We start from the raw sequence: 57,206 nt of genomic DNA, 5'->3' as shown, positions 1-57,206 counted from the left end.
CGCCGAGCGCGGCGTCGTTGATCAACGATCCCGACCCGGTCAAGGACGCGGCGCTCATCGAATACAACCGCTATCTGGCCGAGCTCAGATCGGCAGACACCCCCGACGCCCCGTCATCGAAAGGCCCGCAGTGACCGAGACCGCATCCACCGCTTCTGCTCCCACCGCACCGGTGGAGAAGGTCCGCGGGGCCCTGTTGAGGTACCGCGTTCTGGCCTGGATCACCGGTATCTGGCTGCTACTGCTCGTCGCCGAGCTGATCCTGGCGTACGGATTCGACAACAAGGCGCTCGACTTCGTGCCGATCGTCCACGGCTGGGTCTACTTCGTCTACCTGATCATGGCGGTCGACCTGGCGATCAAGGTGCGCTGGCCCGCGGGCAAGACGATCATCACCGCGATCGCCGGCACCATCCCGTTCCTGTCCTTCTGGTTCGAGCACAAGCGCACCCAGGAAGTGAAGGCGCAGTTCAACCTCTAGCGGCGAGCTCCCGCAGCGCCGGCACCAGTTGAGCCAGCGCCTTGCCGCGGTGGCTCAGCGAATCCTTCTCCTCCGGCGTGAGTTCGGCCGACGACCGGCCGGCCGCGAGCTCGTCGTCGGGCGCGAACAGCGGGTCGTAGCCGAAGCCGTTCGGTCCGCGCTCGGCGCGCAGCACCCGTCCGCGCCACTCCCCGCGCACGACCGTCTCGGTCCCGTCCGGCAGCACCAACGCGCACGCCGACACGAATGCCGCGCCGCGTCGTTCGTCGGGGGTGTCCGACAGCTGCGCCAGCAGCAGCGTGTTGTTGGCCGGATCGTCGCCGTGAGCTCCCGACCAGCGCGCCGACAGCACCCCGGGCATCCCGTTCAGTGCGTCCACCGAGATCCCGGAATCATCCGCGAGACAGGGCAACCCGGTGGCGCGTGCACCTGAGCGCGCCTTGATCAGCGCGTTCTCCTCGAAGGTCGCGCCGTCCTCGGGCTCCTCCGGGTACTCGGGCACGGCGTCGAGGCCGAGGATCTCCAGGCCGGTGATCCCGGCGGCGTCGACGACACGCTGCAGCTCGGCGAGCTTCTTGCGATTGCGGCTCGCGAGCAGGACCTTCGACATCAGGCGTTGCCCGGCAGCTGACCCGGGTACGGCTCGGCGAGCACGGCGCGCTGCGCCTCGAACAGCTTCTGGGTACCGATCGCAGCGACGTCGAGGAGCGCGTCGAGGGTCGACCGTGCGAAGGTCGCGCCCTCGCCGGTGCCCTGCACCTCGACGAGGGTGCCGGCGTCGGTGGCGACGACGTTCATGTCGACCTCAGCCCGCGAGTCCTCTTCGTACGGAAGGTCGAGACGCACCCGGCCGTCGACGACGCCCACGCTCACCGCGGCGATCGCGCACGAAAGCGGTTGCGGGTCGGCCAGTTTGCCGGCGGCACGCAGGTAGGTCACCGCGTCGGCGAGCGCCACGTAGGCGCCGGTGATCGCGGCGGTGCGGGTGCCGCCGTCGGCCTGCAGGACGTCGCAGTCGAGCGCGATGGTGTTCTCCCCCAGGGCGGCGAGGTCGATGCAGGCGCGCAGCGACCGGCCGACGAGCCGGCTGATCTCGTGGGTTCGGCCACCGATCTTGCCCTTGACCGATTCGCGCTTGTTCCGCTCGTGCGTCGCGGCAGGGAGCATCGAGTACTCGGCGGTGAGCCAGCCCAGGCCCGAACCACGACGCCACGGCGGGACGCCCTCGGTGACACTCGCGGTGCACATCACGCGGGTCTGTCCGAACTCCACCAGCACCGATCCCGCGGGATGGCTGGTGAAGCCACGGGTGAAGGAGATGGGACGCAGTTCGTCGTCGGCTCGGCCGTCAGCTCGTGTGGTCACGGCTCCAACTGTAACGACCGTGGTCGGACGGCATGTGACCCGCTCGACCCCGGCCCGCTAGGCGAGATCGATGACCTGTCCCTGACGTACGAGATCGACCGGCCCCGAGAACGTGCTGCGTGCCTCGGCGAGGATCTCCGCCGAATCGGTCCACGGCGCGACGTGGGTGATCGCGAGCGCACGCACGTTGGCCTTGGTCGCGGCCTCCCCCGCCTCGATACCGGACATGTGCAGGTCCGGCGGACGTTCCGACGGGGCGTGGGTCCACGACGCCTCGCACAGGAACAGGTCCGCGTCGGCGGCGAGATCGATGAGTTCGTCGCAGGGGGCAGTGTCACCGCTGTAGGCGATGACCTGCCCTTGCGGGCCGGTGATGCGCAGCCCGTACGTCTGCGGTGGATGGTTGACCTTCACCGACTTGATCCGCATGCCGCCGAGGGTGACCTCGACCCCGTCCCGCCATTCGTGGACGTCGAAGGTGTCGGAGATGTCGTCGACCTGGCCCGGGAATTCAGACGACCCGTGGCCGATCCGCAGCGCCGTTCCCGGGGGTCCGTAGAGCGGGGCGCGTTCCGTCGCCGACGAGGGCGCATACCGGCGCCACACCAACATCGCGGGCAGATCCAGGCAGTGATCGGCATGGAGATGACTGAGAACCACCGAGACCCCGCAGGGATCAGTGACCCGTTGCAGTTCTCCGAAGACACCCGGTCCGCAATCCACCAGCACCGGCTGTTCGCCGGGGACAGAGAGCAGGTAGCCGGAGCATGCCGCCCCCGGTCCGCCCACACTGCCCGAACATCCGAGGACCGTGAGACGCATAAGCCCTACTGTGCCATGCCCGCGCGAGTCGCTGCCGGGTTACCGGGTCACAAGTGGGCCGCGAAGATTGCCCGAGTCGGCTAAAGGTGCTGCACAGCACCGACGACGGGCCCGAGGAACCGTCTCGAGAGCTTGGCGAACATCTCCGGGTCGCCGGTCGCCTGGAAGACGCGCGACGCCTCCCGACCGGTGTGCGGGTGCAGCAGGTCCTTCTCGGTGAGGACGCGATAGAGGTCCTTGGCCGTCTCCTCCGCGCTGGACACGAGCGTCACCTCGTCGCCCATCGCGAGCTGCAGGACGCCGGTCAGCAACGGGTAGTGCGTGCAGCCGAGCACGACTGTGTCGACGCCGGCCTGCTGCAGTGGTTCGAGGTACCCCTGTGCCAGACCGAGGATCTGGCGGCCGCTGGTGATCCCGCGTTCGACGAAGTCGACGAAGCGCGGGCACGGTACTGCGGTGATCACCGCGTCGCGGGCCGCGGCGAACGAATCCTCGTATGCGCGTGAGGAGATGGTGGCCTCGGTGCCGAGCACGCCGATCCGGCCGTTCTTGGTGGCGACCACCGCTCGACGCACCGCCGGGAGAACGACCTCGACCACCGGGATCGGCGCGTAGCGTTCCCGGGCGTCACGCAGGCAGGCTGCGGACGCGGTGTTGCAGGCGATGACGATCGCCTTGACGCCGCGCTCGGCCAGGTCGTCGCCGATCGCCAGCGCGTGCTTGCGGATCTCGGGGATCGTCAGTGGACCGTACGGGCCGTTCGCGGTGTCGCCGATGTAGACGATGTCCTCGTCGGGCAGCAGGTCCATGATGGCGCGCGCCACGGTCAGTCCGCCGACGCCGGAGTCGAAGATCCCGATGGGTGCCTCGGGATCGGAGGTCCAGACGGGCATGTTGGGTTGCGCGGCTATGACGCCACCCCCGGGGTCGCGGTGCGCTGCTTGCGTTTGCGGTCGCCCGAGGCGAGGAACCAGGCGGCCAGCACGCCGGCGATCGCGCCGAACAGATGCGCCTGCCAGGAGACGACGGGATTGCTCGGCAGCACGCCCCAGAGGATCGAACCGTAGATCAGGAAGAGCACGACGCCGCCGAGGATCTGCCACAGGTCGCGGTTGAACAGACCACGCACGATGAGAAAGGTGAGCCAGCCGAAGATGATGCCCGACGCGCCGACCGTGATCGAGTAGGGCGCGGCGAACAACCACACCCCTACCCCGGAGATCACCCAGATGATGCCGGTGACGATGAGGAACCGCTGCGTCATCAGCACCAGGAAGCAGAGCACCGCCCCGGGCATGAGGTTGGCGAACAGGTGTTCCCAGTCGGCGTGCAGCATCGGCGCCCAGAGGATGCCGTCGAGTCCGTCGACCTGGCGGGGTTCGATGCCGTTCTGGTCGAGGTCATATTGGGTGGCCGCGTCGATCAGCTCGACGACGAACAGCGCCGCGATGATGCACACGGTGGTGATCAGCGAACGCAGCCAGAGCGGGCGCGAGCGCCGCGGCTGTTCCTGCCCGACCGGTGGGGTGTACGACGTCATGGCCAGTTTCTCTTCGGGTCTCGACTCATCTCAGGTGACGTTCCGGCACTGCCGGTCACGCCCAGAGCTGACCTTCGAGTGCCTGCTCCGCGTCGTCCAGGCTACCTTCGTAGACCCCGGTCGAGAGATACTTCCACCCCGCGTCGGGAACCACGAAGCCGATGTCGGCACGGATGCCGTCCTTCATCGCCCGGCGCCCGATGCCGCGTGCGGCCTGCAGGATCGCGCCGGTGGAGATGCCCGCGAAGATGCCTTCGAGGTCGATCAGCTCGCGCACGCGGGCGACCGCGTCGACGCCGGTCACCGAGAACCGGCGGGTGAGCACCGAGTCGTCGTAGAGCTCCGGGATGAAGCCCTCGTCGATGTTGCGCAGGCCGTACACCTCGTCGCCGTAGCGGGGTTCGGCCGCGACGATCTCGATCTCGGGATTGCGTTCGCGCAGAAAACGTCCGACGCCCATGAGCGTCCCAGTGGTGCCCAGGCCCGCGACGAAGTGGGTGATCTCCGGCAGGTCGGCGTAGAGCTCCGGGCCGGTGCCCTCGTAGTGGGCGGCGACATTGGCGGCGTTGCCGTACTGGTAGAGCATCACCCAGTCGGGGTTCTCCGACGCCAGCTTCTTGGCCACGGCCACCGCGGTGTTCGACCCGCCCGCGGCCGGCGAGGAGATCACCTTCGCGCCGAACATCCGCAGCAGCGACCGGCGCTCCTCGGAGGTGTTCTCGGGCATCACGCAGATCAGTTGGTAGCCCTTGAGTTTCGCGGCCATCGCCAGCGAGATCCCGGTGTTGCCGCTGGTGGGTTCGAGGATCGTCGAACCCTCGTGCAGGAGCCCGTCGCGTTCGGCCTGCTCGATCATGCGCAGCGCCGGACGGTCCTTGATGGAGCCCGTCGGGTTGCGGTCCTCGAGCTTGGCCCAGAGCCGAACGTGCGGTCCGTCGGCCGAGTCGTCCCAACGCGGGGAGAGCCTCTGCAGCCCGATCAGCGGGGTGTGGCCGACCGAGTCGATGAGTGAGTCGTAGCGCGCCACGCTCAGCAGCCGCCGGCGACCGCGGGCAGGATGGTCACCTCGTCACCGTCGTCGATGGAGGTGTCGAGACCGCCGGAGAACCGGACGTCCTCGTCGTTGACGTAGACGTTGACGAACCGGTGCAGCTTTGCGGTGCCCTTCTCATCGGGTCCGACCAGGCGCTCCTTGAGTCCGGGGTTGCCCGACTCCAGGTCGTCGATCAGCGCGGCGAGCGTCGCACCGGAACCCTCGACGCGCTTGGCGCCGCCGGTGTGGGTCCGCAGGATCGTCGGGATGGACACGGTGACGGGCATACTCAGCTCCTGATCTCGATCTCTTCTTCGGTGACCGTGCCGTCGACGATGCGATAGCTACGGATCTCGGCGGTCTCCGGGTCCCGGGTGGACACCAGCACATAGTGGGCGCCGGGCTCACCGGCGTAGGAGATGTCGGTGCGGCTCGGGTAGGCCTCGGTCGCGGTGTGCGAGTGGTAGATCACCACCGGCTCCTCGTCGCGACGATCCATGTCGCGCCACACGGACAGCTGCTCGGCGGAGTCGAATCGGTAGAACGTGGGCGACCGTTCGGCGTTGACCATCGGGATGAACCGCTGCGGGTCGTCGGAACCCTCCGGCCCGGCGATCACGCCGCACGCCTCGTCCGGATGATCGGCGCGGGCGTGCGCGACCATCGCGTCGACGAGTTCCTGATCGATCTCGAGCATCGGTGTCCCGTTCTCCTTCGCAGACGCGGGGCCCGTTACGGGCACGTCGGTTCGGCGACCGGTCGTCGCACTTGTCTGATGGGAACGCCGGCCCGTGAACGCCTATTCCGAAACCGGTTATGACCGGCGTCACCGGCGGGTGACCGGTACGAGCAGGTCAGGCGAAAGCCGACGGTGCGGCGTCGGCGTACGTGGGGATCGAGGCCACCGACTCGGCGGCCAGCACGGCGTCGACGATCGCCCGCTGGACGACGTCGGCCGCACATCGGGAGACCTCGGCGATGATCGCCGCGTCCGCGTGCATGCCGGGCGGCGAGGCGGTCGCCGGATCGGTCGACTCCGGCCGGACCGCCCCGGTGGAGACAGCGAAGATGGTGTCGCCGTCGAGCGGCGAGTGGGCCGGGCGGATGGCGCGACCCAGGCCGTCGTGACCGGCCATGGCGATCCGGCGGGTCATCGCCGCATCGAGTGCGGCATCGGTGGCGACGACCCCGATCGTGGTGTTCAGAACGGTGTGTTTCTCCGCGAGTTCGGCCAGGTGCGCGATGTCGGCGGCCTCGGGACGCGTCAGGCCCAGTTCGGCGAGCTCGCTCTCGCCGAGGTCCCACGGCAGCCCGGTGGTCGGGTCGATGACGGCGCCGACCGGGTTGGCGACCATCAGCGCACCGACCGTGACACCGGCCGCCGGACCCGTCTCGATCGTCACCGAGGCGGTGCCCACGCCGCCTTTCAGCGCACCGGCCCGGGCACCGGCTCCCGCTCCCACACTGCCGACCGCGAAGTCGGTCCCGGCCACGCGGACCGCCTCGGCACCGAAGTCGGCGTCGGGCCGGTGATCCCACGCGCCGACCGGCAGATCGAAGATCACCGCCGCCGGCACGATGGGCACCACGTGCCCCCTGGTGTCCAGGGGCAGGCCGACCCCCTCGGCCTCGAGCGCGCGCATCGCACCGTCGGCCGTCGCGAGGCCGTAGGCGCTGCCGCCGCTGAGCACGATGGCATGCGCGGTCTGCACGGTGTTCGACGGATCGAGGAGATCGGTCTCCCGGGTGCCCGGGCCTCCGCCGCGCACGTCGACCGCCGCGATCGCGCCCGGCCACGAGATCCGGACCACCGTCGTACCGGTGGCCCAGCCGTGGCCGTCGGGCGTCTCAGCGGTGCCGGAGACCTCGGCGTCGGCGTCGACGCGGTGACTGTGCCCGACAGTGATCCCGACGACGTCGGTGATGCGGTCACCCGGGCGGGCGGGTCGTCCGATGGTCGTCACGTGCACCTCTGCTCTCGTCGATCCCCGACCGGAACTCCGAACTCGGACAAAACTCCCGAAAGGAGCTGCGTCAACGAGGATCGTAGGTCACATCACCGCTTCCACGAGCAGATCCTGCATCACGGTCAGCCAGTGATAGACGTCGAGATGCGCGGCGTGCGGATGGTCGGGCGGCAGCCGATCCGGGGTGTCCTCCGAGATGCCGAGCATCGCCCCGAGCGCGAGACGGACGTCGTTGAGGGCGGTCAGCCATGCGGTCGCCTCGTCGACGGTGAGCGCGAGGTCGCCGCCCCCGTCCGGCAGGGTGTCGAGAAGTGTGTGGGCCGCAGCGAGTTTGGCGTTGATGATCTTCGGCTCGTTGACGCTGCGCAGCGCGGAGTTGAGTCGGCCGTTGACCACCTCCGCGGAAAGTTCCTCGTCCTGATCCGGCCGATGGAAATCCGGCAGCAGGCGGCCGAGGGTGGCGTCGTCCGGCGCGTCGGAGTGACCGATGCGGATGCCGGTGACCTCCGACAGCGCGTCGCTCGGCGCGGTGTCGGCGCGTTCGGCGAGGAGCTCACACATCGAGGAGACCAGCGACGCGAGCAACTCGGCCTCGTGCGAGTCGAGCTGGGAGGTGATCCGGATCGACTCGCCGCGGCCCTTGCGTTTCCAGGTGCGCACGCCTCAGTGTCTCCCCACCGTCGACGACGGTCCGGTCCCCGGCGGCAGCATCTCTGTCCCGGTCATGAATCGCGCTGCATGGTGGCCCACAGGCCGGCCGCGTGCAGTTTGCGCACGTCTGCCTCGACCTTGTCCCGATCGCCGCTGGAGACCACGGCCTTGCCCTCGGTGTGCACCTGCATCATGAGCTGATTGGCATGCGACTCCGAGTAGCCGAAGATCTTCTGGAAGACGAAGGTCACGTACCGCATCAGATTGACGGGGTCGTCCCACACGACGGTCATCCAGGGTTTGTCGAGATCCGCCGCGCCGTCGGCCACCGCGGGTTCGGCAACCGCGGTACCGCCGGGGGTAGCCTCGTGCGCACGAGTTTCGTCAGGCGCCATGAGGACAAGGGTAACGCGATAGTGAGCATCGACAACACTGCGCTGCTGACCGACCAGTACGAACTGACCATGGTCGCAGCGGCTCTCCGGCACCCGGTCGCGCACCGGCCGTGCGTGTTCGAGGTGTTCGCCCGCCGACTCCCCGACGGTCGTCGGTACGGCGTCGTCGCGGGTACCGGACGTGTCCTCGCCGAGCTCGCGGGGTTCCGTTTCGGCGACGAGGAGATCGCCGTCGTGGAGCAGTTCCTCGACGCCGAGACCGTCGCATGGCTGCGCGACTATCGCTTCGCCGGGGACATCGACGGCTACCGCGAGGGCGAGCTCTACTTCCCCGGTTCCCCGATCCTCACGGTTCGGGCACCGTTCGCCGAGGCGGTTCTCCTCGAGACGTTGATCCTGTCGATCCTCAACCACGACAGCGCCATCGCCTCGGCCGCCGCCCGGATGGTCAGCGCGGCCGGTTCCCGCCCGATCATCGAGATGGGCTCCCGACGCACCCACGAGCGGGCCGCCGTCGCGTGTGCCCGCGCCGCCTACCTCGCCGGTGTCGCCGCGACGTCGAACCTCGAGGCGAATCGTCGTTTCGGCGTGCCCAGCGCGGGCACCGCCGCCCATGCCTTCACCCTCGGTTTCACCGGACCCGACGGCCCCGACGAGAAGGCGGCCTTCGCCGCGCAGATCGAGGCCCTCGGAGTCGGCACCACACTGCTCGTCGACACCTACGACATCACCCAGGGCGTCCGCAACGCGATCGAGGTCGCCGGCCCCGCACTCGGTGCGGTGCGCATCGACTCGGGGGATCTCGGTGTGCTCGCGCGTCAGGTGCGCACTCAGCTCGACGACCTCGGGGCGACGAACACCAAGATCGTGGTGTCCGGCGACCTCGACGAGTACGCGATCGCCTCGCTGCGCGCCGAGCCGGTGGACACCTACGGTGTCGGGACCTCGCTGGTCACCGGGAGCGGCGCACCGACCGCGGGTATGGTCTACAAGCTCGTCGAGGTGGACGGTCTGCCCGTCGCCAAGCGGTCGAGCCACAAGGAATCGCGCGGCGGCGCGAAGGCGGCCGTGCGGGCCGCGCGGGGCAGTGGGACGATCGTGGAGGAGATCGTCTACCGAGCCGACGGGCCGCGCCCTGATGCCGACGGTGGTCTCCACCTCCGGGATCTGCAGATCCCGCTGGTCCGCGGCGGGGAGCCGGTGGCATCCCTGCCATCGCTGACCGACGCGCGCGCCCACCTCGCGGCGGGGCTGGTGAGCCTGCCGTGGGAGGGCCTCGGCCTCTCTCACGGAGACCCAGCGGTGCCGACCCGCTACCAGCTCGGCTGACGAGCACACCCTTCGATCCGCCAGGGAGTACCTGATGAGCAGCGAACGCAACGACGGCACCAAGCCGGCCGACGCGTTGGTCGTCGTCGACGTCCAGAACGATTTCTGCGAGGGCGGCTCCCTCGCGGTCAACGGCGGTGCCGCGGTCGCCCGTGCGATCACCAAGATCCTCGGCGAGTACCGGACCGTCGTCGCGACACGCGATCACCACATCGATCCCGGCGCTCACTTCTCCGACGACCCCGACTACGTCGACACCTGGCCGCCGCATTGCGTGGTCGGCACCGACGGCGTCGCGTTCCATCCCGAATTCGATTACGCCGCAGCGCAAGAGGTCTTCTCCAAGGGCGAGTACGACGCCGCGTACTCGGGTTTCGAGGGCATCGCCGACGACGGGACCACGCTCGAGCAGTGGCTGCGCGATCACAAGATCTCGTCGATCGACATCGCGGGCCTGACCACCGATCACTGTGTCCTCGCCACCGCGCTCGACGCGGTGAAGGCGGGCTTCACGACCCGGGTGCTGCTCAACTTCACCGCGGGCGTCGGCGCGGAGACCACGTCCGACGCATTGTCGAGCATGCGTGAGGCCGGGGTCGAACTCGTGGGCGATCTGCTCTACGACGGCTCCTACGGCACGGGTTAGTCCCCGAGGGAACCGCAGAGCCCGCTGATCCGTCTGAAACTCACACACCCCATCTCGCACCATCTCGAACGAGGACCCCGGAACACCACATGCCGAACACTCCCCCGGTGACCGAACTGCTCGACACCGCGGTCTCCGCGCTCGGCGGTCGTCGACGTGACGGTCAGGTCGCCATGGCGTCCGCCGTCGCACACGCGATCGACACCGGCGAACATCTCGCCGTGCAGGCCGGCACCGGCACCGGAAAATCGCTGGCGTACCTCGTACCGGCGATCCGCCACGCGGTGGAGACCGGCCGGACCGTCGTGGTGTCGACGGCGACGATCGCACTGCAGCGGCAGCTGATCGAGCGCGATCTCCCCCGTCTCGCCGGCGCCCTCGCCAAGCCGATCGGCCGCAAGCCGACCTTCGCGATTCTCAAGGGTCGCGGTAACTATCTGTGCCTCAACAAGATCCATTCGGGTACCGCCGACGAGCCGGACACCGAGTTGTTCGATCCGTTCGAGCTGTCCCGCACCGGACGCGATGTCACCCGGTTGCGGGAGTGGAGCAGCGACACCGAGACCGGCGACCGCGACGACCTCGTTCCCGGTGTCGCCGACCGCGCCTGGCGACAGGTCAGCGTGTCCGCGCGCGAATGCCTCGGCGCCGCCAACTGTTCCTACGGCGAGGACTGTTTCGCCGAGCAGGCCCGCCGCCGGTCCGGCAAGGTCGACGTGGTGGTCACCAACCACGCGCTGCTGGCGATCAACGCGACGAGTCCCGCCAACGTGCTCCCCGAGCACGACGTCGTGATCATCGACGAGGCCCACGAGCTCGTCGATCGGATGACCTCGGTGGCCACCGACGAACTGTCCGCGTCGTCGATCGCGCTCGTCTCCCGGCGCGTCGGCAAGCTCGTCGACGAGGAGACCGCCGACGCGCTCCTCGGCGCCGGGGAGCAACTCGGCGAGCTGCTGGAAACCGCCCCGAAGACGCAGTGGAACCAGCTGCCTCCCGACGCGACCTCCGTGCTGGTGATGTTGCGTGACCGGTTGTGGCAGACCCGTACCGCGATCGGCCCGGTGCGCGCTCCCGGCGCAGGCGACGACGGCGCGGCCGCTGCCCGGTCGGCGGCCCTCACCTCGCTCGACGACATGCACGACACGGTCGTGCGCGTCCTCGGCGCCTTCGACGAACCCGACGAGTCCAAACGCCGGGACGTGGTGTGGGTCGGCCTCGACACCTCCCGGCGCGGTGCCGAACCCCGACCGGTGCTGCACATCGCACCGCTGTCGGTCGGGGGCCTGCTGCGGGCGTCGCTGTTCGCCAATTCGACGGTGATCCTCACCTCCGCGACCCTGACGATCGGTGGTTCGTTCGACGCCTTGGCCGCGACGTGGGGTCTGCCCGCGTCCGGACGCGGCACCGATCGTCCGGCCGCCGACGAACCGGGAACCGATGAACCAGGTCCCGACCCGGCGGCCTCGCGCAACATCACGGCCAGCGGCAAAGCGGTGCCCTCGGATTCGGGTTCGGCACGGTGGACGGGCTTGGACGCCGGCTCTCCGTTCGACTATCCGAAGTCGGCGATCCTCTACGTCGCTCGGCACCTTCCCCGGCCCGATCGGTCGGGTATAGCGCCGCGGACGATGGACGAGATCGCGAACCTCGTCGACGCCGCCGGCGGGCGCACCCTGGGACTCTTCTCGTCGATGCGCGCCGCGCGCGAGGCGGCCGAGGCCATCCGCGAACGGTGTGATCATCCGGTGTTGTGCCAGGGCGACGACACCACCTCGACGCTGGTCAAACGCTTTGCCGAAGACCCCGAGACGTGCCTGTTCGGCACGCTGTCGCTCTGGCAGGGCGTCGACGTACCCGGGCCTTCGCTGAGTCTGGTGCTCATCGACCGCATCCCGTTCCCCCGCCCCGACGACCCGCTGCTCACCGCGCGGCAACGCGCGGTCGACGCGCGGGGCGGCAACGGCTTCCTGTCCGTGGCCGCCAACCACGCGGCGCTGCTGCTCGCGCAGGGCGCCGGCCGATTGCTGCGTTCGGTCGACGACCGCGGCGTCGTCGCGGTGCTGGACTCCCGGCTGGCCACAGCCGGTTACGGGGGCTATCTGCTCGCCTCGCTGCCGCCGATGTGGCGGACCACCGACCCCGCGGTCGTCCGCTCTGCGCTCAGCCGGCTCACCGCGGCACCCCGTCCGGTGGGCTGATCGGCCCGCGAGGAGACACCCGACACGAGGACCGCGTACGACAAGACAATCGCGTACGCGGGGCACTAGGTTGGGTAGCGGTGATACCAACGCAGGCGAGACCGACAACGCACCCTGGCCAGTCGCGGGAGCTGACGAGAGGAGGCTTCGAGTGATCGGGCGCATGGGTATCGATGACATCGCACCCCTCGTCTCCGCAGGGCAGCAGCCCGCGAAAGCCGTTGTGGGAGAGTTTTTCCCGATCAGCACCACCGCATGGCGCGAAGGTCACGACGCGATCGGCGTCACCTTGCACATCGAGGCACCGCGACGCGGGGTCCTCGACATCCGCATGACGCCGGCGCCCGAACCGGACACGTTCAACGCGGCGTTCGTCCCCGACACGGTCGGGTTCTGGTCGTACCGCATCGAGGCCTGGAGCGACCCGTACACCACCTGGCGATCGGCGGTCATCAAGAAACTCGACGCCGGTCAGGGCGCCGCCGACCTGGCCAACGACCTCGAGACCGGCGCCCGAATCCTCGAGCGCGCCGCCGAGGGCATCGTCGACGAGAACCGTGAACTCCTGCTCGACGCGGTTCGTCTGCTCCGCGCCCGACGCCGCCGTGTCGAGAACCGGGTGAGTCTGGCGATCTCCGAGGAGGTCGTCGAACTGCTCCACGACAACCCGGTCCGCGAACTCGTCACCAAGAGCCGCACCTACCGCGTGTGGGTCGACCGCACCCGCGCCCTCTTCGGGTCCTGGTACGAGTTCTTTCCCCGGTCCACCGGCGGCTGGGACGGCGAGGGCAACCCGGTGCACGGCACCTTCCTCACCGCAGCCGAGGATCTGCCCCGCGTCGCCGGGATGGGATTCGACGTCGTCTACCTCCCGCCGATCCACCCCATCGGCGAGGTCAACCGCAAGGGACGCAACAACACGCTCGTCGCCGGGCCCGACGACGTCGGCTCGCCGTGGGCCATCGGGTCGAAGGACGGCGGCCACGACGCGATCCACCCGCAGCTGGGTTCCGAGGAGGACTTCGAGTACTTCGTCGGACGGGCGCGGGAGCTGGGTCTCGAAGTCGCCCTCGACCTCGCACTGCAGTGCGCACCCGACCATCCCTGGGCGACCGAACACCCCGACTGGTTCATCATCCAGCCCGACGGCACGATCGCCTACGCGGAGAACCCGCCGAAGAAGTACCAGGACATCTACCCGCTCAACTTCGACGACGACCGCAACGGCATCTACCGAGCCGTGCTGAAGGTGGTCCTGCACTGGGTCGGTCTGGGCGTCGACATCTTTCGCGTCGACAACCCGCACACCAAGCCCCCGAATTTCTGGGAGTGGCTGATCAGCGAGGTCAAGAAACGGAACCCGGACGTGCTGTTCCTGTCCGAGTCCTTCACCCGACCGGCACGTCTCTACGGTCTCGCCCGCCTCGGGTTCACCCAGTCCTACACGTACTTCACCTGGAAAACGGAGAAGTGGGAGCTCGAGCAGTTCGGTCGCGAGCTGGCCGAGCACGCCGACGAGGCGCGCCCCAACCTGTTCGTGAACACCCCGGACATCCTCCACGAGAGCCTGCAGCACGGCGGCCCGGGCATGTTCGCGTTGCGCGCCGCCCTGGCCGCGACCCTCGCCCCGACCTGGGGCGTCTACAGCGGTTACGAACTCTACGAACACGTGGCGGTCGCCGAGGGCAGCGAGGAGTACCTGGACTCCGAGAAGTACGAACTGCGCCCGCGCGACTACAAGGCGGCGACGAGCCGCGGCGAGTCTCTGGAACCGTGGATCACCTCGCTCAACGAGATCCGCCGCCGGCATCCCGCCCTGCAGCAGTTGCGGAACATCCACTTCCACCACGTCGACAACCCGTCGCTCATCGCGTACTCGAAGATCGATCCGGTGACCGGCGACCGTGTCGTGGTGGTCATCAACCTCAACCCGTACGCCGCTGAGGAATCGACCGTGTGGCTCGATCTCCCCGCACTCGGATTCGAGTGGTACGACCACTTCTCGGTCCGCGACGAGGTGTCCGGGGAGGAGTACTGGTGGGGGCAGGACAACTACGTCCGGCTCGAGCCGTGGCGCGCGGTCGCCCACATTCTGGCCCTGCCGCCACTCGACCCCGCTGCCGCAGCGCGACTCGCCTATCGAATCCAGTGAGGTGCCCGTGACCGATCTCGAGTCCCTCCCCGACCCGAAGGCGTCCGATCACGATCTGCGTCGGCTCGACGCGCTGACCCACCCCGAACCGCACGCGTTTCTCGGGGCGCACGACGCTCCGGGAAGTTCCACGATCCTGCGCACCCTGCGACCCGACGCGCTGTCGGTGTCCGCGGTCATCGGCGGCGTCGATCACCCGATGACCCGCCAGACCGACGACCTGTGGGTCGTCACCGTGCCGATCGCCGACCTGATGGACTACCGCTACCGGATCGTCTATCCCGACGGCTCGGGCGGCACCGCCGAGTTCGTCGTCGCCGACGGTTATCGCTTCCTGCCGAGCCTCGGCGACGTCGACATCCACCTGTTCAGCGAAGGCCGGCACGAGACGCTGTGGGAGGCACTCGGAGCCCGCGTCGTCTCGTACACGACGGCCGACGGCGAGGTCGCCGGCACCGCGTTCTCGGTCTGGGCGCCCAACGCGCACGGAGTGGCCGTCATCGGGGACTTCGACCACTGGACCGGCCGCGTGGCTCCCATGCGCAAGGTCGGGGTCAGCGGTGTCTGGGAGGTGTTCGTCCCCGACGTCGGCGACGGCGCGCACTACAAGTTCCGGGTGCACGGCGCCGACGGCGTGATCCGCGACAAGGCAGACCCGATGGCCTACCGGACCACACCCCCGCCGTCGACCGCGTCGGTCGTCACACAGTCGCGGTACGTCTGGTCCGACGACGCCTGGATCGCGCGACGGGAGGCCTCCTCGCCCGAGCGCGAGCCGATGAGCATCTACGAGGTCCACCTGGCGTCGTGGCGTCAGGGTCTGGGCTACCGCGAACTCGCCCACCAGCTCGCCGACTATGTCGTCGAGAAGGGCTTCACACACGTCGAGTTCCTGCCGGTGGCCGAACACCCCTTCGGCGGTTCCTGGGGCTACCAGGTGACGTCGTACTACGCGCCGACGGCCCGCTTCGGCACCCCCGACGACTTCCGGTACCTCGTCGACCATCTGCATTCGCGTGGCATCGCGGTGATCGTCGACTGGGTCCCCGCCCACTTCCCGAAGGACGAGTGGGCCCTGGCCCGCTTCGACGGCACGCCACTCTACGAGCACGCCGACCCGATGCGCGGCGAGCAACTCGACTGGGGCACCTACGTCTTCGACTTCGGACGCCACGAGGTCCGCAACTTCCTGGTCGCCAACGCGCTGTTCTGGTTCAGCGAGTTCCACATCGACGGGCTGCGCGTCGACGCCGTCGCGTCGATGCTGTACCTCGACTACTCACGTCCCGACGGACAGTGGCGACCCAACATCCACGGCGGCCGGGAGAACCTCGAGGCGGTGCAGTTCCTGCAGGAGACCAACGCCACGGTCCACAAGCACTTCCCCGGCGTCATCACCGTCGCCGAGGAGTCCACCGCCTGGCCGGGCGTCACCCGGATGACCGATCTCGGCGGTCTCGGTTTCAGCTTCAAATGGAACATGGGCTGGATGCACGACAGCCTCGACTACCTGTCTCGTGATCAGATCCACCGCAGCTTCCACCACCACGAGATCACCTTCTCGCTGATGTACGCGTGGAGCGAGAACTTCGTGTTGCCGCTCTCGCACGACGAGGTCGTCCACGGCAAGGGCACGCTCTGGACACGGATGCCCGGTGACTCCTTCACCAAGGCCGCCGGTGCGCGCGTCTACCTCGCGTACATGTGGTCGCATCCCGGCAAGCAGTTGCTGTTCATGGGCCAGGAGTTCGGCCAGACAGGCGAGTGGGCCGACAATCGCAGCCTCGACTGGCATCAGCTCGAGGGCTGGGAGGGTGAACTGCATTCCGGGATCTCGGCGCTGGTCACCGACCTGAACCGGATCTACCGGGCTTCCCCTGCCCTCCACACCCAGGACATCACGCCGCTCGGCTACGAGTGGATCGACGCCAACGACACCGCGAACAACGTGATCAGCTTCCTGCGGTTCGGGGAGGACGGATCGGTCGTCGCGTGCGTCTTCAACTTCTCCGGCTCGGATCGCGTCGACTACCAGGTCGGCCTGCCGCAGGGCGGGGTGTGGGAGGAGATCCTCAACACCGACGCCGACGCCTACAGCGGTGCCGGCCGCGGCAACCTGGGCGCGGTGACCGCCGACGGGCCGTCGTATCACGGGCGCCCCACCTCGGCGCGGGTCATGCTGCCGGCGAACTCCGCCATCTGGCTGGCTCCCCGCAGCCCGTAACCCCCCTCGATGCGCAAACCCAGCACCTCGGAGGTGCTGGGTTTGCCGAAAAGTGGAGATTCTGCGGATCAGTAGAGCGCGCTGGCCAGCTTCCGTCGAGCGGACACAACGAACGGTTCGGCCGGATCGAACAGCTCGAACAGCTCGAGCAGCCGGGTCCGGGCGCGGGTGCGTTCCTCGCCGTTGGTCACGCGGACCACGTCGATGATCCGATCGAAGGCCGCCTCGGGCTGCTGCGACAGCAGCAGGACGTCCGCGGCCGCGAGCTGGGCGTCGATGTCGCGCGGTGACGCGGTCTCGACGATGTTCGGGTCGTGCGCCTGCGCGCGCAGGATGAACTCGAGGTTCCGCGCCGCCGACACCGCCTCGACGTTCTCGGGTTCGGCTTCCGCAACGGCGCGGTACGCGGCCAGCGCTCCATCGAAGTCGCCGTCGTTGAGCTTCTCCTCGGCGGCGAGCATGCGCGGATCGGTCTGCTCCGTCTCGGGCGCCGCACCGGCAGGGGCGTCCGGCAGCGCGTCGCCGACCTGCGCGAAGATCTCATCGATCCACGCGGTGATCTCGGCCTCGGACCGGACGCCGTTGAACGCGGTGACGGGCTGTCCCTGCACGATCGCGACGACCATCGGGATCGACTGCACGCGGAAGGCCTGCGAGATACGGGGATTCGCGTCGACGTCGACCTTGGCGAGCACCCAGCGGCCACCGGACTCGGCGGCGAGACGCTCGAGGACCGGCGAGAGCTGCTTGCACGGCCCGCACCACTCGGCCCAGAGGTCGACGACGACGAGCTGCTGCATCGACCGGTTGAGGACCTCGGCCTCGAACGTCTCCTCGGTGACATCGATGACGCTCGCACCGGCCGGAGCCGGGGGCGGGGGCGGGGGCGGCGCGCCGGGCCCGGAAGCCTCGTCGGGTTGCGCCTGGGCGCGCTGGGTGGCCTGGGCCCGCTGCGCATGGGCGCGTTGGGCTTCGGCCCGCTCCTTGATCCCGCCGAGATCGACGGCACCGGTCATGGCCATGGCGGCGGCAGCCTGCTGACGGGCCGCCGCGGCGGCCTGCTGACGATTGGTTGGTCGCGTCACTCCTCTAGTGTGGCACGACCACACGGGCTCGTTGACCTAGGTTCGCCGAGCGCGGACACCGGTTGTTCGCGAGGGCGGACGACCCCGGCGAAGAACACGGCGAGCAACAGCGCGGCCAGTGCCGCGAGAAGTCCGATGTCGAGACTCGTTCGGCTGCTGATGAACCCGACGACGGCGGGACCGGCGAGCATGCCGAGATACCCGCAGCCGACGACGACCGAGATCGTCCGGCCACCCGCGGAGTCGGTGAGGTTGCCCGCGGCGGTGAAGATCTGCGGGATGAGGCCGGCGAGTCCCAGGCCGAAGACCGCCCACCCGGCGACCGCGAGTGCGGGTATCGGCGAGGCGATCGCGATCGCCATACCGGCCATGCCGACGAGCGCGCCGACCCTGAGCACGCGAACCGCACCCACCGCGGCGACCACCGGGTCGATGACGAATCTCGCGACCGTCATGGTCGCGCTGAAGGCACCGAAGGCGATCGCGCCGATCGCCTCGCTGGTCCCGTGGCTCTCGACGATGTGCAGGGCGCTCCAGTCGTAGGCGGTGCCCTCGGCGAGCATCAGTCCGAAGGCGACGACCGCCAGGAGCACGAGCCGGCGCCGGTCGATGCCGTGCCACCACGAGCCGGCGCCGATGTCAGACGATGTGTCCGGCGCCGGGCCCGCCGGCGCCTTGTCGTCTCCGGTGAGTTGGCGCGCGACCGCGGCGACGACCAGGAAGCCCGCGAAGGCCGCGCAGGCGACGGTCGGCACGACCCCGGCGTCGGCCCACAGCGTCGCCGCGACCACGCCGGACCCGACGAGGCTTCCCGCGGAGAAGAAGCCGTGGAAGGAGGACATGATCGGCCGGCGGTAGGCGCGCTCCACCGCGACGGCCTGGGCGTTCATCGACACATCGAGGCACCCGTTCGCGAAGCCGAAGGCCGCGAGGGCGGCGCCGAGGGTGAGAGTGTCGACGGCCAGCACCGGCGTGATGATGACAGCCGAGAGCAGCGATGCGGCGAAGACGGTGAGCGGCCGGGAACCCCAGCGGTCGATCAGCGGGCCGCACAGTTGCATGCCGACGAAGGCGGAACCACCCAGGAGGAGCAACAGGCCGCCGAGCTCGTCGTGTCCGACGTCGGTGCGGCCGCTGATGACCGGGATGTGCGCCACCCACATGGCGGCGAGGAAGCCGTTGAGAGCAAAGATCGTGGCGACCGCCCGCCGAGAGCGGCGAGGTTCGGTCGCGGGGTGCACCTGCACTCAGGAGCCCGAACCCAGGTGGCGTTCCACCCGCTCGACCTTGCCGGTCAGTTCGCCGGTGTGCCCGGGACGGATGTCGGCCTTGAGCACGAGTCCCACGCGTGGCGCATGGGCGGCGACGGCATCGGTGGCGGCCTTGACGACCGCTATCACCTCGTCCCAGTCGCCCTCGAGGTAGGTGAACATCGACGTGGTCTGATGCGGGAGCCCGGAGGCACGTACCACCTCGACGGCGGCCGCGACCGCCGCACTCATCCCGCCGTCGGCGTCGACGGCGGTTCCGCCCGAGGGCGTGAGGCTGAATGCGACGATCAGGGGACCACCTCCGGGATCAGGCGGTGGCCTGCTGCGGCGACTGTTCGGCCGACAACTCGGCGAGGTGGCCGTTGCGCTTGGCCCACCACTCGAAGACGATCGTGCCGAACGGCGGAACGCTCGACGCGAGCGCCAGCAGGGTGACGATCGGGATGCCGATGCGTCGCCCGCCGAGCGGGATCTCCCACTTCACGGAATTCCACTTGAGCTGGAACGCGGTGATCAGGGCGACGATCACGAAGATCACGAAGACGGCACCGTGGGTGGCGCCGGGAAGCGCGATGGCCTCGGGGTCGTCGTTGACGCGCTTGAGGATCATCCCGACGATCAGCCACGCCCAGGTGATCGCCTCCGCCACGGCGACGAGGCGGAAGCGCTTGGCGGGCGTGGTCAGGTCGAAGAAAGACAGCATGTTCACCATTCTGCCTGCCGGCGGAGACTTCTACGACAAAGTGTCGTAGAAGTCTCCTTCAGCGGGTGTGTCAGGCCTTCGGGACGCGGACGATCAGGGCATCGCCCTGGCCGCCGGCACCGCACAGCGCGGCCGCGCCGACGCCACCGCCACGGCGCTGCAGCTCGAGGGCGAGGTGCAGGGTGATTCGGGCGCCGGAGGTACCGATCGGGTGGCCGACGGCGATCGCTCCACCGTTGACGTTGATCTTGCCCTCGTCGACACCGAGCTGTTGCGCCGAGGCCAGGCCGACCGCGGCGAAGGCCTCGTTGATCTCGATGAGGTCGAGGTCGGCCGGGGCGATGCCCTCACGGGCGCAGGCCTTGGCGATCGCGTTGGCCGGCTGCGCCTGCAGGCTGGAGTCCGGACCTGCGACGACGCCGTGGGCGCCGATCTCGGCGAGCCAGGTCACGCCCAGCTCCTCCGCCTTGGCCTTGGACATCACGACGACCGCGGCCGCACCGTCGGAGATCTGGGAGGAGTTGCCCGCGGTGATGGTGCCGTCCTTGCGGAAGGCCGGACGCAGGCCCGAGAGCGACTCGGCGGTGGTGTTGGCGCGGATGCCCTCGTCCTCGGCGAACTGGATCGGGTCACCCTTGCGCTGCGGGATCGACACCGGCACGACCTCGTCGTCGAACACGCCGTTCTTCCACGCGGCGGCGGCGAGCTGATGACTGCGGGCGGCGAACTCGTCCTGCTGTTCGCGGGTGAAGCCGTCCTTGTCGTTGCCCTGCTCGGTCAGCGCACCCATCGGCTGATCGGTGAAGGCGTCGTGCAGACCGTCGAAGGCCATGTGGTCGACGAGCTCGGTGTTGCCGTACTTGAAGCCACCGCGGCTGTTGGGCAGCAGGTGCGGGGCCTGGGTCATCGACTCCTGGCCGCCGGCGACGACGACGTCGAACTCACCGGCGCGGATGAGCTGGTCGGCGAGCGCGATGGCGTCGATGCCCGAGAGGCACATCTTGTTGATGGTCAGGGTCGGGACGTCCCAACCGATGCCGGCCTTGATCGCGGCCTGACGAGCCGGCATCTGACCTGCCCCCGCGGTCAGAACCTGGCCCATGATCACGTACTGGACCTCCGAAGCCGGGACACCGGACTTCTCGAGTGCGCCCTTGATGGCCACCGCACCCAGGTCGACGCCGCTGAAGTCCTTCAGCGAACCGAGGAGACGGCCGAAAGGCGTGCGTGCACCGGCGACGATGACCGTCGTGTTGTCAGCAGTCGAGGACATGGAAAGGAACCTCCGGGGGTGGGTCGTGCGGGGGGCTACCGAGCGCCCGCTCTGTGCGCTCTGACCCTCAACGCTACCGTTGTGACATGAGCACCTCTGCATCTGACCCCAGCACTTCTGCCGGCGCGACCGCCCTGATCTCCGACCTGGTCGTCGCGATCGACCACGTCGGTATCGCCGTTCCGGACCTGGACGCCGCCAAAGAGTGGTATGCGACACATCTCGGCTTCGAGACGCTCCATCAGGAGACCAATGCCGAGCAGGGTGTCGAGGAGGCCATGGTCGGCCCCGCCGGCGGTGGCGCCGTCATCCAGCTTCTCGCGCCACTGAACGAGGAGTCGACGATCGCGAAGTTCATCGGTCGCAACGGCCCCGGACTGCAGCAGCTCGCGGTACGCGTGACCGACGTCGACGCCGTCATGACCCGCCTCACCGAGGCCGGCGTCCGCGTCCTCTACCCCGCCGCGAAACGAGGCACCGCGAACTCGCGCATCAACTTCGTCCATCCCAAGGATGCGGGTGGCGTCCTCCTCGAGCTCGTCGAGCCGGCCGCCGACGCCGCACACTGATCTCGGACCGCTCTGCCCGAACCGAAAACCGTTCGGGCGCTTGATAAAATCCCCTCCGTTCGCACCCGGCCGGCACTCCGGTGCGAACGCCGGTGCCGGCGCGTGGACACCCGAGTGGTCGCCCACGCGCCGCCGCCGGGGGCCTCGTCGCCGATAACGCCGACACCGCGGTCCTACGTCGCTCGACCGAGCTTCGAGCTCCGGGCGTCTCGGATACACTGGCCCGCATGCCAGGTCCCGCACGGCAATTGCCCTTCGCGATCGTGATGCGCGGTTATGACCGTGAGCAGGTCGCCGACCATCTCCAGCGACTCGATGCCGAGTTGCGGGTTCTCGCCGCCGATCGCGACGCCGCCACCGCCAACGCCCACGAGCTCGCCTCTCATCTCGAAGAGGCGCGCGACGAGATCGCCGAACTCCGCCGCGAGATCGACAAGCTCTCGGTGCCGCCCACCACCGCTCAAGGAATGAGCGAGCGCCTCTCGCGGATGCTCCAGCTCGCGTCCGACGAGGCGTCGGAGATGCGTGCCGAGGCCTCCGCCGAAGCCGCCGAGACTCTCTCCATCGCACGCCAGGAAGCCGCCGACATGCGCTCCGAGGCGGCCGCCGAGGCCGAGCGGATCCGCAGCGAGGCGCAGACGGCGGCGAAGAAGCTCGTCGACGAGGCGTCGGCCCGCGCCCGTCAGGTCAAGGAGACCGCCGCGGCCAACGAGTCCGAGTCGGCACGTCTCATCGCCGAACGCACCGCGGCGATGGAGGCCGAGCACACCAAGACGATGAAGGCGGCCAACGACGAGGCCCGTCGCATCGTCGACAAGGCGAAGGCGGAGGTCGCCGAGCTCGAGGCGGTCAGCGCCCGCGAACGCGCCGCCGAACGCGAACGTCAGGACGCCGAACTCGCCGACCAGCGCGAGCGTGCCCTCGACGAGGCGAGCCACATCCGGCAGACCGCGCTCGACATCGCCGGCGAACGTCTCAACCGGTCCCGTGAGATGGCTCAGGCTGCCGATCGCGCGCGTCAGGAGATCGCGGCCAACCTGGGTCAGCTCCGCGACAAGCTCGCCGAACTGCCCGAGTTGCTGGCGCAGCCGGAGGACTCCGAGTACGACGTGCTCTCCGACACCGACGATCTCGAGCTGCTCAATCGCAAGTTGTCGCCGGAGGCCCGCGCCAACGCCTGAGCGGCGTTCTACGGGTCAGGACTCGGCGTCCGGCTCAGAAGAGCCGGAACTCCGTGCTCTCCGCACCACGCAGCGCTTCGTAATCCAGCACCACGCAACGGATTCCACGGTCTTCGGCGAGGGTCCGGGCCTGCGGCTTGATCTGCTGCGCGGCGAAGACGCCTGCCACCGGGGCCAGTGTGGTGTCGCGGTTGAGCAGTTCCAGGTAGCGCGTGAGCTGCTCGACTCCGTCGATCTCCCCGCGCCGTTTGATCTCCACGGCGACGGTGGCGCCCGTGGCGTCGCGGCAGAGCAGGTCGACCGGCCCGATCGCCGTCATGTACTCGCGGCGGATGAGGGTGTGGCCGGGCCCGAGGGTCTCCACGTGTTCGGCGAGCAGTTCCTGCAGATGCGCCTCGACACCGTCCTTGACCAGACCTGGGTCGATGCCGAGTTCATGCTGCGAGTCGTGCTCGATCGAGGCGATGGTGATGCGCAGTTCCTCGCCGGCCTTGTTGGTGACGACCCAGTAGGCCTCCGCCTCGGTGCCCTCGGGCACGGCGGCTTCGGTGAGCCAGCACGGCGGGCTCATCCAGTTCAGAGGCTTGTAGGCGCGGTCGTCGGCATGCACGCTCACCGAGCCGTCCGACTTGACCAGGAGCAGTCGCTTGGCCATGGGCAGATGGGCGGTCAGCCGCCCGACGTAATCGACCTGACACTCCGCGATGACGAGACGCACGAGCCCACCCTAGGGCATCGGCTGCACCGTTCTCACGCCCCCGCGCCGGGGCTCGTGTGATCCCTGAGGAGCGTCCGGACTCACTGGTCGTAGTAGTGCTTGAGCATGAACGTCTCCGCGTCGATGACGGCATCCTCCATCGTGGCGTGCACGTGCGGCAGCGCCGGATCGAAGCCCTTGAGGTCTGCCGGCGCGTCGAGATCGGGCGCGGTACCGTCGGCTCGATGGCGGATCACACTGGCCCGCACCACACCATCAGGATCGACGAGTGCTGCCCGGCGTCCGCTGTCGTCGAGCAACCGCTTGATGCTGAGAACCATTGTCCGGGCGACCGCGTCGATGACACCGATACGCGATATCTCGACGATGACCACCGTGTAGTCGTCGAGGTCGGCCTCGAGGCGTCGTTGCACGCTCTCGGCTCCGGCGAACGTCAGATCGCCCTGGAGCTCGTAGACACGGATTTTGTCGCGGCAGGTCCGGAGATAGCTGCGCTCACGTTCACTCCATTCGGCACTCACCGGGGTGTCGGCGAGGTCGTGGACCGCGCGGATCGTCACCCGACTCTCGCGGGTCACGTTGAACATGTGTAGCCCGAGGTCCTTCGACAGGTGCCGGCAGGTCTCGACGCCGCGAACGCTGTTGCCGTGTTCGTCGAGTCGCGGCGAGTAGACGCCGATGCCCAGCTGTCCGGGGAGGACGGCGAGGATTCCGCCGCCGACGCCGCTCTTGGCCGGCAGTCCGACCGAGGTGACCCAGTCCCCCGCCCCGTCGTACATCCCGCAGGTGGTCATCACGCTGAGCAGACGCTGCGCGATCTCGGAGGAGAAGACCACGCGGCCCGTGCGTGGGTTCAGGCCGCCGTTGGCGATGGTCGCACCGATACCGGCCAGGTCGTCGGTCGTCACCCGGATCGAACACTGGCGGTAGTACAGGTCGATCGCGGCGTCCGGATCGGTGTCGAATGCGCCGAAGCTGTCGAGCATGTAGGCAATCGCCCGGTTGCGCGATCCGGTCGCGGATTCGGAGGCGTACACCTCCTCGTCCATGGTGAGGCGCCCGCCCGCACAACCCGAATAGAACTCGACGATCTCGGCGAAGGCCGCGTCGACGTCGTCGCGACTCACGTCGCGCGAGGCGGGCAGGAGCATGGACGCCGCGAAGATGGCACCGGCGTTGATCATGGGGTTCTTCGGACGACGCCGGTCGTCGACGCTGATCTCGTTGAACGCCTCACCGGACGGTTCGACGCCGATCCTGGCGTCGACCGCGGCCACACCGTGCTTGCGCAGTGCCATCGCGTAGGTCAGCGGCTTGGACACGGACTGGATGGTGAAGGTCTCGGTGGAGTGCCCATGCGAGTACATGTATCCGTCGTGGACGCACAGCGACAATCCGAAGCCCTCGGGATCGACGACGGCCAGTTCCGGGATGTAGTCGGCGACGTCGCCCGACCGGTCGCCCCGGACTTCGTCCATGATGTGGCGCAGGTAGCCGTCGACAAGGGATTCCATGGGGCAATCTAAGCGTGTCCAGCGGTGATCGGGTAGCCGACGCGGCGGGTGACGCGACGGGGCACACAACAGCCGTGGATCCGGCACAGACGTGACTAGGCTGGTGCCTGAGTGTGTTCGCCCCGAGGAGAAGGTTGGGAGCACTGATGAAGCTGCTCGTCGCATACATCGCCACTTCCGGGGGCGAGGACGCGGTGGCCCTGGGTGCGTGCCTGGCACGCACCTTCGACGCCGAGCTCGAGATCTGCATCGTCATCCCACCCGAGCCGGCCGGGGCCGACGACGCGGTGGAGAGACTCTCCGATGCCCTCGACAGCGCCGCTCGTCGCTGGCTCGACGAGGCGGCCGCCCGCCTGCCCGACGACATCGAGACCACGACGACGATCGCCGAACACGCCAACCCCGCCGAGGGGCTGATCATCGAGGCCCGACGCACCGATTCCGACATCCTCGTCATCGGCGGAGCCGGCGGTGGCATCCGCGGCCGGCACACTCTGGGGACCGTCGTGAACGACATCCTGCACTCATCACCGATCCCGGTGGCCCTCGCGCCGCCCGGCTTCGCACATCTCGGCGCCGACGAGGTACGCGAGATCACGGTGACCATCGGCGACCGTCCGGGTGCGCCACTGTTGTTCGAAACCGCGATCCGCAGTGGCATCCGCGCACATCGGCCTATCCGGCTGGTGTCGATTCTCGCAATCGACGACATGCAGCCCTGGCGGAACGTCCCTGAGGACACCGCTGTCGAATCTGCCCGAGCACACGCCCAGCGGGCCCTTGATGAGGCGAGAACCCAACTGCCGGAGGACTTCCCGGTGACGTCGACGGTCGCACAGGGCTCCACCATCGAGGAAGCGGTGGAGTCACTCGAGTGGCACGACGGCGATCTGGTGATGGTCGGTTCGAGCCGGCTGGCCGCCCCGAACACGTTGTTCCTGGGGACCACCGCCGCGAAGATACTCCGAGCTGTTTCGGTCCCGATCATCGTGGTGCCGAAGAGCACCCACTGATTCTGCCGCCGGCACCGGGATGGTGTGGGAGTGGTACGGGTTGTCGGCGTAGTGTTTCTACCGCTGGTGGGCCGGGATAGGTGTGGAATGCATTGTGGCCCTACACGATTACTCGTGTAGGGCCACAATGGGATGTTGTGTTCGGCGGTGTCCTACTCTCCCACACTGATTAAGGTGCAGTACCATTGGCGCTGGAGGGCTTAGCTTCCGGGTTCGGAATGGGGCCGGGCGTTTCCCCTCCGCTATGGCCGCCGTAACTTTATGAAACAATCCACAACGGTTTGTTTGTTTGTTGTGTGTTGTCTCAGAAGATGCATAGTGGATGCGAACACACCAAAACATGTTGTTTGGTGATGTTGTGGGTGTTGTTGGTAAGTCCTCGGCCGATTAGTACCAGTCACCTGAACACATTGCTGTGCGTACAGTTCTGGCCTATCAACCCCATGGTCTGTAGGGGGCCTTAACCCCGCAAAAGGGGGTGAGAAACCTCATCTTGGAACAGGCTTCCCGCTTAGATGCTTTCAGCGGTTATCCCTTCCGAACGTAGCTAACCAGCAGTGCCCCTGGCGGGACAACTGGCACACCAGAGGTTCGTCCGTCCCGGTCCTCTCGTACTAGGGACAGGTTTCCTCAAGTTTCTTACGCGCGCGGCGGATAGAGACCGAACTGTCTCACGACGTTCTAAACCCAGCTCGCGTGCCGCTTTAATGGGCGAACAGCCCAACCCTTGGGACCTACTCCAGCCCCAGGATGCGACGAGCCGACATCGAGGTGCCAAACCATCCCGTCGATATGGACTCTTGGGGAAGATCAGCCTGTTATCCCCGGGGTACCTTTTATCCGTTGAGCGACACCGCTTCCACTTGCCGGTGCCGGATCACTAGTCCCGACTTTCGTCCCTGCTCGACATGTACGTCTCACAGTCAAGCTCCCTTGTGCACTTACACTCAACACCTGATTGCCAACCAGGCTGAGGGAACCTTTGGGCGCCTCCGTTACTTTTTAGGAGGCAACCGCCCCAGTTAAACTACCCACCAGGCACTGTCCCTGAACCCGATCAGGGTCCGAGGTTAGAAGTCCAATACGATCAGAGTGGTATTTCAACAACGACTCCATGAACACTGGCGTGCCCACTTCACAGTCTCCCACCTATCCTACACAAACCGAACCGAACACCAATACCAAGCTATAGTGAAGGTCCCGGGGTCTTTTCGTCCTGCCGCGCGTAACGAGCATCTTTACTCGTACTGCAATTTCGCCGAGTCTGTGGTTGAGACAGCAGAGAAGTCGTTACGCCATTCGTGCAGGTCGGAACTTACCCGACAAGGAATTTCGCTACCTTAGGATGGTTATAGTTACCACCGCCGTTTACTGGGGCTTAAATTCTCAGCTTCGCCACCCAAAGGTGACTAACCGGTCCTCTTAACCTTCCAGCACCGGGCAGGCGTCAGTCCGTATACATCGTCTTACGACTTCGCACGGACCTGTGTTTTTAGTAAACAGTCGCTTCTCTCTGGTCTCTGCGACCCACACCCGCTCAGAGAGTAAATCCCGTCACCGGTCTGGGTCCCCCTTCTCCCGAAGTTACGGGGGCATTTTGCCGAGTTCCTTAACCACAGTTCTCTCGATCGCCTTAGTATTCTCTACCTGACCACCTGTGTTGGTTTGGGGTACGGGCCGTGTACCAACTCACTAGAGGCTTTTCTCGGCAGCATAGGATCATGGAATTCGCCGCAACGGCTACGCATCACCTCTCAGGCTTGATGTGTTCCGGATTTGCCTAGAACACGCCCTACAGGCTTACACCAGTACAACCACTGACTGGCCCCACTACCTTCCTGCGTCACCCCATCGCTTGCCTACTACCAGCCAAGGTCCCATGCATCACCCCAACCTGGCACCCGAAGGTGCTCCTGGGGGATCTGGATGGTTAGTACAACTGATTCAGCATGGGCGCGGATACACGGGTACGGGAATATCAACCCGTTGTCCATCGACTACGCCTGTCGGCCTCGCCTTAGGTCCCGACTCACCCTGGGCGGATTAGCCTGGCCCAGGAACCCTTGGTCATTCGGCGGAAGAGTTTCTCACTCTTCTTTCGCTACTCATGCCTGCATTCTCACTCCCACACCCTCCACCACTAGATCACTCTGTGGCTTCCACGGATGCAGGACGCTCCCCTACCCACCCACACACCTGGTTGACACTCCGTAGAACATCAACGGGCTAACGTGTGAGTGCCGCGGCTTCGGCGGTGTACTTGAGCCCCGCTACATTGTCGGCGCAGGATCACTTGACCAGTGAGCTATTACGCACTCTTTCAAGGGTGGCTGCTTCTAAGCCAACCTCCTGGTTGTCTTCGCGACCCCACATCCTTTTCCACTTAGTACACGCTTAGGGGCCTTAGCCGGCGATCTGGGCTGTTTCCCTCTCGACTACGAACCTTATCGCCCGCAGTCTCACTGCCACACTCTCACTTACCGGCATTCGGAGTTTGGCTGACGTCAGTAACCCTGTGGGGCCCATCGGCCATCCAGTAGCTCTACCTCCGGTAAGAAACATGTGACGCTGCACCTAAATGCATTTCGGGGAGAACCAGCTATCACGGAGTTTGATTGGCCTTTCACCCCTACCCACAACTCATCCCCTCCATTTTCAACTGAAGTGGGTTCGGGCCTCCACGACGTCTTACCGTCGCTTCACCCTGGCCATGGGTAGATCACTCCGCTTCGGGTCTAGACCCGGCGACTCAAACGCCCTATTCAGACTCGCTTTCGCTACGGCTACCCCACACGGGTTAACCTCGCCACCGAGCACTAACTCGCAGGCTCATTCTTCAAAAGGCACGCCATCACCCACCCTCCGAAGAGGCACAGGCTTTGACGGATTGTAAGCGTCCGGTTTCAGGTACTATTTCACTCCCCTCCCGGGGTACTTTTCACCTTTCCCTCACGGTACTTGTCCGCTATCGGTCACCAGGAAGTATTCAGGCTTACCGGGTGGTCCCGGCAGATTCACAGCAGATTCCACGAGCCCGCTGCTACTTGGGCACCCATCACGCAAGACCATGTGTTTTCAGCTACCGGACTCTCACCGTCTACGGCAGACCATTCCAGGCCACTTCACCTAACACACGATTTTCTGACTCACGCTTCCACAGGTAGATGGAAGAAGATGAACCCCACAACACCACACACACAACCCCTACCCGGTATCACATGCGCATGGTTTAGCCTCATCCGCTTTCGCTCGCCACTACTCACGGAATCACTTTTGTTTTCTCTTCCTATGGGTACTGAGATGTTTCACTTCCCCACGTTCCCTCCACACCCCCTATACATTCAGAGGTGGGTAACACGACATCACTCGTGCTGGGTTTCCCCATTCGGACACCCTCGGATCACAGCTCGTTTGACAACTCCCCGAGGACTATCGCGGCCTACCACGTCCTTCATCGGCTCCTGGTACCAAGGCATCCACCGAACGCCCTTACACACTTACAACAACACCTACAAACCACCCCCACCCCAAAAGAACGAGGATCGAATGTAGACATCACAAAACAAACAAATTTCTGCTAAATCACAGACCAACGTCAACGTTGATTTGAAATAAAGATGCTCGCATCCACTATGCACTTCTCAAACAACACACACCGTCTGACCGCCCACACCTCCGCGCCCCATCACAGGACACCTCACCAGCATGATTGACCGAACAGCTAGGTCAGAGACAACCCGACACACACCCGAAGGCATGCCGCGTGTTCTCTCAGAACCCCGATAGTGTGACGTGAACCCGCCGGCCTCACAGCCAAAGCGGTACCCCCAACATTCCGTCCTGTGACAGAACATCGAACAGGGCTGTCTGATGTTTCACCCTCGAACACACACCCACCGCACAGACATACGCCGGCAGAAATGGGTGATGTTGTGTGCTCCTTAGAAAGGAGGTGATCCAGCCGCACCTTCCGGTACGGCTACCTTGTTACGACTTCGTCCCAATCGCCGATCCCACCTTCGACAGCTCCCTCCCACAAGGGGTTAGGCCACCGGCTTCGGGTGTTACCGACTTTCATGACGTGACGGGCGGTGTGTACAAGGCCCGGGAACGTATTCACCGCAGCGTTGCTGATCTGCGATTACTAGCGACTCCGACTTCATGGGGTCGAGTTGCAGACCCCAATCCGAACTGAGACTGGCTTTAAGGGATTCGCTCCACCTCACGGTATCGCAGCCCTCTGTACCAGCCATTGTAGCATGTGTGAAGCCCTGGACATAAGGGGCATGATGACTTGACGTCATCCCCACCTTCCTCCGAGTTGACCCCGGCAGTCTCCTGCAAGTCCCCGGCATAACCCGCTGGCAATACAGGACAAGGGTTGCGCTCGTTGCGGGACTTAACCCAACATCTCACGACACGAGCTGACGACAGCCATGCACCACCTGTACACCAACCACAAGGGAACATGTATCTCTACATGCGTCTGGTGTATGTCAAACCCAGGTAAGGTTCTTCGCGTTGCATCGAATTAATCCACATGCTCCGCCGCTTGTGCGGGCCCCCGTCAATTCCTTTGAGTTTTAGCCTTGCGGCCGTACTCCCCAGGCGGGGTACTTAATGCGTTAGCTACGGCACGGAACTCGTGAAATGAGCCCCACACCTAGTACCCACCGTTTACGGCGCGGACTACCAGGGTATCTAATCCTGTTCGCTACCCACGCTTTCGCTCCTCAGCGTCAGTTACTACCCAGAGACCCGCCTTCGCCACCGGTGTTCCTCCTGATATCTGCGCATTTCACCGCTACACCAGGAATTCCAGTCTCCCCTGTAGTACTCAAGTCTGCCCGTATCGCCTGCACGCCTACAATTGAGTTGCAGAATTTCACAGACGACGCGACAAACCGCCTACGAGCTCTTTACGCCCAGTAATTCCGGACAACGCTCGCACCCTACGTATTACCGCGGCTGCTGGCACGTAGTTGGCCGGTGCTTCTTCTCCAGGTACCGTCACTTGCGCTTCGTCCCTGGTGAAAGAGGTTTACAACCCGAAGGCCGTCATCCCTCACGCGGCGTCGCTGCATCAGGCTTGCGCCCATTGTGCAATATTCCCCACTGCTGCCTCCCGTAGGAGTCTGGGCCGTGTCTCAGTCCCAGTGTGGCCGATCACCCTCTCAGGTCGGCTACCCGTCGTCGCCTTGGTAGGCCATTACCCCACCAACAAGCTGATAGGCCGCGGGCCCATCCTGAACCGCAAAAGCTTTCCACCCCAGAGCATGCACTCCAAGGTCATATCCGGTATTAGACCCAGTTTCCCAGGCTTATCCCAAAGTTCAGGGCAGATCACCCACGTGTTACTCACCCGTTCGCCACTCGAGTACCCAGCAAGCTGGGCCTTTCCGTTCGACTTGCATGTGTTAAGCACGCCGCCAGCGTTCGTCCTGAGCCAGGATCAAACTCTCCATGAAAAAATAGCGAAACAAAACCAACACCCACAAGGCGCCAGCGTTTCAACACAATCAGGAAAGCAAAACCTGACCAATCCAAAACTAGCAAAACATGTGACACCCAGACAAAGCCGAGCGCCACACAAAAAAACAAACATCTACATCCATAAAGAATGCACGATGCCAAAATGGCATCAGACAATTCATCATCACACTATCGAGTTCTCAAAGAACACACACCCACCAAATACTCACCCCCACAAGGGCTTTCACCAGCGGACTTCGTTCTGACGTTCACCGCCACCCCGTCTCCGGGGCAACTCTTCCAGCCTACCAGAACCAAACTCCGTGCTGCAAACCCGAGGATTTGCGACTCACAGGGATCTGGCAACCCCGCACATCGTCTGCGAGACATCAGGTCTCACAGTCGACGTTCGGGGGCGGTCTGCGCGAGGCCCGGTCTCCACTCCCCGTCTCGAGACCCTCTCAGGTCTCCCGGGGCGGCGCCGTGGCGCGCTGACTCGAAGAAAGTTACGCAACCGTCTCGCCTGGGTCAAATCGCCAGGTGGCGACCTGCCGGGTCGGACATCGCCGCAGGTCACGGTCCACAGAGGAGCGCCGAAACCGTCTGCCCTGCGTACATTTTCGACAAACCTGCCGGTGTGACGTGCGCCGCAGAACCATCCTTTCGGACAGGCGCCCGTCCCCGCTCGGTCAGTTATGCGCAGGTCAGGATGTTCCTACGGTCGATACATGACCACCATCGATCAGTCGACGACCGTCCGGGCTGCGCTTCTCGACTCATCTGACGTTCGCGACCGCGGGCCGCAGGTCCTTCGATCTGCGCTTGTCCCCAGGGGTTTCGCCCGCTGCGGCCTCCTGTCGTGGCGCCGGGTGGCCGGCATCCTCCAGATCGCGCATCCCTTCGACGAGGAGACGATCTCCGACTCTGTTGTCGTCGACGGGCTGGTGTCACTGGTCGACCCCGGTGTCCTGTCGGGACAAGAGCAGTTCGAATCCGCTGCGGTGGGCATCATCCGGACAACGGCGGGAACCTCCGCAGATGCGTGGTCGGCGTTCTACGACAACTCGCTCCGTGAACTCCGCTACGGCACTTCGGCGTTCGCACCGGTACACCGGCGGGCACACTCACTCCTCACCGGTTCGTCGGTGCTCGAGGTCGGTTCGTGCTTCGGATTCTTCGCGCTGGCCTGCGCGATGGACGGGTTCGACGTGTCGGCCTGCGACATCTCGCCCGGCGCGGTCTCTCTGCTCTCGTGCGCATCGCGGCGACTCGGACTGCCGGTCCACTCGGCCGTCGGCGACGCGACCGCTCTCCCCTACGACGACGACTCCGTGGACACGGTCTCGCTCATCCATCTTCTGGAGCATCTCGACGCCCCCGGCGTGGAGGCGGCGCTGTCGGAGGCACTGCGGGTGGCGAGGCGACGCGTGATCGTGGCGGTCCCCTTCGAGGAGGAGCCCAGCCCACACTTCGGGCATCGTCTCCGGCTGACCGAGACGGACCTGCACATCTGGGCCGGCAGCGTCGCGCACTCCGGGGCCCACGTGTTCGTCGACCACGGCGGTTGGCTGATCCTCACCCCCTGAGGGCCGCCGGTCAGATGAGACCGCGCTTGCTGGCGATGTAGACCGCATCGGTGCGCTTGCTGACACCGAGCTTGCGGATGATGTTGCGGATGTGGAACTTCACGGTCGACTCGGAGATGTAGAGCGTCTCCCCGATCCGCTTGTTGGACATGCCATCCGCGAGCAACCGCAAGACCTCGCGCTCCCGGTCGCTGAGCGTCTCGGTGGTCTCCGCCTCCCCCGACACCGTTCGCAACACCACCGCGGCACTGCGCGGATCAAATGCGCTGCCACCGGTGGACACCGCCTGGATCGCGCGCACGAGTTCGGTGGTGTCGACGTCCTTGACCACGTACCCCCGGGCACCGGCGCGGACCGCGCGAACGACCAGGTCGTCGTCGAGGAACGTCGTGAGCACGAGTGCCGCGACCTCCGGGTGACGCTGGGAGATGTCCTTGATCAGGCGCAGCCCCTCGTACTCGGTGCCCGCGGACAGCTTGAGGTCCACGACCACGACGTCCGGGCGGCATGCGTTCACCTCGGCGAGCGCGGCGTCGTGCGAACCGGCCTCCCCGACCACCTCGACGACGTCCTCCCGCTCGAGGAGCGAGCGCATCCCTTCCCGGAGCAGGGCGTGATCGTCGACGAGCAGGGTCCGGATGGGCCTGACCTGCTTTCCCCTGCTCGTCGCATCCCCGGTCGTCTTGTCGGTGCTCACGAGAACTCCCTGGTCGTGTTTCCGGGATCGGATGCTGTTGCCGGCCCCGCAGCCGTCGGCAGGATCGCGGTCAGCCGGATGCCACCCGCTCGTGACCGGCGAATCCGGATCTCCCCGTCGAGCTCGGCCGCGCGCGAGGCCATGTTCGCCAGACCGCGATGACGTCCGGCGGCGAGGTCGCCGAGCGAGGCGGTCCGCAGGACGCGCCGGAGGTGGTCGGGGTCGCCGACCCCGTCGTCGTCGACCGACAGCGATACCTGGTCCGGCGCGTAGGTGAGCGTCACCGTGACCTCGGTGGCGCGCGCGTGGATCGCCGCGTTGAACAACGCTTCCCCCGCGATCCGGAGCAACGCATGCTGGACGTCGTCGGACAGTTCGCGGGAGCGGCCCCGGATGCGGACCGCGGTGGTGAGGTCCGGCGGCATGTGCATGGAGCACAGTTCGGTGAGGACCTCGTGGACGCTCGGTGACGGCACGCTCGCGGCGTTGTTGAGCGTGTAGATGAACGTCCGCAGCTGCTCGACCGCTTCTTTCGTGAGCCGGCCGGCCATCTGCAAGCGCTCGAGTGCGGCGCCGTCGACCAGGTCGCGACACAGCTCGATCTGCACGCCTGCGGACAGCACCGACTGGGTCACCGAATCGTGCAGCTCGCGGGCGATCCGTGACCGCTCCTCGTTGAGGACCGTGGCGCGCATCGCGGCGGACAGTTCACGTTGCGTGCGTTCGAGCTCGTCGTTCCGTTCGGCCAGTTCCGCTGCGTGGCGGTGTGTCTCGGAGAACAGTTCGGCGTTGAGCAGGGCGACGATCGCCTGACTGGCCAGAATCCGGAGGACAACGACGTCGGTCGGGTCGACGACCCGGCCGGACGGCGCCCACGCGGACAGGCCGCCGACGACGTTGCCGTCGAGCTCGACCGGCACGTGCACGTGGTCCTCGGACAGGATCGGACCGTGCAGCAGCGGTTCGTGGCCGCGCAGGATGTCGTTGAGCCGGTTGAGCACCTCGTCGGGCAGACCGTCGGGCGGCGAGGCCGTCGCCGATCCTTCGAAGGCGTAGAGCCGGCCGCTGCCCGAGCTGATCAGGTGGCGTGGCGCGGATCGCTCGAGCCGACCGTCGGCGAGGCCGAAGACCACCCACTCGGCGCCCAGATGATCGCGCGCCGCCTCGACCACCGCGATCACCAGCGCCTCGGGTCCTTCGGCGGTGCGCACCAGCGCCCGCGAGATCCGTTCCAGCGCACCGACCACCCGACTCAGCCGGGCCTCGACCCCGCGGTATTGGGCGTAGTGGCTGCCCTTGACGCTGCGAAGGCCGACGAGGCTTTCGAGGTCGGATCGGGCGGGTTCCCGCTCGGGGTCGGGCCGCGCGGCGCCGGCCATCACAGGGCCGCCGCATACAGATCGCGGATCCCAGGCGCCTGTGGTCGGCGCGGGTTCGTGGTCATGCACGAGTCCGCGAGAGCGTGCGTGGTGAGACGGTCGAGATCTCCGGCCCGAACCCCCAACGGCTCCAACGACTCCGGCATCCCGACCCGGGACCCCAGTCGCGCGACGGCGTCCGCCAGGCGATCGGCGACCATGCGTGCGTTCCCGTCCGTGGGCAGTCCGATCGCCTCGGCGAGGTCGACGAAGCCGTCGGCGCACACCTCCGCGTTGTACCGGATGACGTGCGGCAACAGCACCGCGTTGATCGCTCCGTGGGGCGCATCGCAGTGCCCGCCGACCGGGTGGCTCATCGCATGGGTCGCGCCGAGGATCGCGTTGGTGAACGCCATCCCCGCCCGCAGCGACGCCAGCGACATCTCCTCGGCCGCGACCTTGTCGAGCGGATCGTCGACGAGTCGTTCGAGGTGCGTCCAGACGCCGCGGATGGATTCCAGCGCAAGCGAATCGGTCATGTGCCCGTGCGCGAGCGAGACGTACGCCTCGACACAGTGGGTCAGCACATCCATACCGACCTGTGCGGTGACCTCGGCCGGCACCGTGGTGAGCAGTTCCGGATCGCTCACCGACAGGTCGGGCACCAGCGACCGGCCGATGATGGTGACCTTGGTGCGGCGTTCCGCGTCGTTGATGATGCAGAACTGCGAGACGTCGGCGCCGCTGCCCGCGGTCGTCGGGACCGCGACGAGCGGGGGCAACGGCCGGTGGGCGCGATCGATCCCCTCGTACTCCAGGATGTGGCCGCCGTTGGAGGCGAGCACCGCGACCCCTTTGGCGGCGTCGATGACCGATCCGCCGCCGAGCGCCACGAGCCCGTCCGCGTCGTGCGAGTTGTACGCGAGGAACGCGGCGGTGACCTCACCGGCGCGCGGGTTGGGCGACACGTCGACGAAGGCGGTCGCGTGAAGTCCGGCGTCGGCCAGCCCCGACATCAGCCGTGCGTACCAGGGGGTGCCTTCCAGACCGCGGTCGCTCACCACCAGCGGACGGCGCATCCCGAGGCCCGACGTCGCGAGCGGTACCTCGCCGAATGCGCCCGGTCCGAGCACGATCTCGGGGGCGTGGAACTTGGCGACATGACCGGCGCTGCGTCGGCGCGTGCCACCCTGCATCCGTTGTCCTCCGATCACCGCGGGCCGATGATGTGGTTGTGCGCCACCGGCACATTCGACGCTACTCACGTCACCTCAGCGCTGCACCAAGTTCATCACAGCGCGCAAGCATCTCGGCGCCGTCCCGCACGCTGACCACGCCGCTGCAGTGTTCGGCGTAGTCGGCCATCGCGCAGCCCGTCTGGGACCAGTAGCGCGACGGTTCCGGGGTCACCCAGGCAAGGCGGTGCGCGCGTCGACCGATCTCGGCGACGAGGTCGGTGCGCGCGTCGAATCCGTTGCTGCGCGCGTCGCCGACGACGAGCACCGAGGTACGCGGCGTGACGAGGTCGCCGAACTCGCCCAGCAACCCGGCGAACATCTGTCCGTAGTCACTCGTCGCGGCCAGGTCGAGGCCGTCGGCGGCGAGCACCGCGGCCAGTGCGGCATCGGCGGACGCCGCCCGGAGCGCCGTGGTGACGCGTACGGGACGATCGACGAAGGCGACGACCTCGCAACGGTCGCCGAAACCGTGCAGGGTCTGGGCGAGCCGCAGGGTGAAACCGGTGACCGGCCGGACCGACAGCGAGACGTCGACCAGGACCAGGAGGCGCACCGGACCGCGCCGCGGACGCCGGCGCCACAGTTCGGCCGGCACCCCGTCGGTCGCCACCGCGGCGCGCATCGTGGCGCGGATGTCGAGGGTCCCGCGGTCACCGGGACGGATCACCCGACGCGGTGCACCGCGCATGCGCTGGACGAGCCGGTGGCACGCGCGGTCGATGTCGGCCTGCTCGGTGCGCACCGGTGCGGACTGACCGAGTGCGTCGCCCACGACGATCCCGGCCGCCTCGAGGCGTGCGGTGAACGCATCGACGAACGCCGCCAGCGCCCGCTCGAGTTCGACGCGGCGCGCGTCGTCGAGATCGGCGTTCCCGTCGGTGCCGTACGCGCTGCGCGGGTCGTAGGCGTCGAGCGCGGCCAGGATCGCGGCGGCGCCGGTCAGACCCAGCGGGGTGGACTCCACCCGGGCGGCGGCACCGACGAGTTCACCCACGGTCGCCGAATCGGCGGAGTCGATCTCGACGGTGTACGTCACTCCCCCGCTCACCGAACCGCTGTCCGGGTCGACGCCCAGTTGCTCGGCGCCCGCCGAGACGGTGAAGTCGTTCTCCTCGCGATGTGCACTCTCCCCGTGCCGCTCACCGGCGCCGGGATCGGGGGCCATCAGATCACCGATCTCCTCGGTGTGCTCGTCGGCGCCGATGCGGCGGGCCGCCCCTTCGAACTCCTCGTCCCAGACGACGTCGTCGGGCAGGTCCGCGGCGGCACCACGCGGCCGGGGCAGATCCGCCTCCCGACCTGGCCCGGACCCGGCGTCGAGGAAGAAGACATCGAAGGCGTGCTCGAAACCCTCTGTCTCGTAACCGTATTTGACCGAGACGCTGCGCAGGGACGCGCGCAGCACGTCGAGGTCGCCGGCCCCGACGATGGCCAGCGTCCGGCGGATCTCGATCACCTCCGCGGGCGACGCCGCGACCCCGGCACCGCGGAGCGCCTGCCCGAACAGGACCGCGAGCAGGTCGAGGATCTCGTCGCGGCGCACGTTCTCCTTCGGCGGCGTGAGCACGGTCATCGGCCCGCGTGTACCCCGGCGCTGCGTGCCCGCCCCGCACCGAACGCCCGCGCCGTGACCGAGCCCTGCGGCGTGGTGCCCCGGGCCTCCCCGACCTCCCCGGTCCTCGCCGCGGCGGTATCGGCGGCGGCCGGTGACAGCACACGACGGGCGAGGTCGAGGTCGGTGCCGAACTTGACCAGCAACGAGAGCAACGCGGCGTCGGCCGGAGCGGGTTCGGAACCGACCTGCGGGCGGTTTCCGGTGGTCTTGAGGTACGACGCCGCCCGCGCGGCGTCGATGACCTCGGCGATCGAGGGGCTCTTGCGCAGCGGCAGATCGCGGAGTCGGCGGGCGAGGTCCACGACCTCGCCGATGACTTCCTCCTCGATGTCGGGCGCGCGCACCGCCACGATGGCGCGCTCGGTCTCCGGGTCCGGATAGCCGACCTGGAAGTGCAGGCACCTGCGCTTGAGGGCCGGGGAGAGTTCCCGGGTGTCGTTGGAGGTCAGGATCACCCACGGCGACGACCGCGCGGTGAACGTGCCGAGTTCGGGGACCGACACCTGGCGTTCGGCGAGCACCTCGAGCATGACCGCCTCCATCGCCTCGTCCGTGCGATCGATCTCGTCGACGAGGAGCACGGTGGGGGTGGTCGAGGTGATCGCGGCCAGCAGCGGCCGGGCCACCAGGAAGTCCTCGGTGTACACGCCGACCTCCGTCCGCGCCAGGGCTGCCGATGCCGCCGAAAGGCTTGTCTCCGCGGCCAACTCGGCGCTGATGCGATCGCGCAGCATCTGCACGTGGAGCAGCTGGCGGGCGTAGTCCCACTCGTAGAGGGCGCGCGAGTCGTCGAGTCCCTCGTAGCACTGCAGACGGATGAGCTCGCGCCCCGAGGCCGCGGCCAGCGCCTTGGCGAGTTCGGTCTTGCCGACACCGGCCGGCCCCTCGAGGAGCAGCGGACGGTCGAGCAGTGTCGCCAGGTGCACGACGACCGCCAGCTCGGTTCCGATGAGGTATCCCTGCTCGCCCAGGGCGGCGGTCAGTTCCTCTGCGGAGGCGAAGCGAGCGGTCTCGTCGGCATCTGCAAGACGGGCCAGACCGGTGGAGGTGTGCGTCATCGGGTCGCCAGACCTTCCTTCGTCGGATCGACGGGGTGGGACGGAACCTCTTGCCCCGGGAGGGATCTCCCTTCCCGGGGCACGGCTCCGCCACGGGCGTCGTGGTGGCTCTCGACGCCCTGGGCGTGATCAGTAGCTGCCGGTGAAGGCGTGCGTGACCATGGGGATCAGCGATTCGACGGTGCTCTCGCGGGGGTTGCCCGGGGTGCACCAGTCGCCCATCATGTGCTCGGCGATGGCGCGGATCTGCTTCTCCGAGGTGTCGATGCCCTCGCCGCGACCCTCGTACTTGCCGGTGTTCATCCGGTTCTTGTCGTAGCTGTTGGTCGACAGCTGTCCGAAGTTGTCCGGGATGCCGAGGTCCTTCGACAGGCGGATGGCCTCCTCGACCGCGGCGTCGGCGGCCTGCACGGTGGTCATCTTGGAGGTGTCGACGCCGAGAAGTGCGGCGATCTCGGCGTAGCGCTCGAAGCGGGAGGGCAGGTTGTACTCCCACACGCGGGGCAGCGCGATGGCGTTGTTGAGGCCGTGGTGGCTGTCGTAGAAGGCGCTCACCGCATGGGACAGGCTGTGCACCAGGCCGAGACCGCCGGAGTTGAACGCCTGCGCCGAGATGTACTGCGCGTGCATCATTCCCGTGCGCGCCTCGAGGTTGCGCGGATCGTAGACCGCGGTCCGCAGGTGCTTGGCGATCAGTTCGATCGAGTACTTCGCGTTGCCGAGCGACGGCGCGAAGTCCAGCCGCGAGACGTACGGCTCACTGGCGTGGGCGAGGACGTCGAACCCGCAGAACGCGGTGAAATGCTCCGGGCAGGGGTAGTACAGCAGCGGGTCGTCCATCGCGAGATCGACGAGACAGGTGTCGTCGAAAGCGACCCACTTGTGCGGGTTGTTCATGTCCGAGGTGTCGGTGATGACGTAGGCCCAGGAGGTCTCCGAGCCGGTGCCCGCGGTGGTCGAGACCGCGATGTGCTTCGGGTTCTCCTTGTTGGTGGCCTTCGAGAAGCCCTCGAACTCGTTGATGTTGCGGCCGTCGTGGGCGATCACCATGCGGGCGCCCTTGGCGGCGTCGTGGCTCGAACCACCGCCGACCGAGATGATGCCGTCGCACTTCTCCGACTGGTACAGCGCGGCGGCGTCCATGACGTTGTAGTCCTTGGGGTTGGACTCCACCTGGTCGTAGAGGACCACGTCGACGCCCTGGTACTCGATCTTGCCGATCAGTTCCTCGATGATGCCGGAACCGCGGAGGCCGGTTGTCATCAGCAGGGCACGGGTCATACCCAGTTCCTTGGCCTCGACACCGAGCATGTCGTGCGCACCGACGCCCAGCTTCGCCTTCGGGAACGGGTGGAACTCCTTGATCGGGAAATCCCAGATCTGGTTCAGCTCAATGGCCATGGGGGTGAACTCCTTGTGACGGTTGGGTCTGTCACAACGAGAATGTCGCTCAGATCACAACGGCCACAAGGGGTCCTGACCCTTGGCGGACAGGGTCGGCCCATCGGGACGGGGGTACCACCTGTCCGATCGGACAGGTCGGCACCCACGGGTCAGTCGGAGACGCGCTCGATCTCGCCGCCGAGACTGCGGAGGATCTCGACGAAGTGCGGGTAGCCGCGGTCGATGTGTTCGACGTCGTGCACCTCGGTGACGCCGTCGGCAACGAGGCCGGCGAGCACCAGACCGGCGCCGGCGCGGATGTCCGAACACCAGACGGGCGCGCTCGAGAGCTTCTCGATACCGCGGATGACCGCGTGGTGGCCGTCGGTGCGTGCGTCTGCCCCGAGGCGGACCATCTCCTCGACGAAGCGGAACCGGGCCTCGAAGACGTTCTCGGTGATGACGGACATGCCCTCGGAGATGGCGGCGAGGCCGATCGCCATCGGCTGCAGGTCGGTGGGGAAACCGGGGAACGGCAGCGTCGAGACGTTGACCGCGACCGGCCGGTTGTCGTGACGCACCCGGAAGCCGTCGTCGAAGGTGTCGACGCGGGCGCCGGTGTCGACGAGCTTGTTCAGCACGAGCTGCAGATGCTCGGGCTGCACACCCCGGACGGTCACGTCACCGCGCGTCATCGCGGCGGCGATCCCCCACGTGGCACCGACGATGCGGTCCCCCACCACCCGGTGGGTAGCGGGATGCAGGCGGTCGACGCCGTTCACGGTCAGCGTCGAGGTGCCTGCTCCCTCGATCTGCGCACCCATCTGCTGCAACATCACGCAGAGATCGACGATCTCCGGCTCGCGTGCGGCGTTGTCGATGGTCGTCTGGCCCTCGGCCAGGACCGCCGCCATCAGAATGTTCTCGGTGGCACCCACCGACGGGAACTCGAGCGCGATCGGCGCGCCGACGAGTGCGTCGGCCTCGGCCACCACGCAGCCGTGCTCGATCGAGCTGGTCGCGCCCAGCGCGCGCAGACCCGCCTGATGCATGTCCAGGGGCCGCGACCCGATCGCGTCGCCGCCCGGGAGGGCCACGACAGCCCGATGGCACCGGGCCATCAGCGGTCCGAGGACGCACACCGAGGCGCGGAACTGGCGGACGGCCGCGAAATCGGCATGGAACTTCGGTTCGGCCGGGGCCGTGATCGAGACGGTGTCGCCGTCCATCTCCACGACGGCACCCAGACCGCGCAGGACGTCGGCCATCAACGGCACGTCGGCGATCTCGGGCGCGTTGGTCAGCACCGTCGTCCCCTCGGCCAGCAACGCCGCCGCCATCAGCTTCAGCACGCTGTTCTTGGCGCCACCCACCGACACCTCACCGGACAGACGTGCCCCGCCCGTCACCAGAAACCGATCGCTCACGCATGCCACCTTATCCGCCGCCGTCCGGCGCTCATCGCACGCAGTACATTCAACGCATGGCCGTTCATCTGACGAGGATCTACACCCGCACCGGCGACGACGGTTCGACCGGTTTGAGTGACTTCTCGCGCGTTCCCAAGACCGATCCGCGTGTTGTCGCCTATGCCGACTGTGACGAAGCCAACGGCGCGATCGGCATGGCGTTGGCTCTCGGCGGTGACGTACCCGCCGACATCGCCGCGGTGTTGTCCACCGTGCAGAACGACCTGTTCGACGCCGGCGCCGACCTGTCCTCGCCGATCGTCGAGAACCCGGAGTACCCGCCGCTGCGGATCGCCCAGGAGTACATCGACGCCCTCGAGCGCTGGTGCGACGACTTCGGCTCCGAGCTTCCGCCGTTGGACTCGTTCATCCTGCCGGGCGGAACCCCGTTGGCGGCACTACTGCATCAGGCCCGCACGGTGACCCGTCGCGCGGAACGTTCGGCGTGGGCCGCGGTGGCCGCCTATCCGGACAACACGAGCGTCCTTCCGGCGAAGTACCTCAACCGCCTGTCCGACCTGCTGTTCATCCTGTCGCGGGTGGCCAACCGGGCTCCCGACGGCACCCTCGGTGACGTGAAGTGGGTTCCGGGCGGCAACCGGGAGCGTCCGGAGTCGTCCGACAGCTGAGAGGTCCGAGACCTGGTAGGCCCCGGAGACAGGACGATCCCGCCCGTCTGACGGACTCAGGCGCTCTTGCGCCGCTGTGACCGTGCAGACTGCCGGGACTCCAGCCAGGACTGGAACGCGGTGACCGCGCCCGGGCCCATGGCGAGCTCGTAACCGTCCTTGACCTTGCCGTCCGAGCCCGCACCATCGGAACCCTTGCCGATGGTGTGGGTCTTGCCGGTGGTCTGTACCTGCAGGATCACCATGCCGTCGAGGATCTCCGTCTCGGTTCCCTCGGGGCGTCGCCGGCCCGCGATCTCGATGCCCTGACGGGCGAAGGTGACGTTGGGGCCCGGACGCAGTGAGGCCAGCCGGTAGTAGCGCAGCGAGTCGTCGCTGTAGTGCACCGTGCCGTGACGCCAGCCGTGATCTACCTCTGCGGGGATGGTGCGCAGCAGGATCGGGGTGCCGACGCGTCGGAGCTGGGCCAGACGCACCGCGAGCAGAACGCAGACGATGACGGCCACCGCCAGCAGCACACTGAGCAATACGACCAGCAGCGTCATCACCTACTCCTTTGTGCGGTCACCGCAAACGTCCGGTCCGCCGTCGGAGATCCTGATCGATCATCGACGGCATGACCCGACGAGCGGGACAAGGGCTGTGGATCCAGCATGCCAGATCACGCACATCGGGCGCGAAACGACCTCGGCCGGTCACCGGATGCATATCCGATGACCGGCCGAGGTGACCGTCGCGCGAGCGCGGGTGCTACTTCGAAAGCTGCTGTGCCGCAGTCAAACGCGCGTGAGCACGGTGGTACTCCGGGGAGTCCGGCTCAGCCTGCTCGAGTGCGGTCTTCTCCGCGTTGACGTCGACGTCGTCGGCCCAGTCGGCTGACTCCGCGAGCACTGTGACGGCCTCGCCGGTGACGGACAGGAATCCGCCCTCGACCGCGGCCGCGCGGCGATTGCCGTTCTCCTCGACGATCACCACGAAGCCACCCGGGACCAGCTGGCCCAGGAGCGGCTCGTGGTTGGCCAGGATGCCCAGCTCGCCGACCGTGGTCTGCGCGATCAGGAACGTGGCCTCGCCCGAGTACAGGCTCGAATCCGCGGAGACAACCTCCACGTGGAAGGACTTCTCAGCCATGGATTACCGCTACTTTCCGGCGATCTTGGCGGCGGCGGCCTCCACGTCGTCGAGTCCACCGCAGCTGTTGAACGCCTGCTCGGGCAGGTGGTCGAACTCGCCCTTGGCGACACGGTCGAATGCCTCGATGGTGTCCGCGAGCGGGACGACCGAGCCCTTCTGACCGGTGAACTTCTCGGCGACGAGGAAGTTCTGGCCGAGGAACTTCTGGATACGGCGAGCACGCTGCACCGTGACCTTGTCCTCTTCGGAGAGCTCGTCCATACCGAGGATGGCGATGATGTCCTGCAGCTCCTTGTACTTCTGCAGGATGCGCTTGACCTCGTTGGCGACGCGGAAGTGCTCGTCGCCCACGATCGAGGCCTCGAGGATTCGCGAGGTCGAGGTCAGCGGGTCCACGGCCGGGTAGATACCCAGCTGCGAGATCGGACGCGAGAGCTCGGTGGTCGCATCGAGGTGCGCGAAGGTGGTCGCCGGCGCCGGGTCGGTGTAGTCGTCGGCGGGGACGTAGATCGCCTGCAGCGAGGTGATCGAGCGGCCCTTGGTCGAGGTGATGCGCTCCTGGAGCTCGCCCATCTCGTCGGCCAGGGTCGGCTGGTAACCCACCGCGGACGGCATACGGCCGAGGAGGGTCGAGACCTCCGAGCCCGCCTGCGTGAAGCGGAAGATGTTGTCGATGAACAGCAGCACGTCCTGGTGCTTCACATCGCGGAAGTACTCCGCCATGGTCAGCGCCGACAGCGCCACGCGCATACGCGTGCCCGGCGGCTCGTCCATCTGACCGAACACCAAGGCGGTGTCCTGGAGAACGCCCATCTCCTCCATCTCGAGGTGGAGGTCGGTGCCCTCACGGGTGCGCTCGCCGACGCCGGCGAACACCGAGGTGCCGGAGAACTCACGCGCGATACGCGTGATCATCTCCTGGATGAGGACGGTCTTGCCGACGCCCGCACCACCGAACAGACCGATCTTGCCGCCCTTGACGTACGGGGTCAGCAGGTCGATGACCTTGATACCGGTCTCGAGGATCTCGGTCTTGCCCTCGAGCTCGTCGAAGGCCGGAGGCTTGCGGTGGATGCTCCACTGCTCGCCATCACGACCCAGGCCGGGGCTGTCGAGGCAGTCGCCGAGGGCGTTGAAAACGTGGCCCTTCACGACGTCGCCGACCGGCACGACGATCGACTTGCCGGTGTCGGAGACGGGCGCACCGCGGACCAGGCCGTCGGTGGGCTGCATCGAGATGGTGCGCACCAGGTTGTCGCCGAGGTGCTGCGCGACCTCGAGGGTCAGGGTCTTGGCAACCGAGGAGAGGGTGACCTCGGCGTGCAGGGCGTTGAACAGCTCAGGGATCGAGCCGCGGGGGAACTCGACGTCGACCACGGGGCCGATGATGCGGACGACCCGCCCGTCGGCGGAACCCGCCGACTGCGCGGAGGGGTTTTCTACTGCTGCGGTCATGGTGCTTGGGTCACTTCCTCTTGATCGAAGTATTGGTTCTCGTCGTCAGGACTCGGGGGCGCGGTGGCTAGGTGGCCAGTGCGCTCGAACCACCGACGATCTCGCTGATTTCCTGGGTGATCTGGGCCTGGCGGAGCTGGTTGGCCTCACGCGACAGCGTCTTGGCCAGTTCCTCGGCGTTGTCGGTCGCCGCCTTCATGGCGGTACGGCGAGCAGCCGACTCCGACGCGGCCGAATCCAGCAGTGCCGCGTATACCCGCGTTGCCACGTACTTCGGCAGCAGCGCGTCGAGCAGCGCATCCGCACCCGGCTCGAACGTGTAGTTCCGGGACGGGGTGTCGTCGGACGGATCGTCGTCCTCGGACACGACCAGCGGCGCCACCCGGCGAACCTCCGGCACCTGCGACAGCATCGACTGGAACCGGGTGTAGACCAGGTGCAGTTCGTCGACGCCCTCGAGGACGCCGTCGCCACCCGGACGCTCGACCTCGGTGCCCGAGCCGGCCACGAACAGATCCACCAGGAACTGCGTCGCGGTGCTGGCGTCGGAGTACTTCGGGGCCTCCGAGAAGCCGGTCCACGAATCCGAGACGGTCAGGCCGCGGAAGTTGAAGAACCCCACACCCTTTCGACCCATCACGAAGAGCACGGCTTCCTTGCCCTCCTCGCGCAGCAGCGCGATGAGCTCTCGGGTCGCCTTGAGCACGTTGGCGTTGTAACCACCGCACATACCGCGATCGCTGGTGACCACCAGGATCGCCGCACGCTTGGGATTCTCACGCTCGTTCAGCAGCGGGTTGTCCAGGTAGCCCGAGTTGCTCGCGAGCTCGGAGAGCACCGTCGTCATCTCTTCCGAGTACGGCTTCGCCGCCGCGACGCGACCCTGGGCCTTCGTGATACGCGAGGTCGCGATCAGCTCCTGAGCCTTGGTGATCTTCTTGGTCGACTGGACCGACCGGATGCGTGAGCGCAGCTCACGAATGCTGGCCATGAGCCCTCACCCCTTCCTTATCGCAATGTCCGTTGACGTCTGAGATCACTTGCGGATCTTGATCTCTTCGTTCTCGACGTTCTCGGCATCCATTGCCTGCGCCTCGGCCTCGTTGACCACGCGACGGCCGTCGTGGGTGAGGTAGCCGTTCTTGAACTTGTTGGTCTCGGCGACGAGGGCCTCGGCCTGGTCGTCGGTGAGCGCCTTGCCGCCGGCGATCGAGTCGTAGACACCCTTCGCGTTGTGGTGCAGGTGGCTCAGCAGCTGTGTCTCGAAGTTGCGCACGTCGTCGACCGGCACCGAGTCGTAGTGACCCTCACCGCAGAGGTAGATCGAGACGATCTGGTCCTCGACCGAGAAGGGGCTGTACTGGTCCTGCTTGAGCATCTCGACCCAGCGGGCACCGCGCTCGAGCTGCGCCTTCGACGCATCGTCGAGGTCGGAGGCGAAGGCCGAGAAGGCCTCCAGCTCGCGGAACTGGGCCAGCTCCAGACGCAGCGAACCCGAGACCTTCTTGAGGCCCTTGGTCTGTGCGGCACCACCGACGCGCGACACCGAGGTACCGACGTTGATGGCGGGGCGGACACCCTTGTTGAACAGGTCCGACTCCAGGAAGACCTGGCCGTCGGTGATCGAGATGACGTTGGTCGGGATGAACGCAGAGACGTCGTTCGCCTTGGTCTCGATGATCGGCAGACCGGTCATCGAGCCGCCGCCGAGCTCGTCGGAGAGCTTCGCACAACGCTCCAGGAGGCGCGAGTGCAAGTAGAAGACGTCACCCGGGTATGCCTCGCGGCCCGGCGGGCGGCGCAGCAGCAGCGAGATGGCGCGGTAGGCCTCGGCCTGCTTGGTCAGGTCGTCGAACACGATGAGGACGTGCTTGCCCTGGTACATCCAGTGCTGACCGATGGCCGAACCGGTGTACGGGGCGAGCCACTTGAAGCCGGCCGAGTCCGAGGCCGGGGCCGCGACGATGGTGGTGTACTCCATCGCGCCGGCCTCTTCGAGAGCGGACTTGACGCCGGCGATGGTCGAACCCTTCTGACCGATCGCGACGTAGATGCAGCGGACCTGCTTGGTGGGGTCGCCGGTCTCCCAGTTGGCCTTCTGGTTCAGGATGGCGTCGATGCAGACGGCGGTCTTGCCGGTCTTGCGGTCGCCGATGACGAGCTGACGCTGTCCGCGGCCGATGGCGGTCATGGCGTCGATGGCCTTGATGCCGGTGGCGAGGGACTCCTCGACGGGCTGGCGCTCGAGCACCGAGGCGGCCTGCAGCTCCAGGACGCGCTGCTCTTCGGCCTCGATGTCGCCCTGTCCGTCGATCGGGGCGCCGAGGGGATCGACCACGCGGCCGAGGAAGGCGTCGCCGACGGGCACGGAGAGCACGTTGCCGGTACGGCTGACCTGCTGGCCTTCTTCCAGGGACTCGTAGTCACCCAGGATGACGGCGCCGATCTCGTCCTCGTCGAGGTTCAGCGCGACGCCGAGGACGCCGCCGGGGAACTCGAGGAGCTCGTTGGCCATTGCGCTGGGCAGTCCGCTGACGTGAGCGATACCGTCCGACGTATCGGTGATCATACCGACCTCGTCACGCGACGCTTCGGCTTCGAACGACGAGACGTACTGCTCGATCGCTCCCTTAATCTCGTCTGGTGAGATCGTCAACTCCGCCATGGGTTCTCGTCTTTCCTTGATTAGCTCTGAGGCTTTAGGGCTCGGGCTTGGGTGTTCGGGTGGTCAGGGTCGAGCTGCGTCAGCGCGGCAGCGTCTCGGCTGCCTTCGCGAGGCGCGTGGCGACATCGGCGTCGATGACCTCGTCGCCGACGCTGATCCGCAGGCCGCCCAGCAGTTCGGGCTGGACCTCGGTCTGCACCGAGATGGTGCGGCCGTAGATCCCGCCGAGGACGGTCGCGAGGCGCTCGACCTGTGCGTCGGCCAGTTCGGAGGCCGACACGACGTGGGCGACCGATTCGCCGCGTCGGGCGGCGGCCAGCTCGGCGAGCTGATCGACGGCGACATCGGCGGCCTGACCGTTCAGCAGGCGGACGGTCGAGGACAGCAGCGTCCAGGTGTGGCCGCTGACCTTCTCCCCCACCAGCTTCTGCAGGAGGTCGACGCGCTTGTCGGCGTCCTTGCCGTGATCGGAGAGCAGCGACGCGAGCTGCGGGTTGGCCTCCAGGATCCGGCTGACCCGGAACAGCTCGTCCTCGACCTGCTCGATGACCCCGTCACGCTCGGCGGCGGTGAGCACGATCAGCGAGTTCTGGCGACGCAGGGCGGTGATGAAATCGCCCGACGACGACCACCGCTGAGTCGAGGCGGTTGCGAGAACCTCCACGACCACCGGGGCCACCTTGCCGTCGAACAAGGTGTGCACCAGCGAGTTCTTGCCGGCGGCGTTCTCGTCGTCCTCGACCAGTCGCTTGCGCAGCACCGGGTTCTCGCCGAGGAGGTTGATGGCCGCGGTCAGATCACCCGACGCCGCGGCGAGCGCCGCACCGTCGAGATCGCTCGCAGCCGAGTCGAACTTGTCCGACACCGCGAGAGCGGCGTCGCGGCTGGCGGCACGCATGGCGTGCAGACCGACGAGCTTGGCGCTCGACGGAACCGCCGACGACGATCCGGAGGACATCTCCTCGAGCTCGTCGATGACCCGGTCGACACTCGCGGCCTGGGCCGAGTCGTCGGCGAGGTGGTTGCGCACGAGTTCGCCGGCCTTGTCGACCGCGGCGAGACCGAGGTCGGTACGAAGCTGACGAACCAGGTTCGCCCGCACCAGCGCGACCTGGTTGCGGCCGTGCTCGGAGATGCGCTTGACCTCGTGATCGGCCTGGGCGCGGATGTCGGAGGTGATCGCCTCGGCATCGGCCGCGGCGTCCTTCTTCAGCTGCTCGGCCTCGGCCTTGGCCTCGGTCACGGCCTTCTCACGAGCCTTCTTGCCTTCGGCGACCCGCTTCTTGGCGGCTTCGGCCTCGGCGAGTTGGGTGCGCACCGTCTCCTGCCGATCACGCATCATCTTCTGCACCGGCGGGCGGACGTACTTCCACAGCAGGAAGATGATGACCGCGAAGCCGAAGAGCTGAGCGATGAAGATCGCAGGGTCGAAAGCAGCACCGATGTCGTGGAGCCAGGTACCGATGGGGCCCTGGTCGGATTCGGTCTCAGTGTTGGCAGCCATCAGTTCACCGCTCCGCTCGTCGATCGGGTGTCGGAAAGAGTGGCCGAGTCGACACCGAGCACACGCGCCGCGAGGGTCTTGGCGAGTGTGTCCACATCAGCTGCAGCCGTCGATGCCGCCTGCTCACCCTGAGCCGCCAGCTCGGAGCTGGTCGACTGCAGGGCAGCGTCGGCCTCGGCGGTCGCTCGCTGCTTCATCTCGTTCAGCTGTTCACGGCCCTCGGCGCGAGCTTCGTCGCGCTTGGCGGTGGCCTCACCGCGCGCTTCCTTGAGGAGCGAACGGAACTGCACGTCCGCATCCTCGAATTCGGCGGCGGCAGTCCGATTGTCCTCCGCGGTGCGGTGGATCATCTCGTCCCGCTCCTCGAGGACCTGCTGAATCGGCGGAACCACGAACTTGCGGATGACCAGCAGCAAAATCACGAAGATGAGCAGGACAACGAAGAACGTTCCATTCGGAAGCAGGAAGTTCTCTGCAGCAAGCGTCATTGTGGTGAGGTGTCGTTTCTACTCGGCGACAAAAGGGAGAGCGGTGATCAGCCGGCGCTGATCGGGGTGGCGAACACGAAGAGCGCCATGAAGGCCAGGTTGATGAAGTAAGCGGCCTCAACCAGACCAACGGTGATGAAGAACGGGGTGAACAGACGACCCTGAGCCTCCGGCTGGCGAGCGATACCGGCGATGAGCTGGCTACCGGCCAGGCCGTTACCGATACCGGCACCAACGGCGCCACCGGCCATGATCAGGCCGCCACCGATGAGTGCGCCGAGGCCAATGTAAGGATCCATTGTGATATTTCCCTTTCGGTTGCTGACAACTGGTGTGTCAGGTCTGTGGCTGCGACGACAGGCGCCGACGCAGGTCGGTCATGTGCGGTTGTGGTCGCGGCGTTCTCACCCCGCGAGGTGCCCTGCTCGGGCGGTCAGTGATCCTCGGTCTCCATCGACTGCGAGAAGTAGAGGATCGTCAGCAGCGCGAAGATGAACGCCTGGATCAGGCCGACGAACAGCTCGAAGGACTTCCAGATCGCGTTGGGCGCCCACATGATGTACGGCGGGAACAGTGCGATCAGGGCGACCATCATGCTGCCGGCGAACACGTTGCCGAAGAGTCGCAGCGAGAGCGAGATCGGCTTGGTGAACTCCTCGATCACGTTGATCGGTGCGAGGAAGGTGACGTGACCCTTCAGGATGCGCTTGGGGTGGCCCAGCAGACCACGCTGCTTGAAGCCGGCCGCCTGGTACCAGATGAAGACGAAGACCGCGAGCGCGTAGGCGAAGTTCACGTCCGCGGCGGGCGGCTTGAGGATCTCGTGGTGACCGACCTGCACCGGCAGGATCGACAGCCAGTTCGAGATCAGGATGAAGGTGAACAGGGAGACGGCCAGCGGCAGGACGTACGGGGCGACCTTCATGCCGATGGCGCTCTCGACCTGGCTGCGCATCTGGACGGTGACGGTCTCCCAGAAGAGCTGCACACCCGACGGCACGCCCGTCGAGGTGACCTTGGACTTCAGGTAGAACGCCAGCGCGAGCATGATCGCCGCCGCGAGCGCCGTGGCGATGATGGTCTCCAGGTTGAAGGTCAACCCGAAGAGCTCGAACTTGGTGTAATGACCCACCTGGATGGATGATTCTCCATCCTCTGCGGCTAGGTAGAGGGCGGTCGTCATGGTTGGCTACGAAGTCCTTTCATCACCGGAATGACCGTGTTCAGCACCAAGACCACCTGGCCGATGGCGAGTCCGAACATCGCGCCCAACCCGTCGGGTTGGACCAGAAACGCCGCCAGCAGAGCGAGCACCGTGATGGCACCGAGTCGCATGGCGGAGTTGAGAGCAAGTGCGGTTTTGCGGGGGTTCAACTCGGCGGTGACCGTGTCGACGGCACGCTTGACGAGCAGTGCGTTGACCAGGATTCCCGCGACTCCGAGCAGGAAGAACACTGCGAAGAGGGGATGACCGACGAGGATCGAGACCACCGCGACCACGAGCGTCACGCCTCCGGCGATAAGGGCCGGACGACGCAGACCGGTGGGCGCCTGCGGATAGACGGGGGCTGAATCAGGGGCAGAAGTCTCCATGTCCCTCTCCTCAGCTCGTTGAATCCATACCGACGGCACGGGGCACCCGCGTGCGTGCAGCAGCCAGTGGCCGCCAGGCAACAGCTCGCGTTTGGTGTGACCCTACCAACACCACCCCGAAGGTCTTACCGGGGGGTATGAGTCGCGGCTCGCGGGAACCGCCGGCGATCACCGTCGGCGCCCGGGCCACAACTACTACGGCCGATAGTACACGAGCTTTACCGTGCCCTTACCAAGGGTGCGCTCGGTCGGAACCGGACATTACCGGAAGCCCACCTGGACCTCACCGGAACGCTTTCGTAGAAGTCCTGAGCTCGGCGAACCGGCGCTGCAACCGGGGCGCCATCGTGACCAGCAGGGCGACCACCAGTCCCCCGCCGAACATGGGCGCGACCACCGACAGCGGGAACAGGGTGCTCGCCGCGGCGGAGAAGGCCAGGACCCCGACCCAGAGGTAGATGATCAGAGCGACGCGGCGCTGGGAATGCCCGAGTTCGAGCAGACGGTGGTGCAGGTGCATCTTGTCCGGGGTGTAGAAGCCGACTCCGGCACGGGTCCGGCGGATCACCGCGAGCAGCATGTCGAGCATCGGGATGAAGACCACGGCCGCCACGAGGATCAGCGGTGACAGCAGGGTGAAGATGTCGGCCGGGCCGTAAGCGTTGACCGCGATACGACCCGACGCACTCGTCGAGGCGGCTGCCAGCATGAGCCCGATCAGCATCGCCCCGGAGTCGCCCATGAAGATCCGGGCCGGCGAGAAGTTGTGCGGCAGGAAGCCGAGACAGGCCCCGGCGAGTGCGACGGCGATGAGCGCCGGCGGGTAGTAGCTGACGTCGCCGCCCTGATCGCGGAGCAGGCCGAGCGAGAACATGCAGATCGCGGCCGCGGCGATGAGTCCCAGACCGGCGGCGAGACCGTCGAGGCCGTCGACGAAGTTGATCGCGTTGATGGTCGCCACCGTGACGGCCACGGTGAGGAGGCCCGCCTGAAGCGGATCCAGCACGATGGTCCCGATGTCGGCGAACGGCACCGGCACCTGGATCCAGGAGATGCCGAGGAGAACGAGCACCCCGGCGGCGGTCAGCTGCCCGACGAACTTCGTCAGCGCGTCGAGGCCCCACCGGTCGTCGACGACACCGACCAGGACGATCACCGTGCCCGCGGTGATCACCGCGGTCATGTCGGTGGTGTAGGCGAATCCCCGGTTGAGTGCGGGCAGGTTGGCGGCGAGCGCGATGCCGGCCACCACCCCGCCGAACATGCCGAGACCGCCGAGTCGCGGGGTCGGGATCACGTGGACGTCGCGCACGCGCGGTACGGCGACCGCGCCGGCCTTGATCGCGAACACGCGCACCGCCGAGGTCAGCAGATACGTCATCGCGGCAGCGGTCAGACCGACGAGCAGCAACTCGCGCAGCGGGACACCGGCCCCTCCCCCGTCGGTCGCGGCCGCGAGCACCACCGGGGCGGCGTCGATCATCGGCTCACCACTCCCACCGTGGAGATCGCTGGGGACGTATCGGACACCCGGACAACGCTACCCGCATGCGAGGCTGCTGATCTCACGGTGGATCCGATCGTGCGTCGCGAGATCGTCGGTCGACATCGCGGCCAGCATCGCGTCGGCGACCGCCGGGATCATGTCCACGGTCAGGCCCCGGGAGGTGGCCGCCGGGGTACCGATCCGGATGCCCGAGCCCTCGGCGACGGGACGGTCGTCGAAGGGCAGGACGGCTTTGTCGACCACGATCCCCGATCGGTTGAGACGATCCTGCGCCTCGGACCCGGAGATGCCGAGCGCGGCCACGTCGACCACCGCGAGATGGATGTCCGTGCCCCCGGAGACCACGCGCAGCCCGCGGGCGGTCAACGCGTCGGCGAGGTCGGTCGCGATGCGCGCGGTCGCCCGCACGTAGTCGGCGAACTCCTCGGTACCGGCGTCGTGGAAGGTGACGGCCTTCGCGGCGATCGCGTGCATGGACGGACCGCCCTGGATGAACGGGTGGACCGCCTTGCGCAACGCGTCCGCATGTTCGGTGCGCGCCAGGATGACGCCACCGCGGGGCCCGCGGAAGACCTTGTTGGTGGAGAAGGTGACGACGTCGGCGTGCGGCACCGGCGACGGGAGGAGCCCGGCGGCGACGTGTCCGGCGAGATGCGCGGCGTCGACCAGGAGGATGCACTCGGCCTCGTCTGCTATCTCGCGGAGCAGCGGGTAGTCGAAGGAGCGCGAATACGACGTGGCGCCCGCGACCAGCATCCGCGGCCGGTGCACCAGGGCGAGTTCCCGTACCTGGTCGTAGTCGACGAGCTCATCGTCGCGGCGCACCTCGTAGTGCAGTGGTGAGAACCAGCGCCCGGAGAAGTTGGCGCGCGAACCGTGGGTCTGGTGCCCGCCGTGTTCGAGCCGCAGCGCGAGCACGGGGTCGCCCGGTTGGGCGAACGCGGCATGGACGGCGAGATTCGCCGCACTCCCCGACAGCGGCTGGACGTCGACGTGACCGGCGCCGAAGAGGTCCCGCGCCCGGCCGATCGCGAGCTCCTCGAGCTCGTCGACGACCTCGCACCCACCGTGATAGCGGGACCCGGGGCGCCCCTCGGCGTACTTCGAGTCGAAGGTCGAGGCCATCGCGGCCCGCACCCCGGAAGTCGGTTCGGTCTCGCTCGCGAGCAGCTGGAGCCACGTCCGCCGGCGGGTCGACTCCCGCTCGATCAGCGCGTCGATCTGCGGGTCACCCGTCGAACCGATGCCCGGCGGCATCTCACCCACGCAGTGAGTCGGGGTCGACGTCGAGGACCTCGGCGACGGCCTCGATCGTGATGGCACCCTCACGCAGGACCCGCGGCTGCGCGCCCGATACGTCGACGATCGTCGACGCCTGGGCGACCGGCGCGGGCCCGCCGTCGAGGTAGACCGAGATCTCGTCGCCGAGTTGTTCACGGGCCTCGTCGACCGTGGTGGCGGGCGGACGCCCCGAGACGTTCGCGCTCGACACCGCCATCGGCCCGACCTCGCGCAAGAGCTCGATGGCGACCGGGTGCAGCGGCATGCGCAGCATGACCGTGCCGTCGGTGTCACCGAGATCCCAGGCGAGCGAAGGTGCCTGGCGGACAACGAGACTCAGTCCGCCGGGCCAGAACGCCTCGATGAGGTCACGGGCGGCCTGCGGGACGGACAGCACGAGTCCGTCGATGGAATGCCAGGAGCCGACGAGAACCGGCACCGGCATGTCCCGGCCCCGATGCTTGGCCGCGAGCAGCGAGCCGACGGCGTCGGAATCGAAGGCGTCGCAACCGACTCCGTAGAGCGTGTCGGTGGGGATCACCACCAGGCGTCCCGCCTTCGCCGCCCCGACGGCCGCGCGAATGCCCGCCGAACGGCTCTGCGGATCGTTGCAGTCGAAAACAATGCTCACCGGTCCATCCTTTCATGCCACCGGCCGGGCACCCCGGCAGACGCGCCTCAGCCGACCCGGCGGGCCGTCACGAAGCGCGGCCGGCGGGCCAGATCCGTACGGGCGGTCACCTCGTCGAATGCGCCGTGCGCGCGAAGGCAGTCGACGACGGCGTCCGAGGTCGTGTCGTCGTGTTCGATCCCGACGAGACCACCCACGCGGAGCATGGTCGCGATGATCGGCACCATCGGGACGATCACACTCATGCCGTCGTCGCCGCCGAAGACGGCGCGCGCCGGATCGTGGTCCACTTCCGGACCGACCTCGGACCGCATCGGGACGTAGGGCGGGTTGGTCACGACGACCGAGACGCTGCCCGGCGGGATCGCCTTGCCGATCTGCTCGGCGTCGGTGACATCCGCGGCCACCACGTCCAGCCGTTCCCGCACCGCTGCAGGCGCGTCGGACACGTTGCGCCGCAACCACTTCAAGGCATCGTCGTCCACCTCGACGGCGGTCACGCGCGCGGATCGGACCAGCGTTGCCAGGCCGATGGCCAGCGCACCGCTCCCGCTGCACAGATCGACGATGCGCACCGGGTCCGTCATGGTCGCCGCGGCGGACGCCGCCCACTCGAGCAGATACTCCGTCTCCGGCCGCGGGATGAACACACCCGGCCCCACGGCCAGTTCGAGCGGGCCGAAGGGTGCGCTACCGACGATGTGCTGCAACGGGATTCGCCGTGTCCGCTGCTCGACGGCCGTCCGGAACTCGCGGAGCCGTGCGTCGTCGATCGTGTCGACGACGATCAGGCGCCCGGGATCACACGAGAGGACGTGCGCCATCAGCCATTCGGCGTCCCGACGCGCCGAGTCGATCCCGGCGGCGGCCAGTCGTGCGGCGGCACTGCGGATTTCGTCGGCCACCCGGGCCGGCGCGTCCGACATCGGGCTATTCGGCTTCCATGCGGGCCTGGCGCTCGGCGGCGACGAGTGCGTCGAGGAGGTTGTCCATGTCCCCGGCGAGGACGGCATCGAGGTTGTTGGCCTTGTAGCCGATGCGGTGATCGGTGATGCGGTTCTCGGGGAAGTTGTAGGTACGGATGCGCTCGGAACGGTCGACGGTGCGGATCTGCGCAGCACGACCCTCCGCGGCCGCGGCCTCCGCCTCTTCCTCCGCCGCCGACTGGAGGCGGGCGGCGAGGACCTGCATGGCCCGGGCCTTGTTCTGGAGCTGCGACCGCTCGTTCTGGCAGGTCACGACGATGCCGGTGGGCAGGTGGGTGATGCGCACCGCGGAGTCGGTGGTGTTGACGCCCTGGCCGCCCTTGCCCGACGACCGGTAGACGTCGATGCGGAGGTCGGATTCGTCGATCGCGACCTCGGCGACCTCTTCGGGCTCCGGGTAGATGAGCACTCCGGCCGCCGAGGTGTGGATGCGCCCCTGGGACTCGGTCACCGGCACGCGCTGCACGCGGTGGACGCCGCCCTCGAACTTGAGTCGCGACCACACGCCGTCGCGGACGGTCTCCTTGGACTTGATCGAGAAGGTCGCCTCTTTGTAGCCGCCGAGGTCGGATTCGGTGACACCGAGGGTCTGCACCTTCCAGCCGTGCCGCTCGCAGTACTTGAGGTACATGCGTGCGAGGTCGGCGGCGAACAGCGCGGACTCCTCGCCGCCGGCGCCGGACTTGATCTCGAGGACCACGTCGTCGCTGTCGTGGGGGTCACGCGGGGCGAGCAGGTCGGTGAGCGTTGCGTCGAGTTCCTCGACGGTCGTCTCGAGGGCGGGGATCTCGGCGGCGAAGGACGGGTCGTCGGCCGCGAGCTCACGTGCCGCCTCGAGGTCCTCGCGGGCCGCCTTGAGCTTGTTGTAGGTCGACATCACCGGGGCGAGTTCGGCGAACCGCTTGCCCACCCGCCGGGCGGCGGTGGGGTCGTCGTGGAGCGAGGGGTCGGCGAGCTGCCGCTCGAGACCGGAGTGCTCGGCCAGGATGTCATCGATGGCCGACGGACTCTGCGTACTCACTGCGAACCTCACTCGTAAAGACGGAACTCACCGCCGAAGACGCCTTCGGCAAGCATGCTGGGAAAGAAGAACCTGGTCAAACACAAACGACGCCCGTCCCGACTCGGCGTCGGGCGGGCGTCGCAGCGTGGTCTACTTGGCGCGCTTGCCGTAGCGCTTCTCGAACCGGGCGACACGGCCGCCGGTGTCGAGGATCTTCTGCTTGCCCGTGTAGAACGGGTGGCACTGCGAGCAGACTTCGACGTTGATACGACCGTTGGCCGCGGTGCTGCGGGTCTCGAACGTGTTGCCGCAGCCGCAGAC

General features: G+C 67.1%; 53 protein-coding genes and 3 rRNA genes (2 of these 56 running past the window's edge). 12 read left to right on the top strand and 44 right to left on the bottom strand.

Annotated features, from left to right (window positions below; genetic code table 11):
• On the top strand, positions 1-134 hold the 3' end of the coding sequence (locus GKZ92_RS09225; RefSeq protein WP_155225207.1) for a transcriptional regulator. Its footprint begins 295 nt before the window's first position; 134 of the gene's 429 nt are visible here — the last part of the coding sequence; its start codon lies beyond the left edge, outside the window; the stop codon is at positions 132-134.
• Positions 131-481, top strand: coding sequence for a DUF3817 domain-containing protein (locus GKZ92_RS09220; RefSeq protein ID WP_006357331.1), 351 nt, complete (start codon positions 131-133; stop codon positions 479-481). The genes GKZ92_RS09225 and GKZ92_RS09220 overlap by 4 nt, the downstream gene beginning before the upstream one ends.
• Here the strand turns inward: GKZ92_RS09220 and rdgB are convergent.
• From rdgB to clpS, 11 genes are all read right to left on the bottom strand, one after another.
• Positions 471-1,091 (bottom strand): RdgB/HAM1 family non-canonical purine NTP pyrophosphatase, encoded by a 621-nt coding sequence (gene rdgB, locus GKZ92_RS09215; protein WP_006357330.1) that lies wholly within the window; start codon positions 1,089-1,091, stop codon positions 471-473. The two genes, GKZ92_RS09220 and rdgB, sit on opposite strands and share 11 nt — an antisense overlap.
• Positions 1,091-1,846, bottom strand: coding sequence for a ribonuclease PH (gene rph, locus GKZ92_RS09210; protein WP_006357329.1), 756 nt, complete (start codon positions 1,844-1,846; stop codon positions 1,091-1,093). Before rph ends, rdgB begins: the two co-directional genes overlap by 1 nt.
• A 57-nt stretch (positions 1,847-1,903) precedes the next feature.
• Positions 1,904-2,668, bottom strand: coding sequence for a cyclic nucleotide-degrading phosphodiesterase (locus GKZ92_RS09205; protein ID WP_035750833.1), 765 nt, complete (start codon positions 2,666-2,668; stop codon positions 1,904-1,906).
• Between the two features lie 80 nt (positions 2,669-2,748).
• Positions 2,749-3,561 carry a glutamate racemase gene (murI, locus tag GKZ92_RS09200; protein ID WP_035750830.1) on the bottom strand — a complete coding sequence of 271 codons (813 nt, stop codon included), beginning with the start codon at positions 3,559-3,561 and terminating at the stop codon, positions 2,749-2,751.
• 14 nt (positions 3,562-3,575) lie between these two features.
• Positions 3,576-4,208: a rhomboid family intramembrane serine protease gene (locus GKZ92_RS09195; RefSeq protein ID WP_155225206.1), complete on the bottom strand. Its 633-nt coding sequence runs from the start codon at positions 4,206-4,208 to the stop codon at positions 3,576-3,578.
• A gap of 55 nt (positions 4,209-4,263) precedes the next feature.
• A complete protein-coding gene (locus tag GKZ92_RS09190; RefSeq protein WP_035750825.1) occupies positions 4,264-5,235 on the bottom strand; it encodes a PLP-dependent cysteine synthase family protein in 972 nt (323 codons plus the stop codon).
• A gap of 2 nt (positions 5,236-5,237) precedes the next feature.
• A complete protein-coding gene (locus GKZ92_RS09185; RefSeq protein WP_035750822.1) occupies positions 5,238-5,528 on the bottom strand; it encodes a MoaD/ThiS family protein in 291 nt (96 codons plus the stop codon).
• A 2-nt stretch (positions 5,529-5,530) separates the two neighbouring features.
• Positions 5,531-5,938 carry a Mov34/MPN/PAD-1 family protein gene (locus GKZ92_RS09180; RefSeq protein WP_035750819.1) on the bottom strand — a complete coding sequence of 136 codons (408 nt, stop codon included), beginning with the start codon at positions 5,936-5,938 and terminating at the stop codon, positions 5,531-5,533.
• A gap of 157 nt (positions 5,939-6,095) precedes the next feature.
• A complete protein-coding gene (locus GKZ92_RS09175; protein ID WP_035750923.1) occupies positions 6,096-7,205 on the bottom strand; it encodes a P1 family peptidase in 1,110 nt (369 codons plus the stop codon).
• An 87-nt stretch (positions 7,206-7,292) separates the two neighbouring features.
• Complete coding sequence (aosR, locus tag GKZ92_RS09170) at positions 7,293-7,868, bottom strand: oxidative stress transcriptional regulator AosR (protein ID WP_006359579.1); 576 nt, start codon at positions 7,866-7,868, stop codon at positions 7,293-7,295.
• A gap of 62 nt (positions 7,869-7,930) precedes the next feature.
• Complete coding sequence (gene clpS, locus GKZ92_RS09165; RefSeq protein ID WP_006359580.1) at positions 7,931-8,254, bottom strand: ATP-dependent Clp protease adapter ClpS; 324 nt, start codon at positions 8,252-8,254, stop codon at positions 7,931-7,933.
• A 21-nt stretch (positions 8,255-8,275) separates the two neighbouring features.
• Between clpS and GKZ92_RS09160 the strand changes: the two genes are divergently transcribed.
• The 5 genes from GKZ92_RS09160 to glgB all read left to right on the top strand — a co-directional run bounded on the left by GKZ92_RS09160 (position 8,276) and on the right by glgB (position 16,806).
• Entirely contained in the window at positions 8,276-9,583 is a 1,308-nt protein-coding gene (locus GKZ92_RS09160) for a nicotinate phosphoribosyltransferase (RefSeq protein WP_035750816.1), read from the top strand.
• Positions 9,584-9,617: 34 nt separating this feature from the next.
• The gene (locus GKZ92_RS09155; RefSeq protein ID WP_006359582.1) at positions 9,618-10,229 is read left to right on the top strand and encodes an isochorismatase family protein; all 612 of its coding nucleotides are present in this window, start codon (positions 9,618-9,620) and stop codon (positions 10,227-10,229) included.
• Between the two features lie 89 nt (positions 10,230-10,318).
• Positions 10,319-12,430, top strand: a complete 2,112-nt coding sequence (locus GKZ92_RS09150; protein WP_006359583.1) for an ATP-dependent DNA helicase — start codon at positions 10,319-10,321, stop codon at positions 12,428-12,430.
• A gap of 151 nt (positions 12,431-12,581) precedes the next feature.
• The gene (locus GKZ92_RS09145; RefSeq protein ID WP_035750812.1) at positions 12,582-14,582 is read left to right on the top strand and encodes a maltotransferase domain-containing protein; all 2,001 of its coding nucleotides are present in this window, start codon (positions 12,582-12,584) and stop codon (positions 14,580-14,582) included.
• 1 nt (position 14,583) lies between these two features.
• Positions 14,584-16,806 (top strand): 1,4-alpha-glucan branching protein GlgB, encoded by a 2,223-nt coding sequence (gene glgB / locus GKZ92_RS09140; protein ID WP_035750809.1) that lies wholly within the window; start codon positions 14,584-14,586, stop codon positions 16,804-16,806.
• A gap of 68 nt (positions 16,807-16,874) precedes the next feature.
• Here the strand turns inward: glgB and GKZ92_RS09135 are convergent, their stop codons facing one another.
• The 5 genes from GKZ92_RS09135 to GKZ92_RS09115 all read right to left on the bottom strand — a co-directional run bounded on the left by GKZ92_RS09135 (position 16,875) and on the right by GKZ92_RS09115 (position 21,138).
• Positions 16,875-17,828, bottom strand: a complete 954-nt coding sequence (locus GKZ92_RS09135; protein ID WP_081724776.1) for a tetratricopeptide repeat protein — start codon at positions 17,826-17,828, stop codon at positions 16,875-16,877.
• A gap of 59 nt (positions 17,829-17,887) precedes the next feature.
• Positions 17,888-19,138: an MFS transporter gene (locus GKZ92_RS09130; protein ID WP_035750807.1), complete on the bottom strand. Its 1,251-nt coding sequence runs from the start codon at positions 19,136-19,138 to the stop codon at positions 17,888-17,890.
• Positions 19,139-19,453 (bottom strand): thiamine-binding protein, encoded by a 315-nt coding sequence (locus tag GKZ92_RS09125; RefSeq protein WP_040004226.1) that lies wholly within the window; start codon positions 19,451-19,453, stop codon positions 19,139-19,141.
• Between the two features lie 16 nt (positions 19,454-19,469).
• Entirely contained in the window at positions 19,470-19,865 is a 396-nt protein-coding gene (locus GKZ92_RS09120) for a DUF3817 domain-containing protein (RefSeq protein ID WP_006359589.1), read from the bottom strand.
• A 70-nt stretch (positions 19,866-19,935) separates the two neighbouring features.
• Positions 19,936-21,138 (bottom strand): acetyl-CoA C-acetyltransferase, encoded by a 1,203-nt coding sequence (locus GKZ92_RS09115; protein ID WP_006359590.1) that lies wholly within the window; start codon positions 21,136-21,138, stop codon positions 19,936-19,938.
• Between the two features lie 86 nt (positions 21,139-21,224).
• Here GKZ92_RS09115 and mce point away from each other — a divergent pair, with 86 nt between their 5' ends.
• Together mce and GKZ92_RS09105 are read left to right on the top strand one after the other, a co-directional pair.
• Positions 21,225-21,707, top strand: coding sequence for a methylmalonyl-CoA epimerase (gene mce, locus GKZ92_RS09110; protein ID WP_006359591.1), 483 nt, complete (start codon positions 21,225-21,227; stop codon positions 21,705-21,707).
• 227 nt (positions 21,708-21,934) lie between these two features.
• Positions 21,935-22,888 (top strand): hypothetical protein, encoded by a 954-nt coding sequence (locus GKZ92_RS09105; RefSeq protein ID WP_155225205.1) that lies wholly within the window; start codon positions 21,935-21,937, stop codon positions 22,886-22,888.
• 34 nt (positions 22,889-22,922) lie between these two features.
• Here GKZ92_RS09105 and nucS read toward each other — a convergent pair whose 3' ends face one another.
• Entirely contained in the window at positions 22,923-23,606 is a 684-nt protein-coding gene (gene nucS / locus GKZ92_RS09100; protein WP_006359593.1) for an endonuclease NucS, read from the bottom strand.
• Between the two features lie 80 nt (positions 23,607-23,686).
• The gene (glsA, locus tag GKZ92_RS09095) at positions 23,687-25,120 is read right to left on the bottom strand and encodes a glutaminase A (protein WP_155225204.1); all 1,434 of its coding nucleotides are present in this window, start codon (positions 25,118-25,120) and stop codon (positions 23,687-23,689) included.
• A 146-nt stretch (positions 25,121-25,266) separates the two neighbouring features.
• Between glsA and GKZ92_RS09090 the strand changes: the two genes are divergently transcribed.
• Positions 25,267-26,133, top strand: a complete 867-nt coding sequence (locus GKZ92_RS09090) for a universal stress protein (protein ID WP_006359595.1) — start codon at positions 25,267-25,269, stop codon at positions 26,131-26,133.
• Between the two features lie 139 nt (positions 26,134-26,272).
• On the opposite strand, the gene rrf is transcribed toward GKZ92_RS09090, so the two are convergent.
• The 3 genes from rrf to GKZ92_RS09075 all read right to left on the bottom strand — a co-directional run bounded on the left by rrf (position 26,273) and on the right by GKZ92_RS09075 (position 31,601).
• A 5S ribosomal RNA gene (rrf, locus tag GKZ92_RS09085) occupies positions 26,273-26,389 on the bottom strand.
• A 111-nt stretch (positions 26,390-26,500) separates the two neighbouring features.
• Positions 26,501-29,636 (bottom strand): 23S ribosomal RNA (locus GKZ92_RS09080).
• A 442-nt stretch (positions 29,637-30,078) separates the two neighbouring features.
• Positions 30,079-31,601 (bottom strand): 16S ribosomal RNA (locus GKZ92_RS09075).
• Together the 16S, 23S and 5S rRNA genes form the textbook arrangement of a ribosomal RNA operon.
• Before the next feature lie 732 nt (positions 31,602-32,333).
• Between GKZ92_RS09075 and mftM the strand changes: the two genes are divergently transcribed.
• Positions 32,334-33,191 carry a mycofactocin oligosaccharide methyltransferase MftM gene (mftM, locus tag GKZ92_RS09070; RefSeq protein WP_075862884.1) on the top strand — a complete coding sequence of 286 codons (858 nt, stop codon included), beginning with the start codon at positions 32,334-32,336 and terminating at the stop codon, positions 33,189-33,191.
• Between the two features lie 10 nt (positions 33,192-33,201).
• On the opposite strand, the gene GKZ92_RS09065 is transcribed toward mftM, so the two are convergent.
• From GKZ92_RS09065 to murA, 7 genes are all read right to left on the bottom strand, one after another.
• On the bottom strand, positions 33,202-33,888 hold the full coding sequence (locus GKZ92_RS09065; protein ID WP_006360537.1) for a MadR family response regulator transcription factor: 687 nt from the start codon (positions 33,886-33,888) through the stop codon (positions 33,202-33,204).
• Positions 33,885-35,267 carry a MadS family sensor histidine kinase gene (locus tag GKZ92_RS09060; RefSeq protein WP_006360536.1) on the bottom strand — a complete coding sequence of 461 codons (1,383 nt, stop codon included), beginning with the start codon at positions 35,265-35,267 and terminating at the stop codon, positions 33,885-33,887. The genes GKZ92_RS09065 and GKZ92_RS09060 overlap by 4 nt, the downstream gene beginning before the upstream one ends.
• The gene (locus GKZ92_RS09055) at positions 35,267-36,442 is read right to left on the bottom strand and encodes an iron-containing alcohol dehydrogenase (RefSeq protein WP_006360535.1); all 1,176 of its coding nucleotides are present in this window, start codon (positions 36,440-36,442) and stop codon (positions 35,267-35,269) included. Before GKZ92_RS09055 ends, GKZ92_RS09060 begins: the two co-directional genes overlap by 1 nt.
• A gap of 70 nt (positions 36,443-36,512) precedes the next feature.
• Positions 36,513-38,057: a MadC family VWA domain-containing protein gene (gene madC, locus GKZ92_RS09050; protein ID WP_075862883.1), complete on the bottom strand. Its 1,545-nt coding sequence runs from the start codon at positions 38,055-38,057 to the stop codon at positions 36,513-36,515.
• A complete protein-coding gene (locus GKZ92_RS09045) occupies positions 38,054-39,157 on the bottom strand; it encodes a MadB family AAA-type ATPase (RefSeq protein ID WP_006360533.1) in 1,104 nt (367 codons plus the stop codon). Before GKZ92_RS09045 ends, madC begins: the two co-directional genes overlap by 4 nt.
• 129 nt (positions 39,158-39,286) lie before the next feature.
• Positions 39,287-40,558, bottom strand: coding sequence for an NDMA-dependent methanol dehydrogenase (mdo, locus tag GKZ92_RS09040; protein WP_006360532.1), 1,272 nt, complete (start codon positions 40,556-40,558; stop codon positions 39,287-39,289).
• Positions 40,559-40,710: 152 nt separating this feature from the next.
• Positions 40,711-41,967, bottom strand: a complete 1,257-nt coding sequence (murA, locus tag GKZ92_RS09035) for a UDP-N-acetylglucosamine 1-carboxyvinyltransferase (RefSeq protein ID WP_040004357.1) — start codon at positions 41,965-41,967, stop codon at positions 40,711-40,713.
• A gap of 56 nt (positions 41,968-42,023) precedes the next feature.
• Between murA and GKZ92_RS09030 the strand changes: the two genes are divergently transcribed.
• Positions 42,024-42,638, top strand: coding sequence for a cob(I)yrinic acid a,c-diamide adenosyltransferase (locus tag GKZ92_RS09030; protein ID WP_127963329.1), 615 nt, complete (start codon positions 42,024-42,026; stop codon positions 42,636-42,638).
• A 56-nt stretch (positions 42,639-42,694) separates the two neighbouring features.
• Here GKZ92_RS09030 and GKZ92_RS09025 read toward each other — a convergent pair whose 3' ends face one another.
• The 16 genes from GKZ92_RS09025 to rpmE all read right to left on the bottom strand — a co-directional run.
• Positions 42,695-43,183, bottom strand: a complete 489-nt coding sequence (locus GKZ92_RS09025; RefSeq protein WP_155225203.1) for a DUF2550 domain-containing protein — start codon at positions 43,181-43,183, stop codon at positions 42,695-42,697.
• Between the two features lie 205 nt (positions 43,184-43,388).
• Positions 43,389-43,769 carry a F0F1 ATP synthase subunit epsilon gene (locus tag GKZ92_RS09020; RefSeq protein WP_006360528.1) on the bottom strand — a complete coding sequence of 127 codons (381 nt, stop codon included), beginning with the start codon at positions 43,767-43,769 and terminating at the stop codon, positions 43,389-43,391.
• Between the two features lie 9 nt (positions 43,770-43,778).
• Complete coding sequence (atpD, locus tag GKZ92_RS09015; protein ID WP_006360527.1) at positions 43,779-45,227, bottom strand: F0F1 ATP synthase subunit beta; 1,449 nt, start codon at positions 45,225-45,227, stop codon at positions 43,779-43,781.
• Between the two features lie 67 nt (positions 45,228-45,294).
• Entirely contained in the window at positions 45,295-46,218 is a 924-nt protein-coding gene (locus tag GKZ92_RS09010) for a F0F1 ATP synthase subunit gamma (protein WP_005194832.1), read from the bottom strand.
• A 45-nt stretch (positions 46,219-46,263) separates the two neighbouring features.
• Positions 46,264-47,892: a F0F1 ATP synthase subunit alpha gene (gene atpA / locus GKZ92_RS09005; RefSeq protein ID WP_035750779.1), complete on the bottom strand. Its 1,629-nt coding sequence runs from the start codon at positions 47,890-47,892 to the stop codon at positions 46,264-46,266.
• Between the two features lie 79 nt (positions 47,893-47,971).
• Positions 47,972-49,396, bottom strand: coding sequence for a F0F1 ATP synthase subunit B/delta (locus tag GKZ92_RS09000; protein ID WP_035750777.1), 1,425 nt, complete (start codon positions 49,394-49,396; stop codon positions 47,972-47,974).
• Positions 49,396-49,884, bottom strand: coding sequence for a F0F1 ATP synthase subunit B (locus GKZ92_RS08995; RefSeq protein ID WP_006360524.1), 489 nt, complete (start codon positions 49,882-49,884; stop codon positions 49,396-49,398). Before GKZ92_RS08995 ends, GKZ92_RS09000 begins: the two co-directional genes overlap by 1 nt.
• Before the next feature lie 47 nt (positions 49,885-49,931).
• Positions 49,932-50,183, bottom strand: coding sequence for a F0F1 ATP synthase subunit C (locus GKZ92_RS08990; RefSeq protein WP_006360523.1), 252 nt, complete (start codon positions 50,181-50,183; stop codon positions 49,932-49,934).
• Positions 50,184-50,317: 134 nt separating this feature from the next.
• Positions 50,318-51,067 carry a F0F1 ATP synthase subunit A gene (gene atpB, locus GKZ92_RS08985; protein WP_006360522.1) on the bottom strand — a complete coding sequence of 250 codons (750 nt, stop codon included), beginning with the start codon at positions 51,065-51,067 and terminating at the stop codon, positions 50,318-50,320.
• Complete coding sequence (locus tag GKZ92_RS08980) at positions 51,064-51,477, bottom strand: hypothetical protein (protein WP_006360521.1); 414 nt, start codon at positions 51,475-51,477, stop codon at positions 51,064-51,066. The genes atpB and GKZ92_RS08980 overlap by 4 nt, the downstream gene beginning before the upstream one ends.
• Positions 51,478-51,760: 283 nt before the next feature.
• The gene (locus tag GKZ92_RS08975; protein ID WP_075862882.1) at positions 51,761-52,960 is read right to left on the bottom strand and encodes a glycosyltransferase family 4 protein; all 1,200 of its coding nucleotides are present in this window, start codon (positions 52,958-52,960) and stop codon (positions 51,761-51,763) included.
• A 57-nt stretch (positions 52,961-53,017) separates the two neighbouring features.
• Positions 53,018-54,241, bottom strand: coding sequence for a serine hydroxymethyltransferase (glyA, locus tag GKZ92_RS08970; protein ID WP_155225697.1), 1,224 nt, complete (start codon positions 54,239-54,241; stop codon positions 53,018-53,020).
• A 1-nt stretch (position 54,242) separates the two neighbouring features.
• On the bottom strand, positions 54,243-54,896 hold the full coding sequence (locus GKZ92_RS08965) for an L-threonylcarbamoyladenylate synthase (RefSeq protein ID WP_006360518.1): 654 nt from the start codon (positions 54,894-54,896) through the stop codon (positions 54,243-54,245).
• 47 nt (positions 54,897-54,943) lie between these two features.
• Positions 54,944-55,822: a peptide chain release factor N(5)-glutamine methyltransferase gene (gene prmC, locus GKZ92_RS08960; protein ID WP_155225202.1), complete on the bottom strand. Its 879-nt coding sequence runs from the start codon at positions 55,820-55,822 to the stop codon at positions 54,944-54,946.
• A gap of 4 nt (positions 55,823-55,826) precedes the next feature.
• On the bottom strand, positions 55,827-56,903 hold the full coding sequence (prfA, locus tag GKZ92_RS08955) for a peptide chain release factor 1 (RefSeq protein ID WP_006360516.1): 1,077 nt from the start codon (positions 56,901-56,903) through the stop codon (positions 55,827-55,829).
• Positions 56,904-57,035: 132 nt separating this feature from the next.
• On the bottom strand, positions 57,036-57,206 hold the 3' portion of the coding sequence (gene rpmE / locus GKZ92_RS08950; RefSeq protein WP_006360515.1) for a 50S ribosomal protein L31. It continues 42 nt past the right edge of the window; the window shows 171 of its 213 coding nt (coding positions 43-213); its start codon lies beyond the right edge, outside the window; it ends in the stop codon at positions 57,036-57,038.

It is taken from the genome of Gordonia sp. 135, assembly GCF_009720185.1.
In the GTDB taxonomy this organism is placed as follows: domain Bacteria; phylum Actinomycetota; class Actinomycetes; order Mycobacteriales; family Mycobacteriaceae; genus Gordonia; species Gordonia alkanivorans.
The sequence above is the reverse complement of the archived record's forward strand: the minus strand, read 5'-3'. Positions and strand labels throughout refer to the sequence as shown.

Coding starts and splice junctions, on each gene's coding strand:
- rdgB (WP_006357330.1), bottom strand. CDS start 1,091: ATGTCGAAGGTCCTGCTCGCGAGCCGCAATCGCAAGAAGCTCGCCGAG.
- GKZ92_RS09205 (WP_035750833.1), bottom strand. CDS start 2,668: ATGCGTCTCACGGTCCTCGGATGTTCGGGCAGTGTGGGCGGACCGGGG.
- murI (WP_035750830.1), bottom strand. CDS start 3,561: ATGCCCGTCTGGACCTCCGATCCCGAGGCACCCATCGGGATCTTCGAC.
- GKZ92_RS09195 (WP_155225206.1), bottom strand. CDS start 4,208: ATGACGTCGTACACCCCACCGGTCGGGCAGGAACAGCCGCGGCGCTCG.
- GKZ92_RS09185 (WP_035750822.1), bottom strand. CDS start 5,528: ATGCCCGTCACCGTGTCCATCCCGACGATCCTGCGGACCCACACCGGC.
- GKZ92_RS09180 (WP_035750819.1), bottom strand. CDS start 5,938: ATGCTCGAGATCGATCAGGAACTCGTCGACGCGATGGTCGCGCACGCC.
- clpS (WP_006359580.1), bottom strand. CDS start 8,254: ATGGCGCCTGACGAAACTCGTGCGCACGAGGCTACCCCCGGCGGTACC.
- GKZ92_RS09155 (WP_006359582.1), top strand. CDS start 9,618: ATGAGCAGCGAACGCAACGACGGCACCAAGCCGGCCGACGCGTTGGTC.
- GKZ92_RS09150 (WP_006359583.1), top strand. CDS start 10,319: ATGCCGAACACTCCCCCGGTGACCGAACTGCTCGACACCGCGGTCTCC.
- GKZ92_RS09135 (WP_081724776.1), bottom strand. CDS start 17,828: ATGGCCATGACCGGTGCCGTCGATCTCGGCGGGATCAAGGAGCGGGCC.
- GKZ92_RS09120 (WP_006359589.1), bottom strand. CDS start 19,865: ATGCTGTCTTTCTTCGACCTGACCACGCCCGCCAAGCGCTTCCGCCTC.
- GKZ92_RS09115 (WP_006359590.1), bottom strand. CDS start 21,138: ATGTCCTCGACTGCTGACAACACGACGGTCATCGTCGCCGGTGCACGC.
- mce (WP_006359591.1), top strand. CDS start 21,225: ATGAGCACCTCTGCATCTGACCCCAGCACTTCTGCCGGCGCGACCGCC.
- GKZ92_RS09105 (WP_155225205.1), top strand. CDS start 21,935: ATGCCAGGTCCCGCACGGCAATTGCCCTTCGCGATCGTGATGCGCGGT.
- glsA (WP_155225204.1), bottom strand. CDS start 25,120: ATGGAATCCCTTGTCGACGGCTACCTGCGCCACATCATGGACGAAGTC.
- GKZ92_RS09090 (WP_006359595.1), top strand. CDS start 25,267: ATGAAGCTGCTCGTCGCATACATCGCCACTTCCGGGGGCGAGGACGCG.
- mftM (WP_075862884.1), top strand. CDS start 32,334: ATGACCACCATCGATCAGTCGACGACCGTCCGGGCTGCGCTTCTCGAC.
- GKZ92_RS09060 (WP_006360536.1), bottom strand. CDS start 35,267: ATGGCCGGCGCCGCGCGGCCCGACCCCGAGCGGGAACCCGCCCGATCC.
- GKZ92_RS09055 (WP_006360535.1), bottom strand. CDS start 36,442: ATGCAGGGTGGCACGCGCCGACGCAGCGCCGGTCATGTCGCCAAGTTC.
- madC (WP_075862883.1), bottom strand. CDS start 38,057: ATGACCGTGCTCACGCCGCCGAAGGAGAACGTGCGCCGCGACGAGATC.
- GKZ92_RS09045 (WP_006360533.1), bottom strand. CDS start 39,157: ATGACGCACACCTCCACCGGTCTGGCCCGTCTTGCAGATGCCGACGAG.
- mdo (WP_006360532.1), bottom strand. CDS start 40,558: ATGGCCATTGAGCTGAACCAGATCTGGGATTTCCCGATCAAGGAGTTC.
- GKZ92_RS09030 (WP_127963329.1), top strand. CDS start 42,024: ATGGCCGTTCATCTGACGAGGATCTACACCCGCACCGGCGACGACGGT.
- GKZ92_RS09025 (WP_155225203.1), bottom strand. CDS start 43,183: ATGACGCTGCTGGTCGTATTGCTCAGTGTGCTGCTGGCGGTGGCCGTC.
- GKZ92_RS09020 (WP_006360528.1), bottom strand. CDS start 43,769: ATGGCTGAGAAGTCCTTCCACGTGGAGGTTGTCTCCGCGGATTCGAGC.
- atpD (WP_006360527.1), bottom strand. CDS start 45,227: ATGACCGCAGCAGTAGAAAACCCCTCCGCGCAGTCGGCGGGTTCCGCC.
- GKZ92_RS09010 (WP_005194832.1), bottom strand. CDS start 46,218: ATGGCCAGCATTCGTGAGCTGCGCTCACGCATCCGGTCGGTCCAGTCG.
- atpA (WP_035750779.1), bottom strand. CDS start 47,892: ATGGCGGAGTTGACGATCTCACCAGACGAGATTAAGGGAGCGATCGAG.
- GKZ92_RS09000 (WP_035750777.1), bottom strand. CDS start 49,396: ATGGCTGCCAACACTGAGACCGAATCCGACCAGGGCCCCATCGGTACC.
- GKZ92_RS08995 (WP_006360524.1), bottom strand. CDS start 49,884: ATGACGCTTGCTGCAGAGAACTTCCTGCTTCCGAATGGAACGTTCTTC.
- GKZ92_RS08990 (WP_006360523.1), bottom strand. CDS start 50,183: ATGGATCCTTACATTGGCCTCGGCGCACTCATCGGTGGCGGCCTGATC.
- atpB (WP_006360522.1), bottom strand. CDS start 51,067: ATGACGACCGCCCTCTACCTAGCCGCAGAGGATGGAGAATCATCCATC.
- GKZ92_RS08980 (WP_006360521.1), bottom strand. CDS start 51,477: ATGGAGACTTCTGCCCCTGATTCAGCCCCCGTCTATCCGCAGGCGCCC.
- GKZ92_RS08975 (WP_075862882.1), bottom strand. CDS start 52,960: ATGATCGACGCCGCCCCGGTGGTGCTCGCGGCCGCGACCGACGGGGGA.
- glyA (WP_155225697.1), bottom strand. CDS start 54,241: ATGCCGCCGGGCATCGGTTCGACGGGTGACCCGCAGATCGACGCGCTG.
- prmC (WP_155225202.1), bottom strand. CDS start 55,822: ATGTCGGACGCGCCGGCCCGGGTGGCCGACGAAATCCGCAGTGCCGCC.